Annotated in this window: 53 protein-coding genes and 2 pseudogenes (1 of these 55 running past the window's edge); 28 read left to right on the top strand and 27 right to left on the bottom strand. The window is 41.1% G+C overall.

From position 1 onward, the window contains the following. The 4 genes from glgA to glgB all read right to left on the bottom strand — a co-directional run. Nucleotides 1–17, bottom strand: partial view of a glycogen synthase GlgA gene (glgA, locus tag A6B40_RS00275; RefSeq protein WP_176671215.1) — the start only. The gene continues 1,420 nt to the left of window position 1, outside the view; 17 of the gene's 1,437 nt are visible here — the first part of the coding sequence; it begins with the start codon at nucleotides 15–17; its stop codon lies off the left edge, out of view. Between the two features lie 112 nt (nucleotides 18–129). Continuing rightward, nucleotides 130–1,443 carry a glucose-1-phosphate adenylyltransferase gene (glgC, locus tag A6B40_RS00270; RefSeq protein ID WP_176671214.1) on the bottom strand — a complete coding sequence of 438 codons (1,314 nt, stop codon included), beginning with the start codon at nucleotides 1,441–1,443 and terminating at the stop codon, nucleotides 130–132. Between the two features lie 15 nt (nucleotides 1,444–1,458). Continuing rightward, nucleotides 1,459–3,447 (bottom strand): glycogen debranching protein GlgX, encoded by a 1,989-nt coding sequence (gene glgX / locus A6B40_RS00265; protein ID WP_176671213.1) that lies wholly within the window; start codon nucleotides 3,445–3,447, stop codon nucleotides 1,459–1,461. A 1-nt stretch (nucleotide 3,448) separates the two neighbouring features. Then, nucleotides 3,449–5,692, bottom strand: a complete 2,244-nt coding sequence (gene glgB / locus A6B40_RS00260) for a 1,4-alpha-glucan branching protein GlgB (RefSeq protein ID WP_176671212.1) — start codon at nucleotides 5,690–5,692, stop codon at nucleotides 3,449–3,451. A gap of 291 nt (nucleotides 5,693–5,983) precedes the next feature. Between glgB and fruB the strand changes: the two genes are divergently transcribed. From fruB to A6B40_RS00230, 6 genes are all read left to right on the top strand, one after another. Continuing rightward, entirely contained in the window at nucleotides 5,984–7,462 is a 1,479-nt protein-coding gene (gene fruB / locus A6B40_RS00255) for a fused PTS fructose transporter subunit IIA/HPr protein (RefSeq protein WP_176671211.1), read from the top strand. A gap of 10 nt (nucleotides 7,463–7,472) precedes the next feature. Next, on the top strand, nucleotides 7,473–8,408 hold the full coding sequence (gene fruK / locus A6B40_RS00250) for a 1-phosphofructokinase (RefSeq protein ID WP_176671210.1): 936 nt from the start codon (nucleotides 7,473–7,475) through the stop codon (nucleotides 8,406–8,408). Nucleotides 8,409–8,434: 26 nt separating this feature from the next. After that, nucleotides 8,435–10,093 (top strand): fructose-specific PTS transporter subunit EIIC, encoded by a 1,659-nt coding sequence (locus tag A6B40_RS00245; protein WP_176671209.1) that lies wholly within the window; start codon nucleotides 8,435–8,437, stop codon nucleotides 10,091–10,093. Nucleotides 10,094–10,267: 174 nt separating this feature from the next. Then, on the top strand, nucleotides 10,268–10,852 hold the full coding sequence (locus tag A6B40_RS00240; RefSeq protein ID WP_025217026.1) for a LemA family protein: 585 nt from the start codon (nucleotides 10,268–10,270) through the stop codon (nucleotides 10,850–10,852). An 80-nt stretch (nucleotides 10,853–10,932) separates the two neighbouring features. Beyond that, a complete protein-coding gene (locus tag A6B40_RS00235) occupies nucleotides 10,933–11,391 on the top strand; it encodes a TPM domain-containing protein (RefSeq protein ID WP_176671208.1) in 459 nt (152 codons plus the stop codon). Then, on the top strand, nucleotides 11,388–12,254 hold the full coding sequence (locus A6B40_RS00230) for a TPM domain-containing protein (protein WP_176671207.1): 867 nt from the start codon (nucleotides 11,388–11,390) through the stop codon (nucleotides 12,252–12,254). Before A6B40_RS00235 ends, A6B40_RS00230 begins: the two co-directional genes overlap by 4 nt. A gap of 94 nt (nucleotides 12,255–12,348) precedes the next feature. On the opposite strand, the gene A6B40_RS00225 is transcribed toward A6B40_RS00230, so the two are convergent. Beyond that, nucleotides 12,349–12,750 (bottom strand): FKBP-type peptidyl-prolyl cis-trans isomerase, encoded by a 402-nt coding sequence (locus A6B40_RS00225; protein ID WP_176671206.1) that lies wholly within the window; start codon nucleotides 12,748–12,750, stop codon nucleotides 12,349–12,351. A gap of 172 nt (nucleotides 12,751–12,922) precedes the next feature. Between A6B40_RS00225 and ppc the strand changes: the two genes are divergently transcribed. Then, complete coding sequence (gene ppc, locus A6B40_RS00220) at nucleotides 12,923–15,562, top strand: phosphoenolpyruvate carboxylase (RefSeq protein WP_176671205.1); 2,640 nt, start codon at nucleotides 12,923–12,925, stop codon at nucleotides 15,560–15,562. A gap of 45 nt (nucleotides 15,563–15,607) precedes the next feature. Here ppc and pyrE read toward each other — a convergent pair whose 3' ends face one another. The 4 genes from pyrE to A6B40_RS00200 form a co-directional block, all read right to left on the bottom strand. Beyond that, the gene (gene pyrE / locus A6B40_RS00215) at nucleotides 15,608–16,249 is read right to left on the bottom strand and encodes an orotate phosphoribosyltransferase (protein WP_176671204.1); all 642 of its coding nucleotides are present in this window, start codon (nucleotides 16,247–16,249) and stop codon (nucleotides 15,608–15,610) included. A gap of 58 nt (nucleotides 16,250–16,307) precedes the next feature. Continuing rightward, complete coding sequence (locus A6B40_RS00210; RefSeq protein WP_176671203.1) at nucleotides 16,308–16,793, bottom strand: YqhA family protein; 486 nt, start codon at nucleotides 16,791–16,793, stop codon at nucleotides 16,308–16,310. A gap of 8 nt (nucleotides 16,794–16,801) precedes the next feature. Then, nucleotides 16,802–17,722, bottom strand: a complete 921-nt coding sequence (locus A6B40_RS00205; RefSeq protein ID WP_176671202.1) for an Lnb N-terminal periplasmic domain-containing protein — start codon at nucleotides 17,720–17,722, stop codon at nucleotides 16,802–16,804. A 128-nt stretch (nucleotides 17,723–17,850) separates the two neighbouring features. Then, on the bottom strand, nucleotides 17,851–18,693 hold the full coding sequence (locus A6B40_RS00200) for a 23S rRNA (adenine(2030)-N(6))-methyltransferase RlmJ (protein WP_176671201.1): 843 nt from the start codon (nucleotides 18,691–18,693) through the stop codon (nucleotides 17,851–17,853). 59 nt (nucleotides 18,694–18,752) lie between these two features. Between A6B40_RS00200 and ampD the strand changes: the two genes are divergently transcribed. Beyond that, nucleotides 18,753–19,304 carry a 1,6-anhydro-N-acetylmuramyl-L-alanine amidase AmpD gene (ampD, locus tag A6B40_RS00195; RefSeq protein WP_176671200.1) on the top strand — a complete coding sequence of 184 codons (552 nt, stop codon included), beginning with the start codon at nucleotides 18,753–18,755 and terminating at the stop codon, nucleotides 19,302–19,304. Here ampD and rluA read toward each other — a convergent pair whose 3' ends face one another. From rluA to A6B40_RS00170, 5 genes and pseudogenes are all read right to left on the bottom strand, one after another. Then, the gene (gene rluA / locus A6B40_RS00190) at nucleotides 19,305–19,973 is read right to left on the bottom strand and encodes a bifunctional tRNA pseudouridine(32) synthase/23S rRNA pseudouridine(746) synthase RluA (protein WP_176671199.1); all 669 of its coding nucleotides are present in this window, start codon (nucleotides 19,971–19,973) and stop codon (nucleotides 19,305–19,307) included. A gap of 15 nt (nucleotides 19,974–19,988) precedes the next feature. Beyond that, nucleotides 19,989–22,901: pseudogene (gene rapA, locus A6B40_RS00185) on the bottom strand (RNA polymerase-associated protein RapA). A 151-nt stretch (nucleotides 22,902–23,052) separates the two neighbouring features. After that, the gene (locus tag A6B40_RS00180; RefSeq protein ID WP_025217014.1) at nucleotides 23,053–23,418 is read right to left on the bottom strand and encodes a hypothetical protein; all 366 of its coding nucleotides are present in this window, start codon (nucleotides 23,416–23,418) and stop codon (nucleotides 23,053–23,055) included. Nucleotides 23,419–23,603: 185 nt separating this feature from the next. Beyond that, nucleotides 23,604–23,963, bottom strand: coding sequence for a hypothetical protein (locus A6B40_RS00175; RefSeq protein WP_218064532.1), 360 nt, complete (start codon nucleotides 23,961–23,963; stop codon nucleotides 23,604–23,606). 60 nt (nucleotides 23,964–24,023) lie between these two features. Continuing rightward, nucleotides 24,024–25,361, bottom strand: a complete 1,338-nt coding sequence (locus A6B40_RS00170; RefSeq protein WP_176671197.1) for an anti-phage deoxyguanosine triphosphatase — start codon at nucleotides 25,359–25,361, stop codon at nucleotides 24,024–24,026. A 70-nt stretch (nucleotides 25,362–25,431) separates the two neighbouring features. Here A6B40_RS00170 and rlmD point away from each other — a divergent pair, with 70 nt between their 5' ends. Further along, complete coding sequence (rlmD, locus tag A6B40_RS00165) at nucleotides 25,432–26,748, top strand: 23S rRNA (uracil(1939)-C(5))-methyltransferase RlmD (protein ID WP_176671196.1); 1,317 nt, start codon at nucleotides 25,432–25,434, stop codon at nucleotides 26,746–26,748. Between the two features lies 1 nt (nucleotide 26,749). Here rlmD and A6B40_RS00160 read toward each other — a convergent pair whose 3' ends face one another. The 3 genes from A6B40_RS00160 to menC form a co-directional block, all read right to left on the bottom strand. After that, nucleotides 26,750–27,934 (bottom strand): Bcr/CflA family multidrug efflux MFS transporter, encoded by a 1,185-nt coding sequence (locus tag A6B40_RS00160; protein WP_176671195.1) that lies wholly within the window; start codon nucleotides 27,932–27,934, stop codon nucleotides 26,750–26,752. After that, complete coding sequence (gene rsuA / locus A6B40_RS00155; protein ID WP_176671194.1) at nucleotides 27,934–28,626, bottom strand: 16S rRNA pseudouridine(516) synthase RsuA; 693 nt, start codon at nucleotides 28,624–28,626, stop codon at nucleotides 27,934–27,936. The genes A6B40_RS00160 and rsuA overlap by 1 nt, the downstream gene beginning before the upstream one ends. A 102-nt stretch (nucleotides 28,627–28,728) precedes the next feature. Next, entirely contained in the window at nucleotides 28,729–29,685 is a 957-nt protein-coding gene (gene menC, locus A6B40_RS00150) for an o-succinylbenzoate synthase (RefSeq protein ID WP_176671193.1), read from the bottom strand. 189 nt (nucleotides 29,686–29,874) lie between these two features. Here menC and metG point away from each other — a divergent pair, with 189 nt between their 5' ends. Both metG and ndk read left to right on the top strand, forming a co-directional pair. Continuing rightward, nucleotides 29,875–31,959: a methionine--tRNA ligase gene (gene metG / locus A6B40_RS00145; protein WP_176671192.1), complete on the top strand. Its 2,085-nt coding sequence runs from the start codon at nucleotides 29,875–29,877 to the stop codon at nucleotides 31,957–31,959. Nucleotides 31,960–31,968: 9 nt separating this feature from the next. Next, on the top strand, nucleotides 31,969–32,385 hold the full coding sequence (ndk, locus tag A6B40_RS00140) for a nucleoside-diphosphate kinase (protein WP_176671191.1): 417 nt from the start codon (nucleotides 31,969–31,971) through the stop codon (nucleotides 32,383–32,385). A 63-nt stretch (nucleotides 32,386–32,448) separates the two neighbouring features. Here ndk and greA read toward each other — a convergent pair whose 3' ends face one another. Continuing rightward, nucleotides 32,449–32,925, bottom strand: coding sequence for a transcription elongation factor GreA (gene greA / locus A6B40_RS00135; RefSeq protein WP_025217005.1), 477 nt, complete (start codon nucleotides 32,923–32,925; stop codon nucleotides 32,449–32,451). Nucleotides 32,926–33,021: 96 nt separating this feature from the next. Between greA and dacB the strand changes: the two genes are divergently transcribed. After that, nucleotides 33,022–34,467, top strand: coding sequence for a serine-type D-Ala-D-Ala carboxypeptidase (dacB, locus tag A6B40_RS00130; RefSeq protein WP_176671190.1), 1,446 nt, complete (start codon nucleotides 33,022–33,024; stop codon nucleotides 34,465–34,467). 65 nt (nucleotides 34,468–34,532) lie between these two features. On the opposite strand, the gene A6B40_RS00125 is transcribed toward dacB, so the two are convergent. After that, the gene (locus tag A6B40_RS00125) at nucleotides 34,533–34,802 is read right to left on the bottom strand and encodes a GNAT family N-acetyltransferase (RefSeq protein WP_112110778.1); all 270 of its coding nucleotides are present in this window, start codon (nucleotides 34,800–34,802) and stop codon (nucleotides 34,533–34,535) included. A gap of 176 nt (nucleotides 34,803–34,978) precedes the next feature. Between A6B40_RS00125 and purH the strand changes: the two genes are divergently transcribed. Next, the gene (purH, locus tag A6B40_RS00120; protein WP_176672293.1) at nucleotides 34,979–36,568 is read left to right on the top strand and encodes a bifunctional phosphoribosylaminoimidazolecarboxamide formyltransferase/IMP cyclohydrolase; all 1,590 of its coding nucleotides are present in this window, start codon (nucleotides 34,979–34,981) and stop codon (nucleotides 36,566–36,568) included. Between the two features lie 50 nt (nucleotides 36,569–36,618). On the opposite strand, the gene A6B40_RS00115 is transcribed toward purH, so the two are convergent. The 4 genes from A6B40_RS00115 to A6B40_RS00100 form a co-directional block, all read right to left on the bottom strand. Further along, entirely contained in the window at nucleotides 36,619–37,995 is a 1,377-nt protein-coding gene (locus A6B40_RS00115; RefSeq protein WP_176671189.1) for an L-serine ammonia-lyase, read from the bottom strand. A 43-nt stretch (nucleotides 37,996–38,038) separates the two neighbouring features. Further along, the gene (locus tag A6B40_RS00110; protein WP_176671188.1) at nucleotides 38,039–39,265 is read right to left on the bottom strand and encodes a serine/threonine transporter; all 1,227 of its coding nucleotides are present in this window, start codon (nucleotides 39,263–39,265) and stop codon (nucleotides 38,039–38,041) included. Between the two features lie 269 nt (nucleotides 39,266–39,534). After that, nucleotides 39,535–40,422 carry a 4-hydroxy-tetrahydrodipicolinate synthase gene (dapA, locus tag A6B40_RS00105; RefSeq protein WP_025216998.1) on the bottom strand — a complete coding sequence of 296 codons (888 nt, stop codon included), beginning with the start codon at nucleotides 40,420–40,422 and terminating at the stop codon, nucleotides 39,535–39,537. A 100-nt stretch (nucleotides 40,423–40,522) separates the two neighbouring features. Continuing rightward, nucleotides 40,523–41,464, bottom strand: coding sequence for a Kdo(2)-lipid IV(A) acyltransferase (locus A6B40_RS00100; RefSeq protein ID WP_112110774.1), 942 nt, complete (start codon nucleotides 41,462–41,464; stop codon nucleotides 40,523–40,525). 178 nt (nucleotides 41,465–41,642) lie between these two features. Here A6B40_RS00100 and hpf point away from each other — a divergent pair, with 178 nt between their 5' ends. Continuing rightward, nucleotides 41,643–41,927: a ribosome hibernation-promoting factor, HPF/YfiA family gene (hpf, locus tag A6B40_RS00095; RefSeq protein ID WP_112110773.1), complete on the top strand. Its 285-nt coding sequence runs from the start codon at nucleotides 41,643–41,645 to the stop codon at nucleotides 41,925–41,927. Nucleotides 41,928–42,119: 192 nt separating this feature from the next. Here hpf and A6B40_RS00090 read toward each other — a convergent pair whose 3' ends face one another. Both A6B40_RS00090 and rluD read right to left on the bottom strand, forming a co-directional pair. Further along, nucleotides 42,120–42,242, bottom strand: coding sequence for an entericidin A/B family lipoprotein (locus A6B40_RS00090; protein ID WP_038643048.1), 123 nt, complete (start codon nucleotides 42,240–42,242; stop codon nucleotides 42,120–42,122). 81 nt (nucleotides 42,243–42,323) lie between these two features. Further along, nucleotides 42,324–43,304 (bottom strand): 23S rRNA pseudouridine(1911/1915/1917) synthase RluD, encoded by a 981-nt coding sequence (gene rluD / locus A6B40_RS00085; protein WP_176671187.1) that lies wholly within the window; start codon nucleotides 43,302–43,304, stop codon nucleotides 42,324–42,326. A gap of 140 nt (nucleotides 43,305–43,444) precedes the next feature. Between rluD and A6B40_RS00080 the strand changes: the two genes are divergently transcribed. From A6B40_RS00080 to A6B40_RS00040, 9 genes are all read left to right on the top strand, one after another. After that, nucleotides 43,445–44,221: an outer membrane protein assembly factor BamD gene (locus tag A6B40_RS00080; protein ID WP_176671186.1), complete on the top strand. Its 777-nt coding sequence runs from the start codon at nucleotides 43,445–43,447 to the stop codon at nucleotides 44,219–44,221. A gap of 72 nt (nucleotides 44,222–44,293) precedes the next feature. Beyond that, nucleotides 44,294–45,325, top strand: coding sequence for a tRNA (adenosine(37)-N6)-threonylcarbamoyltransferase complex transferase subunit TsaD (tsaD, locus tag A6B40_RS00075; protein WP_176671185.1), 1,032 nt, complete (start codon nucleotides 44,294–44,296; stop codon nucleotides 45,323–45,325). 80 nt (nucleotides 45,326–45,405) lie between these two features. After that, nucleotides 45,406–46,167, top strand: coding sequence for a glycosyltransferase family 25 protein (locus A6B40_RS00070; RefSeq protein ID WP_176671184.1), 762 nt, complete (start codon nucleotides 45,406–45,408; stop codon nucleotides 46,165–46,167). Nucleotides 46,168–46,187: 20 nt separating this feature from the next. Then, nucleotides 46,188–46,493 carry an iron donor protein CyaY gene (cyaY, locus tag A6B40_RS00065; protein ID WP_025247517.1) on the top strand — a complete coding sequence of 102 codons (306 nt, stop codon included), beginning with the start codon at nucleotides 46,188–46,190 and terminating at the stop codon, nucleotides 46,491–46,493. 177 nt (nucleotides 46,494–46,670) lie between these two features. Next, on the top strand, nucleotides 46,671–48,464 hold the full coding sequence (gene recQ / locus A6B40_RS00060; protein ID WP_176671183.1) for a DNA helicase RecQ: 1,794 nt from the start codon (nucleotides 46,671–46,673) through the stop codon (nucleotides 48,462–48,464). Between the two features lie 227 nt (nucleotides 48,465–48,691). Next, nucleotides 48,692–49,171, top strand: coding sequence for a translation initiation factor IF-3 (gene infC / locus A6B40_RS00055; RefSeq protein ID WP_025247515.1), 480 nt, complete (start codon nucleotides 48,692–48,694; stop codon nucleotides 49,169–49,171). Nucleotides 49,172–49,377: 206 nt separating this feature from the next. Beyond that, nucleotides 49,378–49,575: a 50S ribosomal protein L35 gene (gene rpmI / locus A6B40_RS00050; RefSeq protein ID WP_005596065.1), complete on the top strand. Its 198-nt coding sequence runs from the start codon at nucleotides 49,378–49,380 to the stop codon at nucleotides 49,573–49,575. Nucleotides 49,576–49,673: 98 nt separating this feature from the next. Beyond that, nucleotides 49,674–50,027, top strand: coding sequence for a 50S ribosomal protein L20 (gene rplT, locus A6B40_RS00045; protein ID WP_005596075.1), 354 nt, complete (start codon nucleotides 49,674–49,676; stop codon nucleotides 50,025–50,027). A 124-nt stretch (nucleotides 50,028–50,151) separates the two neighbouring features. Then, nucleotides 50,152–50,436, top strand: a complete 285-nt coding sequence (locus A6B40_RS00040; RefSeq protein WP_025216988.1) for a hypothetical protein — start codon at nucleotides 50,152–50,154, stop codon at nucleotides 50,434–50,436. A gap of 1 nt (nucleotide 50,437) precedes the next feature. Here the strand turns inward: A6B40_RS00040 and uvrC are convergent, their stop codons facing one another. Together uvrC and pgsA are read right to left on the bottom strand one after the other, a co-directional pair. Then, nucleotides 50,438–52,276, bottom strand: a complete 1,839-nt coding sequence (gene uvrC, locus A6B40_RS00035) for an excinuclease ABC subunit UvrC (protein ID WP_176671182.1) — start codon at nucleotides 52,274–52,276, stop codon at nucleotides 50,438–50,440. 78 nt (nucleotides 52,277–52,354) lie between these two features. Next, a complete protein-coding gene (gene pgsA / locus A6B40_RS00030) occupies nucleotides 52,355–52,903 on the bottom strand; it encodes a CDP-diacylglycerol--glycerol-3-phosphate 3-phosphatidyltransferase (protein WP_025216986.1) in 549 nt (182 codons plus the stop codon). A gap of 197 nt (nucleotides 52,904–53,100) precedes the next feature. Between pgsA and A6B40_RS00025 the strand changes: the two genes are divergently transcribed. The 5 genes and pseudogenes from A6B40_RS00025 to A6B40_RS00005 form a co-directional block, all read left to right on the top strand. Then, nucleotides 53,101–53,766, top strand: a complete 666-nt coding sequence (locus A6B40_RS00025) for a Bax inhibitor-1 family protein (protein WP_176671181.1) — start codon at nucleotides 53,101–53,103, stop codon at nucleotides 53,764–53,766. Between the two features lie 28 nt (nucleotides 53,767–53,794). Continuing rightward, nucleotides 53,795–54,145, top strand: a complete 351-nt coding sequence (locus A6B40_RS00020) for a TusE/DsrC/DsvC family sulfur relay protein (protein WP_025216984.1) — start codon at nucleotides 53,795–53,797, stop codon at nucleotides 54,143–54,145. A gap of 83 nt (nucleotides 54,146–54,228) precedes the next feature. Continuing rightward, nucleotides 54,229–54,768: an adenine phosphoribosyltransferase gene (apt, locus tag A6B40_RS00015; protein ID WP_176671180.1), complete on the top strand. Its 540-nt coding sequence runs from the start codon at nucleotides 54,229–54,231 to the stop codon at nucleotides 54,766–54,768. A 147-nt stretch (nucleotides 54,769–54,915) separates the two neighbouring features. Next, nucleotides 54,916–56,952 carry a DNA polymerase III subunit gamma/tau gene (gene dnaX, locus A6B40_RS00010; RefSeq protein ID WP_176671179.1) on the top strand — a complete coding sequence of 679 codons (2,037 nt, stop codon included), beginning with the start codon at nucleotides 54,916–54,918 and terminating at the stop codon, nucleotides 56,950–56,952. A 4-nt stretch (nucleotides 56,953–56,956) separates the two neighbouring features. Beyond that, a pseudogene (locus tag A6B40_RS00005) lies at nucleotides 56,957–57,664 on the top strand (ABC transporter ATP-binding protein); the annotation flags it as partial. Nucleotides 57,665–57,671: the final 7 nt, after the last annotated feature.

Here is a 57,671-nt window from a genome sequence, read left to right as displayed (position 1 = left end):
ACGTGTAAAATTTTCATTTTTTAAACCATTCGTGTGTTGCAAAATTTGATAAAAATAAGACCGCTTGAATCAAGATACTTCGGGCGTTCATCTTCCCATTTCTCGCCCGAAGCATTATATCAGCAAATTTTAGATTGTATATTTAATATCCGTATTCGCCACTTTGCCTGCCAGTTTGTCTAGCATTGATTGCGTCACCAACACAATGCCGTTTTTGCTAACACGGAAGTGCTTCGCATCTTCTTCTGCATTCACACCGATTTGTAAGCCATCTGGAATCACGCAATGGCGGTCGATTACCGCACGTTTAATGATGCAGTTTTTGCCGATGGTTACTTGCGGCAGAATAACAGCATATTCAATCACCGATTCCGCATCAACGTGGACACGGTTGAACAGCACGGAGTTACTAATTTCCGCATCGGTAATCACACAACCTCCGGCGATCAATGAGTTATCTAGCGTGCGGGCTCTTGAACGGTTATAGAAAAAACGTGCCGGTGCAGTTTGTTGAGGACGACCGTGGATCGGCCAAGATTCATCGTAGAGATCTAACTCCGGCTCTTCCGACACTAAATCCATATGTGCCGACCAGTAGCTGTCGATGGTGCCCACATCACGCCAGTAAATCGCTCCGCTTGCGTTGCGACCTTTGCACGAACGCTCAAATGGGTGAGCATACAACACGCCTTGCTCTACTGCTTTTGGAATAATATCTTTTCCGAAATCGTGTGAAGTACCCGGCGTAGAAGCCTCTTTTTCCAACATTTCGTAGAGATAATCCGCATTGAACACGTAGATACCCATTGAAGCTAAAGAAGAATCCGGTTTGCCTGGCATTGCTGGTGGGTTAGCCGGTTTTTCCACGAACTCTTTCACTTTTAATTTTTCATTCACCGCCATCACGCCAAATTCAGATGCCTGTTCACGAGGCACTTCAATGCAACCCACGGTACATTTCGCCCCTTGATCGACGTGATCTTTGAGCATTTGGGTATAATCCATTTTGTAGATATGATCGCCTGCTAAAATAATCACATATTTCGGACGGTAGTGCGATTTCATCATTCCCATATTTTGATACACCGCATCCGCCGTGCCACGATACCACGTGTTTTCGTCTAACTGTTGGCGAGCCGGTAGCATATCGATGTATTGGTTACGCTCGTAAGGCAAGAACGACCAGCCACGTTGCAAATGGCGTAGCAGCGAGTGAGCCGCATATTGGGTGATCACGCCGATTTTCAATAAATTCGAGTTGATGCAGTTTGATAACGCAAAGTCAATAATACGGCGGCTACCACCAAAATACACCGCCGGTTTCGCACGTTTGTCAGTGAGCTCGTAAAGGCGAGAACCACGTCCTCCTGCTAAAATTAAAACGAGAGTGTCATTCGTTAAGTCTTGTCTTGCAACAAGGGCTGTTGATTCTTGGTTTAGCATAAGAAGTCCTTAAGTTTAAGTATGAATGTCACTTTTTTGAAGTACGCAGACTCCCATCTGATCGAGCATGACGGCTTGCGTGTCTGTCATCAAAGTCCCTTTTTCCTGTCCAAAAACAACTTGCCAGTTGCCCTGAGGAAGTAAAAATTCTTTAGGCTGCTTATAAGCATTCATTAAAATGAGCCATTGCCCTTCTAATAAAATAGTTAATTGTCTTAATTCTTTATTATGCCAATCATTTATCTGCATAGCTTCAGCTGATGGATTTAGCCATTGAACCAACTCTTCAGTCCACCACTTATTTTGCTTCGATAACAGTGAAATTTGCTTGCGTATGGAGATTAAATCGCTCACATAATCCACCCTAGTTTGATTACAATTTTCCCAATCTAGCCAGGTGATTTCGTTATCTTGGCAGTAGCAGTTATTATTACCTTGTTGGATATGCCCCATTTCATCACCAGCAAATAACATTGGCACACCATTTGACAGAAGTAAGGTTGCTAATAAGCTACAAGCGGTCATTTCTCGCTGATTTTTTACTGATTCCTTATTAGTATCGCCTTCAACACCGTGATTATTACTGTGGTTCGTGCCATGTCCATCACGGTTCTCTTCGCCATTGGCAAAATTATGTTTTTTGTTGTAACTCACTAAATCTTGCAGATTAAAGCCATCGTGGGCAGTAATAAAATTAATGCTTTTAGAGCCAGAACTGTGCAGAAAAACATCATCACTTCCTGCAAATCGACAGGCAAATGTGGCTAAATCAAGTTTCTTTCTTAGCCAAAAACGACGCATATCATCACGATAGCGGTCATTCCATTGATAAAAAAATGCTGGGAATTTACCTAATTGATAGCCATGCATTCCAATATCCCAAGGCTCAGCAATTAGCTTAACGCTAGCTAATTTCGAGTGGCTTTTTATTGCCGTGAAAAAATCAGCTTTTTCGGAAAAACGTGGTGTTCTGCCTAAAATAGAGGCTAAGTCAAAACGGAATCCATCAATATGGCATTCGTCTACCCAATAACATAAGCAATCGATTGCCCAACGGAGAATATTAATATTGGTTAAATTGAGTGTGTTACCACAACCAGTCCAATTTTCATATTCACCCTGTCCGTTTAGCCAATAAGCGCGATTATCAATCCCTCTAAAGCTAAGCATCGCGCCATCTTTACTACCTTCTGCGGTATGGTTAAACACAACGTCCATAATCACTTCTATATTGGCATTGTGTAATGTCTTCACTAATTGCTTAAACTCTTTAAGCGGATTTTGCTTATCTGCAGCCAATTTCGGATCAACGGCAAAATTGCCTAAAACATTGTAACCCCAGTAATTAACTAAGCCTTGTTTTTGTAAATGCGGTTCGTCAATATGGTAAGTGATAGGTAATAATTCAACTGCGGTAATGCCGAGCTTTTTCAAATATTCAATCGAGTTTTTGTGAGCTAATCCTGCAAAAGTTCCTCTAATTTCTTGTGGGATTTCAGGATTTAACTGACTAAAACCTTTAACGTGCATTTCATAAATAATAGTTTCTGCCCAAGTATGAAAAAGTAACGTATCATTTTCCCAATCAAATGTTTCATCAACTACTACCGATTTGGGGGCAATTTGTCCGTTATCCCGAGCATCATTCCACTCATACCAACTAGCAGCCTCAGCATTACTTAAATCGGGTGTGCCTGTAATCGCCTTAGCATAAGGATCTAGTAACAGTTTATTCTTATTAAATAACAAACCAGCTTTTTCGTTTTGCTCACCTATTACTCGAAAACCATACTTAACGCCAGCCCCAATACCTTCAACAAAAATATGCCAAGTATGTTCACTTGCAGTCATTGGAATACAAGTTTCTTGATTATTTTCATCAAAAAGGCACAATTCAATAGCGGTCGCATTTTCGGAAAAAATTGCAAAATTTGTGCCAAATTTGCCCGCTTGTAGGCTTATTTTGCTGCCTAACGGGTAAGGTTTACCTCTCTGATACTGCATTTTATTTTTTACTTATCTTCTTACTCTTTGTTGCTTTTTGAGTAATTTGTTTTTTCGTTTTTGTGATGAAAATCGTAGATAGTGGTGGTAAAGTGATACTAATTGAGTAATCTTTACCATGTAATGGCACAAATTCACTCTCAAACTTATCTGCATTGCTCACGTTACTACCACAGAAACAAGCTAAATCTGAATTAAGAAGTTCCTGATATTCTGCCAACTCATTCACGCCAAAACGGTAATCTTTACGTACAATCGGGGTGAAATTGCTCACCACAATCACGCTCTCGCCGTTTTTCGCTTTGCGTTCAAAAGCGAATACGGAATTATCGTGGTCGTCCACCACCAGCCATTCAAAACCGGCTGGGTCATAATCTTGCTCAAACAAGGCAGGGGTTTGGGTGTAGAGATGGTTCAAGGCTTTCACCCAGCCCAACATTCCTTTGTGCCAGTCGCCACCCTCTTCGCCGAGCAGATACCAATCCAAACTCTCTTCAAAACTCCACTCTTTGCCTTGAGCAAATTCATTGCCCATAAACAGCAATTTTTTGCCCGGATAACCCCACATATAGCCATAATAGGCACGCAGATTGGCAAATTTTTGCCAGCAATCCCCCGGCATTTTGTTGAGCAACGAACCTTTGCCGTGCACCACTTCATCGTGCGAGAGCGGTAGTACAAACTGCTCGCTGTATTGGTAGGTCATTCCGAACGTCATTAAATTGTGGTGATAACGGCGGTAGATCGGATCTTTTTGCATATAACGCAAGGTGTCGTTCATCCAGCCCATATTCCACTTGTAATTGAAACCCAAACCGCCATTTTCGGTAGAACGAGAAACGCCTTCGAAAGAAGTGGATTCTTCGGCAATGGTCGCTCCGCCGTGGCTTTCATCACGCAGAATGTTATTGGTGTGGCGTAGGAAATCAATCGCTTCTAAATTTTCACGACCGCCATATTTGTTGGGGATCCACTCGCCGTCTGAGCGTGAATAATCACGGTAGATCATTGAAGCCACTGCATCAACACGCAAGGCATCAATGCCGAAACGCTCCAACCAATACAACGCATTGCCCGAAAGATAATTGCTCACTTCATTTTTGCCGTAGTTAAAAATCAGTGTGTTCCAATCTTTGTGATAGCCCTCTTTCGGGTCAGAATGTTCGTATAAATGCGTGCCGTCAAAATAGACTAAACCGTGTTCGTCCACTGGGAAATGCCCGACGACCCAATCTAAAATCACTCCAATACCTTTTTCGTGGGCTTTTTGAATGAAATAACGTAAGCCTTCAGGCGTGCCAAAACGGCTAGTTGGCGAATAAATACCCGTGGTTTGGTAGCCCCACGAGCCGTCAAACGGAAATTCGGAAACCGGCAGCAGTTCAATATGGGTAAAGCCCATATCTTTCACATAAGGAATCAGTTCATCGGCAAGTTCTTCGTAACTCAGCCAGTAATTATTTTCGATATTTCGCCGCCACGAGCCCAAATGCACTTCATAAATCGAAATCGGCTTGTCTGCTGCACTTGCTGCTCGGCAGGTATTTTCCGCCGACACGAAACTCGGCAAGCCAGAAACAATCGAAGCGGTCTCTGGGCGGAGTTGGGAAGCAAAAGCGTAAGGATCAGATTTCAAGCGTAGCACGCCGTTGCAGTCTAAAATCTCAAATTTATAGCACGCCCCTTTTTGCACGTTTGGAATGAAAATATCCCACACACCTGAATCAGGGTGAAAACGCATGGAATGAACCAAACCGTTCCAGTGGTTGAAATCACCTACCACCGACACTCGCTGAGCATTCGGTGCCCACACCGCAAAATGCACGCCGCCCACTTCGTTTTGAGTCACCAAATGAGCCCCTAGTTTTTCGTAAGGGCGAAGCTGCCTGCCCTCGGCGAACAGCCAATTATCCAGCTCTTGAATGTGGGTTTTGAAACGGTAAGGATCTTCAATATCGACCTGAGCGTGTGGATACTGCACTAACAAGCGGTAAGAAAAATCAATTTTTTTACCAATAATTTCGGCAATAAAAAAACCTGCATCGTCAATTTTTAACATTGACAACACAGGTTTTCCTTTTAAATCAATAACTTGACAAGAAACAGCCGAAGGAAGGAAAGCTCTGATGATAATACCATTATCTATAGAGTGAATGCCTAAATAGGAAAAAGGATCTTTGCAATAACCGAGAGACAATTGGTCAATAAAAATTAAATCTCTTTCGGAGTAAGTATAATCTTTCATAGGCACTCCTTACTTAAACGTTTAATACTCATATTTTAGTAGTTCTACTCTATCATTAAATAAAAATAAAAGAAGTAGATTTATTCTGTTTTTTGATACAAATCACAAAATAATTACTATGACTAAATCGATTTAGTTCATAAATAAAAGAAATAACTACTAAATTTGTGAGCTAGATCACATTTTCATAAATTTTAATCTTATCTAGCTATAACGGTTTAGCAAAAATAGAGTAAACTGATCCGCAAATTTTTTATAGTTTAAAAATCAACCTTAAAATAAGGAGTTAAAATGCTTAATTTATCGGCAAAAAACATCCGCTTAAATAGCTCAGCAACCAACAAAGAGGAAGTGATTCACCTTGTTGCAGCTGCATTAGTCGCAAATGGAAATGTTGCGGCAGGGTACGAAACTGGGATGTTAGCTCGTGAAACCCAAACCTCTACATTCTTAGGTAACGGCATTGCAATTCCGCACGGCACCTTAGACACTCGTCATCTTGTGCAAGAAACCGGCGTGCAAATTTTCCAACTACCGCAAGGGGTGGAATGGGGAGAGGGCAATATCGCTCACGTTGTGATCGGCATTGCGGCAAAATCAGATGAACATTTAGCCCTGCTTCGCCAATTAACTTCGGTGTTAAGCGATGAAGACGCAGCGGCAACGCTTGCCAAAACACAAAATCTCGATGAATTTATCGCCGTATTAAGCGGCAAGAAAAACCTACCTTCCCTTTCTGAAGAGCTCGTTTCACTTAATGTGGAATCATCAAGCCTGATTACCCTTTCTGCGATTAACGCCGGCAAACTGCAAGAAAGAGGCTATGTTTCGCAAGCCTTTATCAGCGATGTGGTCACAAGCCAAGCCTTAAATTTAGGTAATAATCTGTTTGTGAATGATTCCGCCAAAGGCAATGAAGCCAACGGTGTGGCTGTCGCTCGCAACACGCAAGGGCAAACCTTAATCACCGTGGCTCAAACCGATAACAGCCTAGAAAGCGTTTTAGCCCCATTATTAAAAGCGGAAGTTCGCTCACAATTCGTAACGGCAACACCTGCTCAAATTGTGGCGTTATTAAAAGGCGAAGAAGTATCTGCTCCACAACAAAATGTAGCCGCTGGAAATCAAGTGATCGGCACATTCACCGTGCGTAACGAAAATGGCTTACACGCTCGTCCGTCTGCGGTGTTAGTGCAAACTGCTAAAGCATTCAATTCACAAATTACAGTGGAAAATTTAGACCGCCAAACCCCACCGGCAAGTGCGAAAAGTGCGATGAAAGTGGTGGCATTAGGGGCAAGCCTTGGGCATCGCTTACGCTTTGTGGCGGAAGGGGATGATGCCGAGCAAGCCATCGAAGCCTTACAAAAAGCCTTTGTGGACGGTTTGGGTGAAAGCGTGTCTTTTGTACCAAACGTGGAAGATACGATTGAACGTGCAGCCGTTCAAGCACCTGCTCCAGCGGCTCAAGAAACCGTTCCAACTGTGGCAGAAAACCAAAAAGAAGCAACTTTTGTGATCAAAAACGAACACGGTTTGCACGCTCGCCCATCAGCGGTGTTAGTGAATGAAGTGAAAAAATTCGCTGCCAAAATTGAAGTGCAAAATGTTGATAAAAATTCACCGCTTGTGAGTGCGAAAAGCTTAATGAAAATTGTGGCTCTTGGCGTAACCAAAGGCACAACGCTGCGTTTTGTGGCAACAGGCGATGATGCGGAAGCGGCACTCGCAGCTATCGGTGCAGCGATTGAAGCCGGCTTAGGCGAATAAGGGGAACAGAATGCGTATTGCAACCATAACCCTCAACCCGGCATTTGATTTAGTTGGGCGACTAAAACGCATTGAAATCGGCGAAGTGAATACCGTGGAAACGCTCGGCATCTACCCTGCAGGCAAAGGCATTAACGTGGCAAAAGTGTTGGCAGATTTAGGCACAACACTCTCCGTTAGCGGCTTTCTAGGGGCCGAAAACGAAGGCGATTTCGTCAAGGTGTTCAAACAAAATGGCTTGAACGATGCCTTCTACCGCATTCAGGGCAAAACCCGCATCAACGTGAAGATTACCGAAACCGAAGCGGACGTAACCGACCTCAACTTTTTAGGCTTTGAAGTTTCCGAGCAAGATTGGGAAACATTCGTTGAGCAATCAACCACGTGGAAAAATCAATTTGATTTAGTGGCGGTGTGTGGATCATTACCTCGTGGTGTCAGCCCGGAAAAATTCGCTGAGTGGTTAGAATCTTTATCTCAACAAGGCTTAAAAGTGGTGTTAGACACCAGCAACGCTGCTCTCACCGCAGGCTTAACCGCTCACCCTTGGCTAGTGAAACCAAATCGCCGTGAGTTGGAAGTGTTAGTAGGTCGCCCATTAAACTCAATGGAAGAGATTATCGAAGCGGCTGCTCAACTCCGCTCGCAAGGCATTGAAAACGTGATTGTCTCAATGGGTGAAAAAGGCTCGTTATGGCTCAATAGCGAAGGCGTGTTACAAGCTCAACCGCCACGTTGTGAAAATGTGGTTAGCACGGTGGGTGCCGGTGACTCAATGGTCGCAGGCTTGATCTACGGTTTCTCACAAGGTTGGGGCAAAGCCCAAACCCTGAAATTCGCCTCAGCAACTTCTGCGAATGCGGTGGCTCAAAGCAATGTGGGTGTGGAAGATCGCAATGCCACTGATGCGTTGGCGGAACAAGTCCAAATCACAGTTTTAAACTAATTTTTCATCTTTATAAGGAACACCAAATGAATATTTCTTTTGTTTTCCCTCAAACACTCGGGAACGCACGTCGTTTCTTAGTGAATGAAGTGTTATCGGCAGCTGCCAAACAGCAAGGCTACAACGTGGTTGATGCCAACCAAGCGGATTTCGTGGTGTTATTTGATAACACTATTCCTCAAGTTGCTGCTGGCAAAAAAGGGGCAATCTTAGATTTAGACCAAGCCTTTGCCCAGCCTGAAGCCAGCCTTAAACAAGCGGTCGAAAACGGACAGTTTTTTGCAAATGCGACAGCCGCACCAGCAGTTTCAACTTCCGGCGTGAAAAATATTGTGGCGGTCACTGCTTGCCCAACTGGTGTGGCTCACACCTTTATGTCAGCGGAAGCGATTGAAAACTACGCCAAGGCTCAAGGCTGGAACGTAAAAGTAGAAACTCGTGGTCAGGTGGGTGCAGGCAACCCAATTTCTGCGGAAGAAGTAGCCACTGCTGACTTAGTTTTTGTGGCTGCGGATATTGATGTGGATTTAGAGAAATTCAAAGGCAAGCCGATGTACCGTACATCAACAGGCTTAGCGTTGAAGAAAACCGCTCAAGAGTTTGAAAAAGCATTCACCCAAGCGAAAGTGTATGAAGGTGGCGTAGCGAAAGCGGAAAATGCGGAAGCGGCAACCGGAGAGAAAAAAGGCTTATACAAACACTTAATGACCGGCGTTTCGCATATGTTACCGCTTGTGGTTGCCGGTGGTTTGTTAATTGCTATTTCCTTTATGTTCGGCATTGAAGCATTCAAAGATGAAACCATCGCAGGCGGCTTGCCGAAAGCATTAATGGACATCGGCGGCGGTGCGGCATTCCACTTAATGATTGCGGTATTCGCAGGCTATGTAGCCTTCTCTATTGCTGACCGCCCGGGTTTAGCGGTAGGTTTAATTGGCGGTATGCTGGCAACCACAGCCGGAGCTGGGATTTTAGGCGGTATCGTTGCCGGTTTCCTTGCCGGTTACACAGTGAAATTCTTAAACGGTGCAATTAAACTACCACCAAGTTTAACTTCACTTAAACCGATTCTAATTTTACCGTTATTAGGTTCAGCCATTGTTGGCTTGTTAATGATTTACCTCATTAACCCGCCAGTTAAAGCCTTAATGGACGCTTTAGTAGAATGGTTAAATACGATGGGTCAAACCAACGCAATTATTTTAGGGATTGTATTAGGTGCAATGATGTGTACGGATATGGGAGGCCCTGTAAACAAAGCCGCTTATACATTTGGTGTTGGCTTAATCGCCTCACAGCAATACACACCAATGGCAGCCGTAATGGCAGCAGGTATGGTTCCACCAATTGGTATGGCAATTGCGACCTTAATTGCTCGCAATAAATTTAACACTAACCAGCGTGATGCAGGTAAAGCTTCATTTGTATTGGGCTTATGCTTTATTTCAGAAGGTGCGTTACCATTCGTAGCAGCCGATCCTATACGTGTAATCCTAAGTTCAATCTTAGGTGGTGCAACTGCAGGTGCAATTTCAATGGCTCTAGGCATCACCTTACAAGCCCCACACGGTGGTTTATTCGTAATTCCATTCGTATCACAACCGTTGATGTACTTAGCAGCTATCGCAATCGGTTCAGTCATTACCGGTGTGGTTTACGCAACCATCAAACAAAAAGCGGAATAATTCCGGCAATAAACCAAGAAACGAAAAACGGAGCTGATGCTCCGTTTTTTGCTCAAAGAAACCTTACAAGCGGACGAATTACAACAAAATTTTGTAAGTTCTCTAGCTATCTATTACTTTTCTCGATAGAATGTTTCTAATTTTTCACTCTCATTTATCTAATAGGACTTAATAATGAAAAAGATTTTTTGGATTTTATTGATCGCTGTTCTTGCTGTTGGCGGTTATTCATTAACAAAATATAACGATTTAATGCGTGCAGAAGAAGACATCAACTCTGTGTGGGGTAATGTAGAATCTGCGTATCAACGCCGTGCGGATTTAATTCCAAACCTAGTAAACACCGTAAAAGGTCAAGCTAACTTTGAGAAAGAAACCTTAACCTCTGTGATTGAAGCCCGTGCGAAAGCAACGGCGGTAACCATTGACCCAAGCAATGCAACCGAAGAGCAAATGGCGAAATTCCAAGAAGCCCAACAAGGTGTAAACTCTGCCCTTTCACGCTTATTGGTTTCAGTTGAGAAATACCCTGAGTTAAAAGCACACGATGCGTTTTTAAACTTACAAGCACAGTTAGAAGGTACAGAAAACCGCATTAACGTTGAACGCAATAACTTCAACGAAAAAGTGAAAGAATACAACAAGCAAGTGCGTGAATTCCCAACTAAATTAGCAGCAATGATTATGGGCTTTAAAGCAAAACCACAGTTCAAATCTGAAGCAGGCTCGGATAAAGCACCACAAGTAAACTTTAACTAAGTTGTATTAAATTATCTATATTTTAAAGCAATAAGCTCTTTCAAATTCGGTGCTTATTGCTTTATTTTTAAGGGGATCAAATGGGATTATTTTCTTTTCTTTCTAATCAATTGCCTATTGATACTAAACTTATCGAACAAGCAATCTATCATTTAGAGCAGCATACTTCTGCGGAATTGCGTGTGGTAGTAGAGCGAAAAGCCAAGATCGAGGAAATGCAAAATGCGGCTATGGTGCGTGCAAATCAACTATTTGATGAACTCAAAATGCGAGAAACCGCACAACGTAATGGCGTGTTGATTTATCTCTCATTTAAACCTCACTATGTTGCTGTAATTGGCGATGAAGGTATTCACCAAAAAGTCGGTGATGATTTTTGGCAAAAAATCTATCAAACAATGTGTATTGATTGCCAAAACGGTAATTATACTCAAGCAATTTGTGATGCTATTAAAATTGTGGAAGAGCCATTAGCCCACTATTTCCCTTATCAAGAAAATGATCAAAACGAGTTGTCTAATGAGGTGTTAATAAAATGATGAAATCTATTTGCAAAATTTCTCACTTTTTTGACCGCTTGTTATTCGTTCTACTGGCAGTATTTAGCGTAAATGCAGTGGCGGTAACTTATCCTGAACCACCAAAACCGTTTTATTACATCACGGACTACACCAAAAACACGCTAAGCCAACAAGAATGGCGAACCTTAGAAGATGCGTTAATTGCTAACCGTGCTAAAACAAGCTCGCAAATTGCCGTCGTCATTGTACCTAGTACGGAAGGCGAAGCGATTTCTACCTATGCTCACACCCTATTTAACAAATGGGGTATTGGACGTAGCAAAAACAACGAAAACAACGGGGTTTTATTACTAATCGCCAAAAATGATCGCAAACTCTTTATTGCAACTGGGCGAGGGTTAGAAGGAGCATTGCCGGATGCCATTGCATCAAGCATTATTCGAAATGACATCACCCCATTCTTCAAACAAGATCAATATGCAGCAGGGATCGCTCGTGGATTATCAGCTATTATGGCAGCCATTAACGGCGAATATGCTCCTTATGAAAGTTATGGTGAAGAAGCTCAAGAAGCATTTGATGATATTGACGGATTACTCTTTTTCCTCTTTGCAGGAATGGTGATCTTCCTCATATTCCGCCCACGCGATAATACCTACATTAGCCCAAGTTCAATGGATCAATTAGGGAAAGTGCTAAGGGAAAGCCAACGCAGAAGTGGCGGTTTCGGCAGACACTCAGGTGGATTTGGTGGTGGCTTCGGCGGCGGTCTAGGCGGTGGATTTGGAAGAGACTCCGGCGGCTTTGGCGGTAGTTTCGGCAGTGGTGATAGCTTCGGTGGTGGCTCATCAGGCGGTGGTGGTGCCGGTGGAAGCTGGTAATTCCACTTCAGTTCCGATATAGGAATAGCACAAAATACAAGCGGTCAAATTTGCAAAAAATGTTGTAAATTCAACCGCTTGTTTAGTATTAAAACTAAGGATTAATTTTTAATAATTCAATATGATATAACACAGGCTTTTTGGATTTACTTCCCTCTTCTTGATAGCCTAAATGTTTAGGAATCTTGAATTCATAAACTGAACCTACCGGCATCAGCATCAAACTTTGTTGAAGCCCAGAAAACATATCTCGCACAGGTAAAATAACAGGTACATTATTTAGCGTTCCCTCAAATAACTCGCCTTTCTCGTTATACGACTTAAAGCGAATTTCTACATCATCATTGATGTTCGGCTTTTTACCGTTACTTGCTTTAATAACTTTATATTGCAAGCCTTGTTCCGTAATTTGGTAACTTTGATTAGCAAAAACAACATCAGATAAACTCACTCCACCAATTAATAATGCTAAGCTAAAAGTATAAAATGATTTCATCAGATCCCTCTCTTGTGATAAAAAGGCATTAGGTTGCCTGTTTCAGATTAGACAACAATTTTTTTGCTTTTGATCATTTAATTCAAATTTTTAATTAAATCTATTTGCTATTTATACCTATTTTAGGCATATTTAGACTTAGTTTAATTTATATTTACCATAGGAATTTTTTATGATTCAGCCATATTCAAGCATACACCATAATATTCAGATGTTAGGAGAGTTTTTAGGTGAAACTATCCGTGATGCACAGGGAGATTATATTCTTGATTTGATTGAGAGCATTCGCATATTATCAAGAAATTCACGCTCTGGCGATGAATCTGCACGTGAACAATTATTAGAAAAGCTCGCTAATATCTCTAATGATGATGTATTACCTGTTGCTCGTGCCTTCAGCCACTTTTTAAACCTCACTAATATTGCTGAACAGCATCAAACAGTTTCTCGTCATCATATTAATAACTCACTAGGAAGCCGTTCCTTAGATTCACTTTTCCTTCGCTTAAAATCACACAATATTCCTGTTGAAAAAGTGATCAAAACGGTTGAAAGCCTAATGATTGATTTGGTGCTCACTGCTCACCCAACTGAAGTCACTCGCCGTTCGCTTGGACATAAGCACGTTGAAATTAATAAATGTTTAGATTTATTAGAGCACGATGACTTAACCGAAGCGGAAAGTTACAAAATCAAACGCCGTTTAATGCAACTGATTGCGTTAGCTTGGCACACCAATGAAATTAGAACACAACGTCCAACACCGGTTGATGAAGCCAAAGGTGGTATGGCCGTGATTGAAAACAGTCTATGGACTGCTGTACCTGAATTCTGCCGCCAACTTAATTTCTATTTAGAGAAACATTTCGGAGTGCAATACCCCGTTAGCCTTGCTCCTGTTCGCTTCTCTTCTTGGATGGGCGGTGACCGTGATGGTAATCCGTTTGTAACGGCTGAAACTACTCGCCGTGTATTAAGAATGAACCGTTGGAAAGCAGCTGAGTTATTTTTAGAAGATATTAAACACCTTACCGAAGAATTATCTATTACACAATGTACACTCGCTTTTCGTACAAAATATGGCGAACATTTAGAGCCATACCGTGTCGTACTGAAAGCATTACGCCAAAAATTAGCTAATACTGAAATTTACTATGCGGAACTCTTGGAAGATAAAATATCAACTATTGATGAAACTGAAATTTTAACTTCGGATAACCAACTTTGGCAGCCTCTGTTTGATTGTTACGAATCCTTACAAGCCTGTGGTATGCGGATTATCGCAAACGGTGCACTATTAGATTGTTTACGCCGTGTGAGCTGCTTTGGCTTAGGATTATCACGCCTGGATATTCGCCAAGAAAGCACTCGTCACGAAATAGCGATTGCAGAAATCACTCGCTATATTGGCTTAGGCGATTACTCGCATTGGACAGAAGATGATAAACAAGCCTTCTTAGTGCGTGAGTTGAGCTCTCGTCGCCCGCTGCTACCAACTAACTGGACACCAAGCCCTGAAACCAAAGAGGTGTTAAATACTTGTAAAATCGTGGCGGAGCAACCAGAAGGCGTGATTTCTGCTTATGTAATTTCAATGGCTCGTGAAGCCTCTGATGTGCTAGCGGTACATTTATTACTCAAAGAGGCCGGTTGCAAATTCACTATTCCTGTTGCACCACTATTTGAAACTCTCGGCGATTTAGATCACAGTGAAAAAGTGATGACCGATTTATTTAATATCGGCTGGTATCGTGGCGTGATCAACAATTACCAAATGGTGATGATCGGCTATTCCGATTCTGCTAAAGATGCCGGAATGTTAGCTGCCGGTTGGGCTCAGTATCGAGCTCAAGAAGCCTTAGTGAATTTAAGTGAAAAATACAACATTGAATTGACACTGTTCCACGGACGTGGTGGTACTATCGGACGTGGCGGTGCACCGGCTCACGCTGCTCTACTTTCTCAGCCACCTCGCTCATTGAAAAACGGTTTACGAGTGACTGAACAAGGTGAAATGATCCGCTTCAAATTGGGCTTGCCTGCGGTAGCAGTAGAGAGTTTAGAACTCTACGCCAGTGCGATTTTGGAAGCGAACATTTTCCCACCGCCAGAACCCAAACAAGAGTGGCGAGATGTATTAGCAAAAGGCTCGGAAATTTCGTGCCAAATTTACCGCAATATGGTACGTGGCGAACCTGATTTCGTACCGTATTTCCGAGCCGCAACGCCAGAGCAAGAGCTTTCTCGCTTACCACTTGGCTCACGCCCTGCAAAACGTAACCCGAAAGGTGGTGTTGAGAGTTTAAGAGCTATTCCGTGGATTTTTGCTTGGATGCAAAACCGCTTAATGCTCCCTGCGTGGTTAGGTGCGGGACAAGCATTACAGCAACTCATTGATGATGGTAACGAAAAGCTATTAAAAGAGATGTGCAGTGAATGGCCGTTCTTCTCAACTCGTATAGGAATGCTTGAGATGGTATTCAGTAAAGCAGACATTTGGTTAGCGGAATATTACGATCAACGTTTAGTCACACCAAACTTGCATCGTTTAGGCAAAGCACTACGCACGCAATTACAAGCCGATCTCAAAACCGTACTGGCTCTTGCTCACGAGGGTCAATTAATGGCAGATTTACCTTGGATTGCAGAATCTATCGCTCTGCGTAATGTGTACACCGATCCGCTCAACCTACTACAAGTAGAACTATTACACCGTATTCGTAATCAAGACGAAAATGTCAATCCTGAATTAGAGCAAGCCTTAATGATTACTATCACAGGTATTGCGGCAGGTATGCGTAATACAGGGTAATTTAAAAGGGGAGATATAAAATCTCCCCACAATTATTTAAAATTACTACACCCCATATTTCTCACGATATTCACGCATCTTCGGCAAATAAGGGGCGTATTGCTCTGATTTTTCAATAAAAGTCACTAAATCATCAAAACCGACAATTGAGAAGACTTGGCAACCGTAATCACGCTCTACTTCTTGAATGGCAGAAAGTTCGCCTTTGCCCTTTTCTTTGCGGTTTAACGCAATCAGCACGCCGGCAAGCTCGGCATTGTTTGCGTTGATAATTGCCATCGATTCCCGAATTGCCGTGCCGGCGGTAATCACATCATCCACCAATAAAATTTTGCCTTTGAGTGGTGAGCCGATCAAATTGCCCCCCTCACCATGATCTTTTGCCTCTTTGCGGTTAAAACAACAAGGTTTATCCACATCAAATTGATTGGCTAGAGCGACTGCCACAGTGGTTGCAATCGGAATGCCTTTGTAGGCAGGCCCGAACAACACATCATAATCAATTTTCGAGGCTTGAATCGCTTGGGCGTAATATTCGCCTAATTTGGCTAAATCTCGCCCCGTGTTAAATAAACCGGCGTTGAAGAAATAAGGGCTGATTCGCCCCGATTTTAGGGTAAATTCGCCAAATTTCAGCACATTGCGGCTAAGGGCAAATTCGATAAAGTCGTGTTTGTATTGTTGCATATCGTTTTCCTTTTTATACAAGCAGTTATTTTTTCTAAAATTTTTGTAAATGTAATGTTTAATCTTTATGTTTCATATTCCGTATTAAAAATACCAATGACAAAATCACTAAAGCCAAAGATATCGCAAGGTAAAGCGTTTCTAGTGAGCCACCGACTTCTACAGCTTGCTCAAGAAATACAATCGCTAAAATAATTGCAGAAACCTGTAAAATAATGATTTTTAAATCATGATAATTATCAATATGCAAAACCTCTAAAAAAAGCGATTTTGAATCCTGATTTTTCGAAAGGAAAAAGTGATAATGTGCGACGCTAATAATTTGGAACACCAACGCAATCAGTAATACATCTAGTGCTTTTAATAGTTTTACTGCTTTAAGTGGTCCCTCACTTGGCGTGGTTGGAATATCTTGGAAAAATTCAAGAATAATATTTCCTGTAATACTAATTGAAGAAATATAGAGTAGGATTGAGGCAATAAAGCTCATTATGACAATAATCAAAACGAGAAAACGACTATTTCTAAAAAGCGATTCTAACATTTTTACTCCTACTCTTTATTCTGTATTGCAGGGAAATCTCGGCGAATAAGCTGAGAATAGATAGAAGTAGCAGACTCTGCCAAATTCGTAAAATCTGCAACCTTAGGATTAGCGTGTGCGATATTTCTCCACTCTGCTAAACTATGTTTATGATCTAATGCTCCTTTATCATAGAGATATTCAGGTAGTAACCCCGATAATACGCCACGATAATCTAAAGGAATCATTTCAATTTTTGCCATCATATCAAAAATCAGCGTAGTGCAATTACTCATTAAAGTATTATACCAACGTGGCTTTTCTGATAGATCTTGCCCTTTCTGTAAATATAAAATAAAGAGTTCTTGGATAGCCTCTTTAGATAAGCGAACCGGATAAATATAAACATCTTCGCCACGAATATTGGTACGAGTATAGAGTAAATCTAATTCATCGCCTGCGACAAAACCCAATTCAAATTGACGGAAAAAGCCGCCTATTGCAGAAAAACTTTCGCCTTTCTCTTTGCGAATTTCAATAGAAAAGCTAATACGTTGTCCATCGCTAAAACCAAAACTTACCATAGTATGTACGATTTTCTTTAATCCCCAATCGGAAAGAATTAAATCAAAGGTTTCAATTTTATCTAAATCGTACTTGCGACTTTCCCAAATAACGTCATAATCTCGTAAATTTCGCCAATGAAAATTTCTCACATTGTCTACTTGAATAAGATTTCCGTTTTTCTGATATGTCATTACTTTAGCAACTTCAGGATCCCACTCACGATAATTTTGTGGCTGCATACTGAAAAACCAAATCAGCCCGATAGATAAGCAACCCAAATAGATAAAAATATCTGTTTTACGGCTAAAAATAACACGTTTAATATATAATCCAATCAAGCTACAAGTTAGCACAATCCAAAAAATTATGACTACCCAAGTCATAATCGAACCAAAAGGTTTGTGTACCCACAGTGCTAAACTAAGCCAAATATTACTGACTAGCACAAAAATAGCAGTACAACATTGAAATAGCCAATAAAAAAATCTATTTTTCTTCATTGCGACATTACCTACTCAGGCGTAATCCACTCCACCGCCCAAGAGCCTGTTCCTTCCGGCACTAGCACGTCCGTTAAATATGGCAGAATTTTCTTCATTTGAGCCTCAAGCTGCCAAGGTGGGTTGATCACAATCATTCCGCTTGCGGTCATTCCTCGTTGATCGCTGTCTGGGCGAACAGCAAGTTCAATTTGCAGAATTTTGCGAATGCCCGTTTCCTGCAAACCACGCACAATGCGTTTAGTATGTTGGCGAAGCACCACCGGATACCAAATGGCATACACGCCGGTGGCAAAACGTTTGTAGCCCTCTTCAATCGCTTTCACCACTAATTCGTAATCTTCTTTTAATTCATAAGGAGGGTCGATCAACACAAAACCACGGCGTTCTTTCGGCGGTAAAGCGGCTTTTAGCTGCTGGAAACCGTTTTCACGCTTGGTTTGCACGTTTTTCGCTTTAGCAAATTCTTGGCGTAATAGCGGAAAATCGTTCGGGTGAAGCTCAGTTAAAATCGCTCGGTCTTGTTCACGCAACTGCTGAACCGCTAAAAGCGGCGAGCCGGCGTAATATTTGAGTTTTCCTCCACGGTTGATTTTCTTCAACTCATCAATATACAAAGCGACTTCTTCGGGTAAATCTTCACGCTCCCATAAGCGAGCCACGCCCTCTAAATATTCCCCTGTTTTTTCCGATTCATAGCTCAACAAGCTATAACGCCCCACGCCCGAATGAGTGTCGAGGTATAAAAATCCTTTCTCTTTCTCTTTTAAAGCACGCAAAATCAATAATTGGACAATGTGCTTTAGCACGTCAGCGTGGTTGCCGGCGTGGAAACTATGGCGATAACTTAACATATTCTTCTCGTTTTCTAGTAAAATGTGCCTAATTTTACCCCATTCGCCCTTTTTAGACTATGCCAAAATTGAAAATTGAACAGGGTTGCTTAATCCACCAAAAGCAAGTGCCCTCGCCACATTTTAGCCAACGCCCGAATGAAAATGATATTTCGCTGCTCGTTATTCACTACATCAGCCTGCCACCGGAAGAATTTGGTGGGAATTTCATCGATTTGTTCTTTCAAGGAAAGCTCGATCCCACTGCTCACCCCTATTTTGAAGAAATTAAAGATCTTCGGGTTTCCGCCCACTGCTTAATTAATCGCAAGGGAAAAATTACCCAATATGTGAATTTTGAGGATATGGCGTGGCACGCTGGCGTCTCTTGTTTTAAAGGACGAGAAAAGTGCAACGAATTTTCGATTGGTATTGAGTTGGAGGGGAGCAATAATCAACCCTTTACCAAAGCGCAGTATCGAGCTTTGGCGAGTTTAACCAAGGCAATTCAAGCGAATTATCCGCAAATTACCGATGAGCGAATTACCGGCCACAGTAATATTGCCCCAGAACGAAAAATCGACCCGGGGCAATATTTTGATTGGGCGTATTACCGTAGTTTGCTCAAATAACTAAAATTCCGGCTCGGCGGTAAAGGTCATCACTTCACCTGTAATCGGGTGCGTGATGGTGAGCGAAGCAGCGTGTAAACATAAACGAGGGGCAAGGCTTTTCGCCAGCAGATTCGCATAGAATTTATCGCCGATAATCGGGTGCCCTAACGCCAAACTATGCACTCGCAACTGGTGCGAACGCCCGGTAATCGGCGTGAGCTTCACTCGTGTGGTATTATTCGGGTTATGAGCCAACACTTCATAATGGGTAATCGCTTTTTTGCCTCGCTCATAGCAAATTTTCTGACGAGGGCGATTTTCCCAATCACAAATCAACGGAAAATTCATTTCGCCCGTTTCGCCCACTTTCTCGCCTAATTTGCCCCAAAGTAACGCAATATAGTGCTTTTTCGGCTCACGATCACGAAATTGACGCTTCAGCTCTTTTTCCGCTGCTTTGCTAAGTGCGAACAAAATAATACCGCTTGTTGCCATATCCAAACGGTGAGCCGGCTCGGTAAAGCCATATTTTTTCTGCACTCGGGTCATTGCACTGTCATAATATTCAGGCTGACTACCCGGCACAGAAAGTAAACCACTCGGCTTGTTTAAAACTAAAATATGATTATCCCGATAAACCTCATTCAAAAAAGGCTCAAGCGGCGGATGATATTCAATTAATGCCATACTATTTTTACTTAATTACTCTTTATTACTCACAATCACCCTCAAACTATCCAAACGATAGTTCGCCAACTCAATTTGGGCGAGGCTTGCGTTTAGTTGCTGCTCAAGGGCTTCCACTTCATCGGATCGGATATTTTTATTCACCATTTTTAGGGCTTCCAAGCGGTGTAATTCTGCTTTTAATTTGCTATTTGCCTCAAATTTTGCGGTTTCAATGATATGTTGAACCTCAGGCAATACCGCTTTTTCACTCGCTTTAATTAGCTTTTCAATGTCCGCCCGTGCCATTTTCGCAATTTTGTTTGCCATCTGTTTATTCACTGGCTTGAGCTGGCGTTCCAGCCCTGCGAATGGTACTTGTGGAGCGATGTTGTTGCCTTTGTTATCCACCAAAATACGAATTGGTGTTGGCGGTAAGAAGCGGGTTAAATTCAAACCTTTCGGGGCTTGGGTTTCTACCACATAAATCGCTTCTAACAATAGCGTTCCTGCAGGCAAGGCTTTATTAATCAGCAGCGAAATAGCTGATTTGCCGATATCGCCAGAAGTGATTAAATCAATACCGTTTCGGATCATCGGGTGATCCCAAGTCAGGAATTCGAGCTCTTCACGCATTAAGGCTAATTCACGGTTAAAGGTAATGGTTGTACCATCTTCCGACAGCCCCGGGAAATCCGGCACAAGCATATGCCCGGTTGGGCTAATCACAATGCTCTCTTCGCCCAAATCTTCCTGCTCCACGCCAATCACATCAAACAGATTTAAGGCAAAATTCACAAGGTGCGGATTGTTATCTTCCTTCGCAATCGCATTCGCCAGTTCTTGAGCTGCCTCGCCACCGTTGGAGTTGATCTCCAATAAACGATCTCGTCCTTTTTCCAACTCCGCTTTTAACTGCTGTTGGCGTTTATGGGTTTTCGCTAAAAAGTCGCCGAATTGCTCGGAAAGTTCAGGATTTTGCACGAAATGTTGTAATTCTTCGCCAAATTCACGGAAAATCGCAGTTCCCATCGGACAGGTTTCTTCAAACGCATTTAAGCCTTTGTGATACCACTCCGCCAGCATTTGTTGGGCGGAATGGTTGAAGCACGGCACATAAATTTGAATATTGTTTTTCTGCCCGATACGGTCTAATCGCCCAATGCTCTGTTCCAACAAATCAGGATTATCCGGCAAGTTAAACAGCACCAAATCTTTGGCGAATTGGAAATTTCACCCTTCCGAACCAATGCTTGAGCTAATCAGCACCTGAGCCCCATCTTCCTGTTGAGCAAAATAAGCCGCCGCTTTATCACGCTCGACAATCGACATTTTTTCGTGGAACACGGCGGAGCGAATGCCCTCACGCTCACGCAAAATCTGCTCTAACGCAATGGCGGTATCCGCTTGCTTACAAATCACCAGCACTTTTTCATCACGATGATTTTTCAAGAAAGTTATCAGCCACTCAATGCGAGGGTCGAACTCCGCCCATTTCGCATTTGGATTCATTCGCTGGAATAAACGCTCCGGATAGAGCAAATCGCCCTGATTTAAGCCGCCCATCATCGACATCACTTTTAACGCATTCGCATATTGCTTCGGCATTTCCAAGCTGATTTGGTGATATTCACGGTGTGGGAAACCTTTCACCCCTTGGCGAGTATTGCGGAAAAGCACTCGGCTGGTGCCGTGGCGGTCAATCAGCTCACTAATCAACTCTTGGCGCGCTTGCAAGCGGTCATTTTCGTCCGATTTTTTGCTATTAATCGCACGGAACATCGGCTCGGTATCCTGCTCGCTCAACAGCTCCGCAATCGCATTTTGTTCATCATTGGTCAGCGGTTTATCGCTCAAGAGCGTAGCAACCGCATCTGCCACCGGCTGATATTGCGACTGCTCCACCACAAATTCATCGTAGCTATAAAAACGGTCTGCATCTAACAACGCTAAACGGGCGAAATGGCTCTCTTGCCCCAGCTGCTCTGGTGTTGCAGTTAAAAGCAGTACAGACGGAATCTGCTTCGCCAAACTTTCCACAAATTGATAGCCGATAGAGGGTTCGCTCTCCGACCACTCCAAATGGTGAGCTTCATCAACAATCAACAAATCCCACTCTGCCGCCAGCACCTGTTTTGCTCTAGCCGGAGCGGTTTCCAGCCAGTTGAGTGAGGTAATCACCAAAGATTCGCTCTCAAACGGATTTTCGCTCGCATCATCGCCGTTTTCGTCCTCTTTATCAAAATCGGCACAACGCTCTTCATCAAATAGCGAAAATTTGAGATTGAAGCGGCGGAGCATTTCCACCAGCCATTGATGTTGCAGACTTTCCGGCACGAGCACGAGCACACGCTCCACTCTGCCCGAAAACAGTTGCTGCTGCAAAATCATGCCGGCTTCAATGGTTTTTCCTAAGCCCACTTCATCCGCCAGCAACACACGAGGGGCAAGGCGTTGCCCCACCTCTTTGGCGATATGTAATTGGTGCGGAATCAGGCTCGCCCGAATGCCACGCAGGCCTCGTAATGGCGATTGATATTGGGCTTGTTGGTGCTGCAATGCCTTAAAACGCAAGGCGAAACGGTCGCTACGGTCAATTTGGGCGGAGAAAAGTCTATCTTGCGGTTTGCTAAAACTGATTTTGTGATCGAGCTGCATTTCAGGCAACACGGCGTCTTCACCGTTGTCGGCACGCTTTCCTAAATAGATCGCCACACCTTGATTTTCCACCACGTCCGTCACATCAAGCTGCCAGCCTTCCACACAACTAATTCTATCGCCCGCTTGAAACTGCACTCGAGTTAATGGAGCAACGGAAATCGCATACACTCGCTCCTCCTCCGCAGCCGGGAAATTGATGGTTACGGTGCGATGATCCACCGCCATAACCATGCCTAAACCTAAATTATTTTCCGATTCACTTAGCCAACGCTGACCAACTACAAACATTTTTCCCTCTTTTTGATTTTCTATTTTCGCCCGCTATTTTAGCAAATTACCCTCTCTCCCTGCTTCACTATTTTTACAAAAAAGCACAATAAAAAGACCGCTTGTGCGGTGAAAACACACAAGCGGTCTTTTTTAGTATTAAATTTACAAATTACTTATTACCTAAGTCAAAATCTGCTTTATACTCGATACGATCTTTACCTTCTAATTCAATATCAATATCTAATTCTTGCTTGTTACGCTTGAATTTTAAATCTGCATCTTTATCTTTGATTTCAGATTTAACTAAATCAAAACCTTTGCTTTTAGCGTGTTCAATGGCTTTTTCTGCTAATCCACGCACATCTGTTCCTTTAACATGGTATTCAACCTCAAACTCGTTCTTACCATCAAGCTCTGATTTAATTAACTCACCTTGTGGTTGATAAATTTCCTCGGGTACAGCAACTGATTGAGCAAATGCGGTTACAGAAGCGAAAGTAGTTAGAACTAATAATGTTTTACTTACGTTTTTCATATAGAATCTCCTATTCTTTTATTTTATTAAATTGAGTTCTTAGAGAGCTCATAATTTATGACTAGGCAAATTTAGCTTAGTTCATATTTTTACAAAAATCTAACACTAGCTAATTGCTAAAAAATTAAACCGCTTACACAATTTAATCACAATAAGCGGCCATTTTCTGTTAAAAGATAACTAAATTAGTTTTTATCTAAATCTAAGTCTGCTTTATATTCAATACGATTATTACCTTTTAATTCAATCTGAACATCTAGCTCTTGATCACCACGCTCAAATTTGAGATCGGCATCATCACGTTTAATTTCAGACTCAACCACACGGAAGCCTTTCTTCTTGGCGTGAGCAATCGTTTGTTGAGCTAACGAGCGAACATCATTCCCTTTTACACGATATTCCACTTCAAATTCGCCATTGCCTTGGCGATCTGCTTTGACTAATTCGCCGCGTGGTTGATAAATCTCACTTGGAACACTCTTCGCGAATACGGTTGCAGAAACAAAAGCGGTTAAAATGAATGCGGTTTTTGCGATAGACTTCATCATATTCTCCTATTAAAAATTCAAAATCTATTCCTAAGACTTTGCAAAATCGATTTAGTTCTACAATCCTTCATAAAGTTTGAAAGCTTGTCCGTCTGACATACTTGCCAGATAATCGCAAATCACCCTTGCTCGCTTGGCTTCAGGGGCATTTTGCCAACGCTCACGAATGTTATTCGGCAACAATCGCATCGGATCGCTGCTGAGAATATCAAACAACTCCATCAAAATGCGTTGCCCTTTGCGTTCCACTCGCTGGGTTTTCACATCACAAATCACATATTGATAGACAAAATCCTTCAAAATTTTCAGTACGCAAGCAACATTTTCCGGCAGGTAAGCGTTGTAACGCAACAGCGGCTCTTCAAACTCCGGCAAGGCTTGCCAACGCACATTGGTGATAAAATGGTTCACTAAAGCTCCAATCACATCTTTGCGTTCGTAGCGATGCTCAGAGAATAATTTTGCCCGTATTTCCGGAAGACGCTGTTTTACCCAATCCGATTGGCATTCCTCCAGCAATTTCTCCGCATTTTGCCACGATTGCGGCGTCACCATTCCGCCCACAATCGCATCTTCTAAATCGTGCACGCCGTAGGCAATGTCGTCTGCCAGCTCCATAATGCTGCAATCGAGGGATTTATAACGGGTTTTATTCGGCTTGCTCGGTTCTTGATTTTGCTCCACCACACAGAATTGACGTTTATCCGCTTCGCTAAGCGGCTCAAGCACCCAATCAAAAAAGTGTTTGTCATCATCAAAAATGCCCTTACTTTGCGGGAAATAGTGCAAATTAATGTGGCGAGCTTCGGAAATTTCCGCCATTTTAGCGGGAGCGGTCGCAGATAACAGTGACGGATATTTCATCACGCCCAGCAAAGTTCGGCGGGTTAAATTCATTCCCGCCTTTTCGGTGTAAGGCTCGAGCTGGGTCATAATGCGAAACGATTGAGCATTGCCCTCAAAGCCGCCAAATTCGTGCATTTTGTAATTCAGCGCCATTTCACCGCCGTGTCCGAATGGCGGATGCCCGATGTCGTGGGCGAAACAGAGGGATTCAATCAGGCTATGCGAAGGCAATAATGCGTTGAGTAAAGCGGTCAAATTTTCCGAGTTTTTTGTAAAATCTTGAGCAAAATAGACCGCTTGAAAGCTGTCTAAATCCTCCAACAACTTCTCACGCAAACTGCTGCCGATTTGGGCGACCTCCAACGAATGAGTTAAGCGAGTGCGATAAAAATCGTCTTCGCCAACCGCGTGAATTTGCGTTTTTGCCTGCAAGCAGCGAAACGCTTCCGAATGCAAAAGCCTTGCCCGATCACGCTGAAACGGCGAGCGGTGATCCTGCTCCCGTTTTTTGTCCGCCAAATAACGCTCCATCCAAACCGCTGAAATCATATTGCCTCCATTTTCCACAAAATGCTTTTCTTATATAATACACCTATTTTTTATTCTGTAGAGCATACTAATGGCTATTTTTTATTCCGAAAAAGTTGCAAAAAAATCCGCAAAAACCACCGATTGCCAAACCGTAAAAATTCAGGCGTTAGATTATCAAGGCTTAGGCATTGCCAAAATCAACGGCAAAACGTGGTTTATTGAAAATGCCCTGCCCGATGAACAGGTGGAATTTAAGGTATTGGAAGAAAAACGCCAATACGGGCGTGGGCAAATGGTGAAAATTTTGAAAAAATCTGCAAATCGCACCGAGCCAAGCTGCGAGCTCTACGGCAAATGCGGCGGCTGCCAAATGCAACATATTTCGCTCGATTTGCAACGAGAAGCGAAGCAAAAAGCCCTGTTTCAGCGTTTACAAAAGTTGCAATCTGAAGCCATTGATTTTCAGACAATGATTGTCGGCAATGACAAAGCCTACCGCCGCCGTGCGAAACTGAGCATTGCGATACAAAACGGTAAACTCACAATGGGCTTTCGTTTACAAAATTCCAACCAAATCATACCGCTTGAAAACTGCGAAGTGTTGGAAAGTGAGCTTTCCAAGCTTCTGCCCAAATTGCAAAAACTGTTGGCAAAGTGGAAAAATCCGAAAAAACTCGGGCATATTGAATTAGTCAAAGCGGATAACACCATCGCCTTATTTTTGCGACATTTAGGGGTATTATCGGCTCAAGATAGCGAAAATTTATGGCATTTTGCCGAAAGCGAAAAGCTATCGCTGTTTGTAATGTGTGAGGAAAACCAGCTCGAGCACCTTTGCGGCGAACTGCCTTATTACGAAATTCAAGGCTTGAAGCTCCATTTTTCGATTCGGGATTTTATTCAGGTGAATGCTTCGCTCAATGAAAAAATGGTGGAAAAATCCCTTGAGTGGCTTGAACTTTCCGATGATGATCGCGTGCTAGATCTGTTCTGCGGAATGGGGAATTTCACCTTGCCGATAGCCAAAAAGGCAAAATCGGTGGTCGGCATTGAGGGCGTTGAGCCAATGGTGGAACAGGCTCGAGCCAATGCAGCTGCAAGCGGTCTAAAAAATGTGGCATTTTACCAAACTAACCTCGATGGGCCTTTTGCCGATAAGCCTTGGGCGAGCGAGCTGTTCAACAAAGTGCTGCTCGACCCTGCTCGTAATGGAGCGTTATTTTGTTTAGATCACCTAGCCGCCTTACAGCCCGAACGAATCGCCTATGTTTCCTGCAACCCCGCCACGCTGGTGCGTGATGCAGAAAAACTGCTGCAATTCGGCTACCGCTTAGAAAAAGTCGCAATGATTGATATGTTCCCGCACACCGCCCATTTGGAGTCTATTTCGTTGTTTGTGAAATAAATTAATCCTGCTTATAACAGAGGAAGTAATAAACCACACCGGCTAAAACCGTACAGCTTGCCATTGCATAAAGCATTGGCGCTTCGCTGGTAATCGCAATATGGGAAAGCCCTGCCCCCACTAACGAAGCAATACCAAAACGTGCCGTGCCAGCAACGCCGTTTGCGGTGCCTGCCATTTCGGGGAATTTTTCTAAAATAGCGGCACTGGCATTGCTACCAATGGTAGAAAGCATTCCGATGTAAAGCGGCACACCGATTGCCATTGCCCAGAAGCCTAACTCAAAAATTGCTGTCATCGCCAGCCAAATACCAAACGCTACCTGAAGCCCAAGAGCAATTCGCAGCATCATTTCTGAGCCGACTTTCACCACTAGCTTGCTGTTAATCGCCGTCATCGTTACCATCACGACCATATTCAAGCCAAAGAAATAGCCGAAATTTTCCTGTGAGACGCCATATAGCCCGATATAGACAATAGAACCCGAAGTCAAAAAGCAGAAAATGCCGGCAAATGTTAAGCCGCCAATCAGCACATAGCCGAGTGTCGGTTTGTGTTTGAGAAGTGTGGCGAAATTGGCTAAGGTTTTGCCAAAACTGAGAGGCAAGCGTTTTTCCACCGCCAGCGTTTCAGGGATTTTCCAACCTACCAGCACCACGCTCAACAAGCCCATTGCGACCATCACATAAAACACCGAATGCCAGTGGAAATATTTGGCAATATAACCGCCCACAATCGGGGCAAGCAGTGGGGCGAGCATTGAGATAATCATAATGATCGACATCAGTCTGGCAAACACATTGCGGTCAAACAGATCTCGCACTAATGCCCCTAGCACCACCGCTGGGGCGGCGGCACATAGGCCTTGGATTAATCGCAGCAGATAAAAAGTTTCAATGTTTTCCACTTGAGTGAGGAAAAACGCCGCAATCGCCGAGCCGATAAGCCCGATTAAAATAATGATTTTCCGCCCGAAGCTGTCCGCCATCGGCCCCCAAAAAAGCTGCCCAGCCCCGAAGCCAAGGGTAAACAACGCAAGCGTGGTTTGCACCTTTTCTTGGGATACGGCGAGATCTCGGGCAATATCTAAAAATGAGGGCAAATACATATCAATCGCCAGCGGCGGCAACATTGCCATCATTCCCAAAATGATGAAAAAACTTAAACGGGGTCTATTATTTTCCATTAAAAATACTCTATTTCGGTTTGGGTAAGCGGTCGAAATTCGCCCTCTGCCAAGGTTTCGTCTAAAATCACATCGCCAATTCGCCAACGGTGCAAGGCTTCTACTTTATTGCCTAAGGCAGCAAACATTCGTTTGACTTGGTGGTAACGCCCTTCACTGATTGTCAGATTTACATTGTAATCATCTAAAATTTCAAGTTGAGCCGGCAAAGTCGGTTCTTTTTCACCACGCAGTAAAATACCCTCGGCTAATTTTTCCGCATAAAAATCTTCAACAGGATCGGCTAATGTGACTAAATAAGTTTTTTCGCAATGGTGCTTTGGCGAAGTAATACGATGCGACCATTTGCCGTCATCGGTTAAAAGCACAAGCCCTGTGGTATCTACATCAAGCCTGCCAGCTGTGTGCAGTTTGGTCATCAGCGGATAATCGAAAAATTGGAACACGGTTGGATATTCGCCATCATCGTGCGAGCAAATATAGCCCTGCGGTTTGTAAAGCATAAAATATTGCCCTGCTTCCATCCACTCTAGTTTCTGATCTTCGTAATAAATTTCATCTGCTTGGCTGATTTTTGCTGCACCGCTTTTTTCGATTTTTCCATTGACTGTCACAATACCGCTTTTCAGTGCTTTTGCAGCCTGCGAACGAGTTAAGCCGGTATTTTCGGCGATAAATTTATCTAAACGCATAGTTTCCTGATGTTAAAAAGTATGTAGGAGTGAAACATTTTTCGCCCCAAACCACATTTAAATATTAGGGCGAAAAATGTTTCGCCCCTACGGCTGGTTTGATTATAGCACAACCTCGGTGACAAATTCGCTCTCCACGCCAATTAACGGCAATTCCGAACCTTGCCATTCTCGCAATAATTGGTGCTGCATTAAATTAAGCGTATCCAACCCCGGTACGCTGTTTGGCGTATATTGGTGAGCGATGCGAGCCAGCTGGGTTAATCCTAAGCTGCTTTCAAGGCTTGAACTGATAACTGCGGTTAATCCTTGCGAATGAGCCTGGTCGATCAGTTTCACGCATTTTTCTAGCGAGCCTGTTAGCGTGGGTTTAATGATGATAGCGGTCAGATTTGGCTCTTTTTTTACCACAAAATCTGGCTCTCGCACCGTTTCGTCCCAGGCCATCGCAATGCCGGTTTGCTTGGTAAATTGGCGGGAAAGTTCGGGCGTTTGGCAGGGTTCTTCGATAAATTGAATGCGAGCTTTGTTGGTATTTACAATTTTTTCGGCAAATTTAACCGCTTGTTCCAAACTCCATTGGCGGTTGGCGTCCAGCCTGAGCTGTAAGTTTGGGTTTGTTGAAAGCAACAAATCCGCTAATTCGCCCTCTTTTTCAGGCTCTATGCCAATTTTTAATTTACCAAGCGTAACGGTCGGCTGGAATTTCTCCACATCACCATAGCATAAAATCGCAGACCGATAACTGCCCTGCTCGCCCAACGTATTATTCAATTCTGCCAAGGCACAACTTAGCCCAAAGGAGACAGAGGGAAAAAGATCATCGAGGGCATTTGTTTCTCCGCTTTGCCACACTTTTAGCCACTTTTTAGCTTGGCTCTCGGCTTGCTCCAACGTTTCTTGGCTAAAGGTCGGCAAAGGGGCGATTTCCCCCCAGCCGATACGTTCATTTTCCTGTAAACAGACGAGTAAGCCTGCTCGCTCAGTCAGCTTTTGTTTGCGTAGCACCACGCCGGTTTGAATGGGTAATTGGTAGCGATATAAGGTTACTTTTCGCATAGAATTTCTCAATGTTTTATATAACAGCATTTTCGGGCGAATATTAATTCGCCCCTACCTGAATGCAAAATTTTGGGGATATTCTACCGCTTGTCTCACGAAAGCTCTAATAAATTCAAGCCAACTAGAAAAAGTTACACATTTCAGCTAGAATACACGGCAATTTTCCCTAATTTAACGAGAAATAGAATGTCTAACCAAAAACGAAAAATGCTTGTTACTTGTGCCTTGCCTTACGCTAACGGTGCAATTCATTTAGGTCATATGCTTGAGCATATTCAAGCGGATATTTGGGTGCGTTTTCAACGTATGCGTGGTAACGAGGTGCATTTTGTGTGTGCCGATGATGCACACGGCACGCCAATTATGCTTAACGCCAATAAATTAGGCATTACCCCTGAGCAACTTATCGAAAAAGCCAAAGCCGATCATATTGCCGACTTTGAAGGTTTTAATATCAGCTTTGATAATTATCACTCAACCCACAGCGAAGAAAACCGTGAAATCACCAGCGAAATCTATAAAAAATTGCGTGCGAACGGTTTTATCAAAAGCAAAGTGATTTCTCAGCTTTTCGACCCTGAAAAAAATATGTTCCTGCCGGATCGTTTCGTAAAAGGCACTTGCCCGAAATGTAAAGCGGAAGATCAGTATGGCGATAACTGCGAGGTTTGTGCCTCCACTTATAGCCCGATGGATTTGATTAATCCACGCTCGGCGGTTTCCGGCTCAACACCGGTGGTGAAAGAATCTGAGCATTTCTTCTTTGATTTACCGAGCTTTGAGGGAATGTTAAAAGAGTGGACACGCTCCGGCTCGCTACAATCTGAAATTGCCAACAAAATGCAAGAGTGGTTTGAAAGTGGCTTGCAACAGTGGGACATCAGCCGTGACGCTCCGTACTTCGGCTTTGAAATTCCGGATGCGGAAAACAAATTCTTCTACGTTTGGCTCGATGCCCCAATCGGTTATATGGCGTCATTCAAAAACCTCTGCGACCGCAAAGGCATTAATTTTGACGAGTTCTGGAAAAAGGATTCCGACAGCGAGCTTTACCACTTTATCGGCAAAGACATTGTTTACTTCCATAGCCTGTTCTGGCCGGCAATGTTGGAAGGCAGCGGCTACCGCAAGCCAACCAACGTGTTCGCCCACGGTTATGTGACGGTGGACGGTGCGAAAATGTCGAAATCTCGTGGTACATTCATTCAAGCCAGCACCTATTTAAAACATATCGATCCTGAATGTTTACGTTATTACTATGCGGCTAAATTAAACGACCGCATTGAAGATTTAGACTTCAGCCTTGATGATTTCGTACAACGTGTAAATAGCGACATTGTGAACAAATTGGTGAATTTAGCTTCTCGTAACGCCGGCTTTATCGCTAAACGTTTTGAGGGCAAATTAGCAGCTAAATTAGACGATGAAGCCCTATTTAATGAATTTACCGCCCAAGCGGAAACCATTGCGAATTTCTACGAAAGCCGTGAATTTAACAAGGCAATTCGTGCGATTATGGAATTAACCGACAAGGCGAACAAATACATTGATGAGAAAGCTCCGTGGGTGATCGCCAAAGAAGAGGGCAAAGATGCCGAATTGCAAGCGGTTTGCTCAATGGGGATTGAGTTATTCCGTGTGCTAATGAGCTACTTAAAACCGGTATTGCCACAACTGGCAGAACGTGCAGAAGCCTTCTTACAAGCGGAATTGCGTTGGGATAATATCGCCACGCCATTGTTAGGGCACACCGTTGCGCCGTTTAAATCGCTCTTCTCACGTCTTGAGAAAAAACAGATTGATGCGGTGATTGAAGAAACCAAAGCATTATTTGCAGATGCTCAAAAAGAAACAAAAAAATCAGCAGAGAAAAAAGGAACGCAAGCAGTGGAAAAACAAGCGGTCGAAAACCAAGAAAATATTGCAATCGAGCCGATTGCCCCGGAAATCACCATTGATGATTTCGCCAAATTAGATTTACGAGCAGCGAAAGTGTTACATTGCGAAGCTGTGCCGAAATCGGACAAAATGTTACGTTTTGAGCTGGATTTAGGCGATCACAAACGCCAAGTGTTCTCAGGCATTAAAGCGGCTTATCCAAACCCGGAAGAGCTTATCGGACGTTTTGTTGTTGTGATCGCTAACCTTGCTCCACGCAAAATGTCGTTCGGAATGTCTGAAGGAATGATTTTATCGGCAGGCAGCGGCGGTGCGAACCTGTTCTTGTTAGACGCAGACAGCGGTGTTCAGCCGGGTATGCAGGTAAAATAGGAGAATAGTATGATCCAACAAACCCTTTCTATCATCAAACCCGATGTGACCAAACGTAATCTTATCGGGCAAGTGTTGGCTGAAATTGAAAAAGGCGGACTAAAAATCAAAGCACTGAAAATGTTGCATTTAACCACAGAACAAGCAGGTGGGTTCTACGCAGAACATCAAGGCAAAGAATTTTTCGAGCCATTGGTGGAATTTATGACAAGTGAACCGATTGTGGTTGCGGTATTAGAAGGCGAAAATGCCGTACAACATTACCGTGATTTAATGGGAGCAACAGATCCGGCAAAACGTGAAAAAGGCACAATCCGCGACAAATTTGCGTTAAGCTACCGTGAAAACTCGGTGCACGGTTCAGATTCGGAAGAGTCGGCAAAACGTGAAATTGCTTATTTCTTTGTACCGAGTGAGATTGTGTAATTTAATCTTGGGATAAACCTTGGATAAACGTAGGGGCTAATTGCAATTAGCCCCTACAACTCATTAAATATATTCTACGCCAACAATATCAAATTCCACTTTACCGCCTGGTGTGGTGATGCTGACGGAATCATCTACTTCTTTGCCAACTAAGCCACGAGCAATCGGTGAATTGACCGAAATTAAGCCCTCTTTAATATTCGCTTCATCATCACCTACGATACGGTAAGTTACTTCTTCATCGGTTTCTGCATTCACTAATTGCACTGTTGCACCAAAAATCACTTTGCCGTTGTTGGTCATTTTTGTTACATCAATAATTTGAGCGTTACCTAATTTACCCTCAATTTCTTGAATACGACCTTCACAGAAACCTTGTTGCTCACGGGCAGCGTGATATTCCGCATTCTCTTTTAAATCACCGTGTTCACGGGCTTCTGCAATGGCATCAATAATCTGTGGACGACGCACATTTTTCAAAAAATCCAATTCTTCACGCAGTTGCTCTGCCCCACGCACAGTCATAGGAATTTGTTTCATTAAGTCTGTTTCCTTACTAAAAATTATCGGTTTACGAATGAAATTGAAAGGGCTATTATTCAATTTCTAACTAAAAATTTCAACTCCCCTTTTATTATGATTTTTAAAAACGCCACTCGCTCTTTTTTTCAGAAATTTATCTTATCCACATTACTTATTCCAAGCCTTGTACAAGCAGAAATTAATGCTGAAGAACTCATTCAAACCTTGCCAGCTGGCACTTCAGTGAGTTTTATTGCTAAAAACTTAGACACTAATCAGATTATCACACAGCATCAAAGTGATGTTTTTATGTTACCGGCAAGCACTCAGAAAGTATTTACGGCATTAGCCGCAAAATTAACCTTAAGTGATGATTTTCGCTTTCAAACTGCTCTTTTGACCAATGGTAAAGTAGAAAATGATGTGGTAAAAGGCAATTTAATTGCCCGTTTTACCGGTGATCCGGAGCTAACAAGCGGTCAAATTTATCAATTAATTAGCAAATTAAAGCAGCAAGGTATCAACAAAATTGAAGGGGATTTAATTTTAGATACTTCTGTTTTTGCCAGCCACGACAAAGCTTCCGGCTGGATTTGGAATGATTTAACAATGTGCTTTAACGCCCCACCAGCGGCGATTAATATCGATAGAAATTGTTTTTATGTTAGTTTAAATGCCGATCAGCCAATAGGCGAATTTGCCAAAGTGGATGTGCCTTCTGCCTATCCTGTACAGGTGTTTAGTTCTGCGTATGTTGTAGATAGCAAAGAAGCCCCTTTTTGCCAACTTGATGTGGTGGTTCACGATAACAATCGCTATCAAATTAAAGGCTGTATGGCTCGCCAATCCAAACCGTTTGGGCTAAGTTTCTCCGTGCAAGACCCAACTAATTACGGAGCGAATATCATCAACAAGCATTTGAAAAGTCTAGGCATTGAGTTTAACGGTCAGCTAAAAGAGCCTTTAACACCGCAAGCAGGCACAGTATTAGCCGAGCACTATTCAGAACCATTGCCTGTATTACTTAAAAAAATGATGAAAAAATCGGACAACCAAATTGCCGATGCGTTGTTCAGAACCGTTGCCAATAAACAGCATAATCGCCCAGCTTCTTTCCAATTAGGCAGTTATGTGATTCGACAACTGTTAAAATCAAAAGCCAATATTAATTTTAAAAATAGCGTTGTTGCTGATGGTTCAGGGCTTTCCCGCCATAATCAAATAAGTAGCCAAACGATGTTAGAAACCCTTGAATATATCGCCCAAAATGAAGATACATTACATTTATTTGAAACCTTCCCAATTGCAGGCGTAGATGGCACAATTTCAGGTAGAGGTTCAATTTCCACCGAACCGCTGGCGAAAAATCTGATTGCCAAAACAGGGGCATTAAAGGGTGTTTATAACCTTGCCGGCTTTATGAAAAATGCACGTGGTGAGCAAATTGCCTTCGTGCAATTTATTAGTGGTTATTCCACAGGCGAGCTGGAAAGTAAAACGAAACGAGCTCCACTGAACACCTTTGAAAATCGGTTTTATATGGCGTTGTTTAATGAATAATTAATATCATCATTAAAACACAAACGGTCGTAAATTTTCAGTATTTTACGACCGCTTGTTATTCTCTAAGCAATCAACTCTCGATGGTTTCGCTGCATTTTTACCTCAATATAGCTGCAGCTCGGCTTAATTTTTAATGCTTTTTCTTGAGCAAAAGCAATTAAGGCGTTATATAACTCGCCTGCAATGCCCTTGCCTTGAAAGGCTTCATCAACCCTTGTAGTGTAAGCGTCAATCACATTGTCTTTGATGTAGCGGTAACGCAATGTGCCGGCTTTTACTCCGCTTTCATCAATATACGCAAATTCAAAATTATCAAGATTGTGTTTAATCATAAATCCCCCTGTTGTTTAGGCTTTATTTTACGCAGTTTAACTGTGGATACAAGCGGTTGTTTTTGCAAAAAATTATGCAAATTCGACCGCTTGCAGATGAAAAAAGCAAACGATTGCTTTATAATATCCGCCGTTTATTTCACATTTTAACACTCATTTTAAGGAACTTAGAAAAAATGGCGATTCAACAAGCGTTATTAAGTGTGTCTGATAAAAAAGGCATTGTCGAATTTGCACAAGGGCTTGCCGCTCGTGGTGTAAAATTACTTTCTACAGGCGGTACGGCAAAATTATTAGCAGAAGCCGGCTTAGCTGTAACGGAAGTATCTGACTACACAGGCTTCCCTGAAATGATGGACGGTCGTGTAAAAACCCTTCACCCGAAAGTACACGGTGGGATTTTAGGTCGCCGTGGTACTGATGATGAAATTATGAACCAACACGGCATTGAACGTATTGATATGGTGGTGGTAAATCTATATCCGTTTGCGGCAACGGTGGCAAAACCGAATTGTACTTTGGAAGATGCGGTGGAAAATATCGACATCGGCGGTCCAACAATGGTGCGCTCTGCGGCGAAAAACCATAAAGATGTAGCGATTGTGGTGAATAATAACGATTTTGATGCAATCCTTGCCGAAATGGATCAAAACCAAAACAGTTTAACCTTAGAAACCCGTTTCAACTTAGCAATCAAAGCCTTTGAGCATACTGCACAATACGATTCAATGATCGCCAACTACTTCGGGCAAAAAGTACCGCCTTACCAAAGGGCTGAGGAAGAAGATTTAACCCAAGTTTGCGGTCAATTCCCACGTACATTAAACTTGAATTTTGTGCGTAAACAAACTATGCGTTACGGTGAAAATGCTCACCAAAATGCGGCGTTCTATGTGGAAAATGAAGTGAAAGAAGCCTCCATTTCTACCGCAAAACAGCTTCAAGGCAAAGCCTTGTCTTACAACAATATTGCCGACACCGATGCTGCCCTTGAGTGCGTAAAAGAATTTGCTGAACCGGCTTGCGTGATTGTGAAACACGCTAACCCTTGTGGTGTAGCGTTAGGCAAAGATATTTTAGAAGCCTATAACCGTGCCTACCAAACTGACCCAACTTCTGCTTTCGGCGGTATTATCGCCTTTAACCGTGAGCTAGACGGTGAAACAGCACAAACTATTGCAGAACGTCAATTTGTAGAAGTGATCATCGCTCCAACAATTTCCGAAGCAGCAAAAGAAGCATTGGCGAAGAAGAAAAACGTGCGAGTGTTAGAGTGCGGTGAATTCAGCCAAGCAGAAAAACGTTTAGATTACAAACGTGTGAACGGTGGCTTATTGGTGCAAGATGCGGATCAAGGTTCAGTTTCGTTAGACGATTTACAAGTGGTGTCTGAACGCAAACCAACCGAAGCGGAATTGAAAGATTTATTATTCTGCTGGAAAGTCGCAAAATATGTGAAATCAAACGCGATTGTGTATGCGAAAGACGGTCAAACCATCGGCATCGGTGCAGGTCAAATGAGCCGTGTCTATTCAGCGAAAATTGCGGGTATTAAAGCGGAAGATGAAGGCTTGCAAGTGGCTGGTTGCGTGATGGCATCTGATGCTTTCTTCCCATTCCGTGATGGTATTGATGCAGCGGCGAAAGTCGGCATTACTTGTGTTATCCACCCAGGCGGTTCAATGCGTGATCAAGAAGTAATTGATGCGGCAAACGAACACGGTATGGCGATGGTATTAACAGGAATGAGACATTTCCGTCATTAATATTTAGTTAAACTAAAAGGCTATCTTGTTAAAAGATAGCCTTTGCTTATTTAATCACAGGGTAAGACTTTAATCGCTAGACCGCCCGTTGAAGTTTCACGGTATTTTGCGTTCATATCCCGACCTGTTTCATACATCGTTTCGATCACTTTATCTAAACTCACTTGTGGTGAAGAGGTTCGGCGTAATGCCATTCGACTTGCATTAATCGCTTTGACCGAAGCTATCGCATTTCGCTCAATACAAGGTACTTGTACTTGTCCACCAACAGGATCACAAGTTAAACCGAGATTATGTTCCATCGCAATTTCTGCCGCCATACAAACTTGTTCTGCACTACCGCCCATAATTTCAGTAAGCCCTGCTGCTGCCATTGAACAAGCTACCCCCACCTCTCCTTGACACCCTACTTCTGCCCCAGAAATCGATGCATTCATTTTGTAAAGAGAACCTATCACACTGGTTGTGAGTAAATAACGCTCAATTGTTTCTTGGTTAAGCTGGGCGATAAATTTCTGATAATAAGCTAATACCGCAGGCACAATTCCACAAGCACCATTAGTTGGAGCGGTTACCACTCGTCCGCCTGCTGCATTTTCCTCATTAACGGCAAGGGCAAACATATTGACCCAGTCGATAATTTGCATAGGATCTGTATTAAACTTACTGTTAGCCTCTAACATCCTGCGTAATGAACAAGCTCGGCGAGCTACTTTAAGTGGACCGGGTAACAATCCTTCTGTATGTACACCCCGTTCAATACAGGCTTCCATTGTTTGCCAAATCATTGCGAGATAATCAGAAATTTCTTCTTTTGAGCGTAGTGCTAACTCATTTTTCCACACAAGTGAGGAAATAGGTAATCCATTCTCTTTACAATGACGTAGCAAATCAGCCGCATTGCGATAAGGAAAAGGCACAGAGACATCACTCTCCTTGACCTTTTCAAAATTTGCCTCATCAACAATAAATCCACCACCAATTGAGTAATAAGTGTTTTCAAATAAGATTTCTTCGCCACTTAAAGCCGTGAACTTCACGCCATTTTCGTGTAGCGGTAAGAAATCATTATGAAATGGCATATCCTCAAAAAAATCAAATTGAATCTGCTTAGGTTCATCACTGCTTTCTGCAATAACTAATTGCTTATTTTGTTTTAAACTTTCAATGGTGTTATCAATACGCTCAATATCCACATTATGTGGCAAATAACCCATTAGCCCCATAATAATGGCGATATCGGTATTATGTCCACGCCCTGTTAAGGATAGCGAGCCATAAACGTCAACCTTCAAGCGGTCAATTTTTGCTAAAAATTTGCGATTTTGTAATTCATCAACAAATTCTTTTGCCGCTTTCATTGGTCCAACAGTGTGGGAACTGGAAGGTCCAATTCCCACTTTAAACATATCAAATACGCTAATCATAAATACGCATCCACAATAAAATCAAAAGTGTATTTTACTCGGATTAGAGTAATCCGTACACAATGGCTGAAATCGCAATACAGCCCATAACAAATACAAAAATCTGTCCAAATTCATTTTTAAAGCGAGCAAGGGCTGGCACTTTGTAAACTGCATACACCGGCATAATGAATAAAATCATCGCAATAATTGGACCACCTAAGCTCTCAATAAAACCTAAGATACTTGGGTTAATAGTTGCTACAATCCATAAAATGACTAAGAACGTAACAGCGGTAATTTTTCGGAATTTGTTCGGTTCAATCGGTTCTTCACGCATTTGATTCACCAAACCTTCTAATCCCTCACGAGCTCCTAAATAATGCCCGAAGAATGAGCTACCAATCGCCAAAAACGCCACTAATGGTCCGAAATAGGAAATAATCGGATTATCGAATTTATTTGCTAAGTAAGACAAAATCGAAATATTTTGTACTTTTGCTTCGGCTAATTCTGCTGGTGTTAGCGTAAGTACACAACTAAACACAAAAAACATCACGAATAGCACTAGAATACACGCTGTTGAACGTAGCACTTTTCCAGATTCAATTTCTGCTTTAATCTCATCTTGGTAATGTTTTTGTTGAGAAAGGGCAAAAGATGATATTGCAGGTGAATGGTTAAATGCAAACACAAGCACAGGAATAGTCAACCAAAGTGTTGTTAAAAAATCACCTGTCGTTGGCATTTGCTGTAACGCTGCTGTATTCCATTGAGGAATTAAATAAACAGATAAACCAAATAAAATTAAAACTAATGGATAAACTAACCAGGTCGTAATTTTTAGCATAACCTCTTCATTTAATAACATTACGCCGATCATTAATGCAATTAAAATGAATGATAATACCACTCTCGGTGGCGGTGTAATAGCAAGCTGATTTTCCATAAATGAGCTTACCGTATTAGTAATACCTACGCCATAAATTAATAGAATAGGAAAAATCGCAAAGAAATAGAGTAAAGTAATTAATTTACCTGCCCTCTCACCAAAATGTTCACGCACAACAGAGGTAATATCACTACCCTTATTTTTTGAGGAAAGTACAAAACGAGTTAACCCACGGTGAGCCAAATAGGTCATCGGCCCTACTAGCAAAGTCATCACAATAAGTGGATAAAACCCACCCATACCGGCATTAATCGGTAGAAATAAAACACCTGCTCCTACTGCCGTACCAAATAAATTAAGTACCCAAGTAAGAGAAAAACGTTGGGATGGCTTAGCCATAATATTCTCCTTAGCTATTATCTAAATCCAAAAGCAGCACTATTATGGCGTTCATCATAAGGAAAACAACCTGATTTTTTTAAATTTGTGATACATCTATCAAAAACAGAAAAAATAGTATTTTATCTGCACAATAATCAAACAAACAGAATAAAAGTTTATCTAAATCAAAGAAATGCAGCATATTATCATTTATATATTTTCTAATTTATACAAATAAAAAACCGGTTAATTAAATAACCGGTTTTATAACTATTTTGCAAAAATTCTTAAATTAGACCTGCTTGTTGCAATGCTTTTAACACCTTAGGTTGAGCTGATTCAGATAATGTCGTAAGGGGTAGACGCAAATGAGGCTCAGAAATTAAACCTAATTTATAGGCGGCCCATTTTACAGGAATCGGATTAGACTCTACGAATAGATCATGATGAAGTGCCATTAAGCGATTATTCATCGCTTCAGCTTCATCAAATTTGCCCGCTAATGCCAATTCACACATTTTTGCCATATCTGCTGCTGCTACATTATTCGTTACAGAAATAACGCCCTGACCGCCTTGTTTCATTGATTCAAAGCCAGTTGCATCATCACCGCTTAAGAAGATGAAGTCATCTCCTGCTAATTGTTTAATTAATGGCAAACGGCTCAAATCACCTGTCGCTTCTTTAACTGCAACGATATTTTCAATTTTAGCTAAACGACCAATCGTCTCAGGTTTTAGGTCACTTCCAGTACGACCAGGTACGTTATAAAGAATCTGTGGAAGATCCGTGCTTTCCGCAATCGCTTTATAATGTAAATACATTCCTTCTTGGGTCGGTTTATTGTAGTAAGGTACTACACTTAAGCAACCTGCAACCCCGCTATTCGCTAACAACTTAGTCATTGTGATTGCTTCGCTCGTTGCATTTGAACCTGTACCTGCAATAACAGGAATACGGCCATCTGCAAACTCAACCGTTTTCTTAATAACTTTAACATTCTCATCAATACTCAAAGTGGTTGATTCACCCGTTGTCCCAACAGAGACTATACCGTGAGAGCCTGCTTGAATATGATATTCAATTAATTTTTTTAGATCTTGATAATCTACTTCACCGTGAGTCATTGGAGTTACTAAAGCCACGATACTACCGTGAAATAAGGGGGTAGTCATAATCATCTCCTGTATTTTTTTCTTATGTTTAATATATTGTTGCTAGATTGCAAAATTCAGCTCAAATATGCAAGTACTTTTTACAATTATTTCAAACAAATTAATCATAAAGACTTTTATCATTTTCATTCGGACGAGTTTTAAAACGACGATGCAGCCACATATATTGTGGTGGTGCCTTCATAATTTCGCATTCAACTACCTTATTCATTAAAATCGCCGTTTCTACTTCATTTTGGCACCCACTAAAATCTACCGGCGGACTAATTTTTAATGTATAGCCTGAATAATCAACGTTACGAATAGGACTAAACGGAATAACTAAGGCTTTAGGAGCCGAACGCAACAACATATAGCTACCTGCAGTAGTACAAGTTTCTTCTACGGCAAAAAAAGGTACAAAAACACTATTACGTCTACCATAATCGTGATCTGGAGCATACCAAATCATCTCACCATTTTTTAATGCTCTGATCATACCGCGCACATCTTTACGATCAAGCATCGCTTTATTAGAGCGGATACGCCCTCTAAATTGAATCCAATCTAATAGTGGATTATCATTTGGGCGATAAACACCAATTCCCTGATGATGCAAGCCAATAATTCTTGCACCTAGCTCCAACGTTAAAAAGTGAACACCGACAAGTAAAATCCCCTCATCATCGTTTTTTTGCTCCAAATGCTCAACACCTTCAACTTTTGACCATTTAAGGATACGCTTATCAGACCAAAACCATGCCATCCCCGTTTCAATAATAGCCATTCCAACCGATTTCGTATTTTCTTGCACTAAAGTTTCAATCTGCTCTGTAGAATAATGAGGAAAACATAGCTCTAAATTACGACGAGCAATGCGCATTCTGCGTTTTCCAAAGCCTAATTTTGTAAATAATTTTCCTAAGCTCAAACCAATCTTGACTAGCATAGGATAAGGTAAGCACAAAATTAGCTTAAAAACGCCTAAAACAATCCATAGTCCCCAATACCTTGGATGTAAAAACTTTTTATCAAACGGAGGTAGCTGTTTTTTCTCACTCATATTATTCTCACTTAATACTATTTATTAGTTACATTATATCTAAAAACTATTAAAAGTGTTAAGTAGATCAAATTTTCGGAAATTTATTTCATTTTTCACTTGAAATTTTGGAGTGATAAGCATATTTTGAATATATATCGATGGCAAAAATTTTAACTAAAAAAGAGAGGAAAATGTTATGTCACTAAATATTTCAAGCAAACAAATGGACATTACCCCTGCAATTCGTACCCATATTGAGGAACGTTTAGCTAAGTTAGAAAAATATCACACCCAATTGATAAATCCACACTTTATGTTAATTAAACAACCAAATACATTCCAAGTTGAAGCAACTATTGGCACCCCTTTAGGAGATTTAGTTGCAAAGGCAGAACACGAAGATTTATATAGTGCAATTTTTGATGTAAAGAAAAAATTAGAAGGACAATTAATTAAGCTTAAAGAAAAACAAGAACATTAATTAACTTCTATTAGAAATATATATTAATATAGGACTTAATGAGATATCTTATTAAGTCCTATCCTTTTATTCAAAAATTAATTTTAGTTTTCTTCAAAAAAACTATAAAAAAACAAAAATCTGTCTAAAAGAATATAATGACATACTTTATTAGACAGATTTTTTAGAATTTTAAATAAAAACTTAAATTATTTATTGTGCAGTCTGTTGAATTTTATCACCAGCCTTCTCAACATCTTTACCAACACCTTCCACTGTGTTACAAGCAGTTAAGAAAGTTGCACTTGCTAAAATTGCTAATACTAATTTTTTCATAAAAAGCTCCTTTATTTTTTTGTTATGAAAACGACTTCAATATAACAACTCTAAATTATAAATGCAACAATTAAAATTAAATTAATAATCTAATTCATCTTTATAAAGCTCATAATCCGCTTTTAATGTTTGAATAAGTTCAACAAAGTCATCAGGCAATGGTGAATGCCATTCCATTAACTCACCTGTAATAGGGTGTTCTAAGCGTAGCATAATAGCGTGTAATGCTTGACGTTGGAAACCACGCAATACACTTAAAAATTCTTCGCTCGCACCTTTCGGTGGGCGAGGTCTGCCACCATAAAGTTGATCACCTAATAATGGGTGAGCAATATGTGCCATATGCACACGAATTTGGTGAGTACGCCCAGTTTCCAAACGTAAACGTAAGCGAGTGTAGTTACGGAAACGCTCCATAATACGATAATGGGTTACAGCCGGTTTTCCCATTGGGTGAACCGCCATTGCAGTACGCTTAGTCGGGTGGCGAGCCATTGGTTCATCAACTTTACCGCCTTGAGTCATAATGCCGCTTGCGACTGCTTCATACTCACGCGTAATACGGCGTTTTTGTAATGCTGTTACTAGGTGAGTTTGGGCTGGAATATTTTTCGCCACCACCATTAAGCCTGTAGTATCTTTATCTAAACGATGCACAATGCCGGCTCGTGGGACTTCTGCAATCGGCGGATAATAATGCAACAACGCATTTAATACCGTACCATCAGGATTGCCCGCTCCGGGGTGAACCACTAAATCTTTTGGTTTATTGATAACAATAATATCGTCATCTTCATACACAATATTGAGCGGAATATCTTGCGGTTCAAAACGGATTTCCTCTTCTACCTCAGCCGTAATTTCAACAATTTCGCCGCCAAATACTTTTTCTCGTGCTTTATTGACAATATTGCTGTTTACTTTTACTAAATCGCTTTCAATCCACACTTTAATACGTGAACGTGAATAATCCGGAAAAAGTTGTGCCAGAGCTTGATCTAAACGAGCTCCCAATAAATCAGCGGTAATTTCTGCGGTTAAAATCTTTTTTTGAGTAGTCATTAAAATATAAATCCTAATTAGTCATTTGCTTACTTGCGTGATGTTATATAAAATAGTGAGATGAACTTCACGAGTTATTCTAAGTCTGAAGATATTGTACATTAACTTTTGGTCTTAGACACTTTTTATAGGTAAAACATATGCGTAAAATTAAAACTCTTGCCACATTATTATTAGCAGGACTTGTTGTGGGTTGTTCAAGTTCTAATAAAGACATTGAAGAATCAAACGCCCAAGATCTATATAGCAAAGGACAAACCTATTTACAAGACGGAGATTATAACTCTGCTATTCGTTATTTAGAGGGCGTTGGTACTAAAGGAGGTCAATATTCAGGTATTGGTGAACAAACCCAATTAAGTTTAATTTATGCACAATATAAAGTGGGCGAATATTATAAAGCATTAGATGCCGCAGAACGTTTCGCCCGTTCTTACCCAAATGCAGCCAATATGGATTATGTATTCTACCTAGCCGGTCTTTCAAATGCACGCTTAGGCGATAATTTTATCCAAGATTTCTTTAAAGTAAATCGTGCTTCTCGTGCAGTGGATAATGTGCGTAACGCTTACGGTAATTTCCAAACTATCGTTCAGCACTATCCACAAAGCCAATATGCTCAAGATGCTCAAAATTGGATGAACTATTTATTCAACCGTTTAGCCGAGCACGAATTATCGATCGTAAAATTCTATGATAAACGTAATGCGTACGTTGCAGTAGTAAATCGCGTAGAAGAAATGTTGCGTTTCTATCCAAATACCGAAGCAACTAAAAATGCCCTTCCTTATCTGAAAGAAGCATTTAAACAAATGGGTATTCAAGATTCAGAGCAAAAAACCGAACTATTAATTAAAGAATACGAAAATAAAACCTTACCAAACCCGGCAAAACCGGAATATGGTGAACAATTCTAATTAAATATACCAGAATATTAGGGGCGGTTTCGCCCCTTTTGGCTTTATAACTTATTAGCTCATTAGGAAATTATGCGAATTTTAGGTATTGAAACCTCTTGCGATGAAACCGGCGTTGCCATTTATGATGAAGAAAAAGGCTTAGTAGCAAACCAGCTCTACAGCCAAATTGATATGCACGCTGATTATGGTGGTGTTGTGCCGGAGCTTGCTTCGCGAGATCATATCCGCAAAACGCTCCCACTCATCCAAGAAGCCCTAAAAGAAGCTAACCTTCAGCCTTCCGATATTGATGGTATTGCTTATACCGCCGGTCCGGGCTTGGTTGGAGCATTATTAGTAGGCTCAACCATTGCTCGCTCTTTAGCTTATGCGTGGAATGTGCCGGCTCTTGGCGTTCATCATATGGAAGGGCATCTGCTTGCTCCTATGTTGGAAGAAAACGCTCCCGAATTTCCGTTTGTGGCGTTATTAATTTCAGGCGGACACACTCAATTAGTGAAAGTCGATGGTATCGGCAAATACGAATTAATGGGCGAATCTATTGACGATGCTGCAGGTGAAGCCTTTGACAAAACCGGCAAATTACTCGGTCTGGACTACCCTGCAGGTGTGGCAATGTCCAAACTTGCGGAATTAGGCACACCGAATCGTTTTAAATTCCCACGCCCGATGACTGACCGACCTGGCTTAGATTTCAGTTTCTCCGGCTTAAAAACCTTTGCTGCAAATACAATCAAAGCGAATGCCAATGAAAATGCTGGAATTGACGAACAAACTCGTTGCGATATTGCTCACGCGTTCCAACAAGCGGTAGTGGATACTATTTTAATTAAGTGCAAACGGGCATTAGAACAAACAGGCTATAAACGGCTAGTGATGGCAGGCGGTGTAAGTGCCAACAAGCAATTACGTGCCGACGTTGCCGAAATGATGCAAAAACTCAAAGGCGAAGTATTTTACCCTCGCCCGCAATTTTGTACCGACAACGGTGCGATGATTGCCTACACAGGTTTTTTACGTTTAAAAAACGGCGAATACAGCGATTTAAGTATTAGTGTAAAACCTCGCTGGGCGATGACCGAACTACCGCCAATTAAATAGCATTGCAAGCGGTCAAATTTCTTGATAGTTTTGCAAAATTTTATAAAAAATGACCGCTTGTAAAATTGAAGATATCACTTATGAACAATTATGTAATTAGTCTGACTTCTGCACAAGATCGTAGAAATCATATTGAAGCAGAATTTGATAAGCAAAATATTCCTTTTCAATTTTTCGATGCAATCACTCCAGATATAATGCAAAATAAAGCATCTGAATTAGGAATAAACATTTCCCAAAGTACGCTAACTAAAGGTGAAATATCTTGTGCACTAAGCCATATTGCACTATGGCATTTAGCTAAGGAAAAAGATTTAAATTATATCTGTATATTTGAAGATGATATTTACTTAGGAGAAAATATAAAGCCTTTCCTAAGTAATAATTATATTAATGAAAATATTGATATTGTTAAGTTAGAAAAGAATATTTCTATTGTTGAAACAGGAAGAGTAGCTGATCAATCCTATAATAGTAGGAAGTTATATAAACTAAAATCTACCCATCCGGGTACTGCTGGTTATCTCATTACACGAAAAGGAATTTCTTATCTTCTCAATAAGATTAAAAACCTCCAAGATATTGAAATTGATAATTTGATGTTTAATCAATTCTTAAAGGATGAGAATTATACTGTATGGCAACTTCAGCCAGCTTTGTGTATTCAAGATGCAATATTAAATGAAAAACAAATATTTCATACTACAATTAGTGGTAGAGAAAATAGAAATTCAAAATCTAAGAAAAAACTAAACCTAGGCCAGAAACTTAAGAAAGAGATCAATAGAATAAAACGAAAATTCAAATTACGCTTCTTCGGTAAACAAATTACTTTCAAATAATCACATTTTAAGGACAAAAAATGAACACAGCACAATTCCATCAATCTGTTGAACAAGTTTGGCAGCAAATTGAAGAAAAAATTGATGACGAAGGTTTATCGGTTGATACCGAAATTCAAGGTGCAGTTTGTACTTTAACATTTGATGACAACTCACAAATCGTTATTAATAAACAAGAATCGATGTTAGAGCTATGGCTTGCTAGCAAACTGGGTGGTATTCACTTCAAAAACATTGATGGTGAATGGATTACAGATGAAGGTCGCACCTTCTGGCAACATTTAGAAGAAGCCTTTGCTCGACACGGAGAAACTATTTCTTTCTAATTATTTGTAAGGATGTACTGATGTGTATCCTTTATATTACATTTGCAAATTTTTTCCAAAAATAAACCGCTTGCGTTTGAATGTTGACTTTATCAACGGCTCCGAAGGAGCAAGCGTAGCGAGTAAAAATAAATCGCTTGCGGAGGCACACAGTGTGCTTCCCCACATATAAAAATAATGAACACCACCGCAATTTCTGTTTTAAATAATGTTTTTGGTTATCAAAAATTCCGAGATGGGCAAGAAGAAGTCATTTCTGCTGTGTTGGAAAATCGTGATTGCCTTGTTATTATGACAACAGGTGGTGGAAAATCCCTTTGTTACCAAGTACCTGCTCTATGTTTGGATGGTATAACACTCGTTATTTCCCCACTGATTTCGTTAATGAAAGATCAGGTAGATCAGCTTATCACCAACGGTATTGAAGCGGCTTATCTGAATTCCACTCAAACGCTCGAAGAACAACAACTTGTAGAGCAAAAAGCCTTATCAGGTAAATTGAAATTACTTTATCTTTCTCCTGAGAAAGTGATGACACAAGGCTTCTTCCACTTTATCTCGCTCTGTAAAATCAGTTTTATTGCCGTGGATGAAGCCCATTGTGTTTCCCAATGGGGACACGATTTCCGTCCTGAATACACCTTGCTTGGTGGCTTGCGAAACACTTTTCCCAATGTGCCGTTAATGGCACTAACCGCCACAGCCGATCCAACCACACGGGCGGATATTCTGCACCATTTACGATTAAATGATCCGCATATCTATTTAGGCAGTTTTGATCGCCCAAATATTCGCTATACGGTGCAAGAAAAATTTAAACCGCTTGAGCAGTTGTTGAAATTCATCAATAAACAGCAAGGCAAAAGCGGGATTATTTATTGCAATAGCCGAAAAAAAGTGGAAGAAATTACCGAAAAACTGGCTTCCAGAAATATCAGTGTGTTGGGCTATCACGCAGGAATGAGTTTTGAGCAGCGAGAATTTGTGCAGAATGCTTTCCAGCGAGATGATATTCAAATTGTAGTCGCAACCATTGCTTTTGGAATGGGCATTAATAAATCCAATGTACGTTTTGTGGTGCATTTTGATTTGCCTCGTTCTATCGAATCTTATTACCAAGAAACAGGGCGTGCAGGACGAGATGATCTCCCGTCTGAAGCGGTACTTTTTTACGATCCTAGCGATTATGGCTGGCTACAAAAAATCCTTTTAGAAGAACCAGAAAGTGAGCAAAGAGATATTAAACAGCATAAATTACAGGCCATCGGCGAATTTGCAGAATCGCAAACTTGTCGCCGTTTAGTCTTGCTAAATTACTTTGGCGAACATAAACAAGAAGATTGCAAAAACTGTGATATTTGCTTAGATCCACCGCAGAAATACGATGGATTGCTTGATGCCCAAAAAGTGATGTCAGTTATTTATCGTACAGGGCAAATTTTCGGTCAGCACCATATTATTGCGGTACTGCGTGGAATGAATAACCTAAAAATTCGGGAGCATAACCACGACCAACTTTCCGTTTACGGCATCGGAAAAGAAAAAAGCCAACATTATTGGCAGAATGTGGTTCGCCAGCTTATTCATTTGGGGCTGATTATTCAAAACATCGCAAATCACTCTGCCCTGCAATTAACCGAAAGTGCCAGACCTTTTTTACGTGGAGAGAAACCATTACAACTAGCATTACCACGCTTAGGTATTTCCGCTACTGCATTTGTGCAAAAACAAGCAAGTCATCGTTACGATAAAGACTTATTCGCTCGTCTTCGCTTCTTGCGTAAGCAGATTGCTGATAAGGAAAATATTCCGCCTTATATCGTATTCAATGACGCCACTCTACAAGAAATGGCAGAGTTCTTACCAACTTCAAAAGTAGAAATGCTTGAAATAAATGGTGTAGGAGAGCGAAAATTTGAACGATTCGGTCAAGCATTTATGACATTAATCAAAGAACATCAAAATAACTGAAAATAGGGAGCTAAATACGGGTTTATTATTGCATAAGCATTGAAAATCCTATAGAATCCGCACGTTTACCTGTTTTTTATACAACAAAAACAGGCACTATAAAAATATTTAGCCGCTTACAAGCGGTCTTATTTAACCAAAAATTTACTAGAAGGAATAAGGCTATTAAACCTGTAAAACGTGTTCAAACAAATCGCGCACACCGTCTTAATGAAGAAATTCGTGGCGTGAAAGAAGTTCGCTTAACTGATGAAAATGGCGAACAAGTTGGTATCGTCTCTATTCAAGAAGCATTAAGCCGTGCTGAAGAAGCTGAGTTAGATTTAGTGGAAATCAGCCCAAATGCAGAACCGCCTGTTTGCCGCATCATGAACTATGGTAAGTTCATCTACGAAAAAGAAAAAGCGGCAAAAGAGCAAAAGAAAAAACAAAAAGTAGTACAAGTGAAGGAAATCAAATTCCGTCCGGGTACAGATGAAGGCGATTACCAAGTCAAATTGCGTAGTATTCTTCGCTTCTTAGAAGATGGCGATAAAGTAAAAATTACTGTTCGCTTCCGTGGACGTGAAATGGCTCATCAAGAAATCGGTATGGACGTTTTAGAACGTGTAAAAGCAGATACAGCTGAAATTGCAGCGGTTGAATCTGCACCGGGCAAATTGGAAGGTCGCCAAGTGGTGATGGTTATTGCACCAAAGAAAAAATAATTCACTTGCAAAAAGCGAGCGTATTCTGTAAAATTCGCTCGTTTTTCGTTAAGAGAAACGAAAGCAGACAGGCACACTCAGCAGCCTGAGCTGCTTTTTTAGATTGCAGTGAAAGCTGCAAAGTAGCGTAATTAGTGCAACCAAGTAACTCATAAGAGTTCGCCTGATTATTCATTTAAACTAAAACAATGCGGAGTTTTTTAACAATGCCTAAAATTAAAACAGTACGTGGTGCTGCTAAGCGTTTCAAAAAAACAGCTTCTGGCGGTTTCAAACGTAAACAATCTCACTTACGTCACATTTTGACTAAGAAAACCACTAAACGTAAACGTCACTTACGTCACAAATCAATGGTAGCGAAAGCTGACCAAGTTTTAGTAGTAGCGTGTTTACCATACGCATAAGCCTAAGGCTGCGTTAAAAACACAAACGTACGAATAGTAATTCTTAGGGGCGAAACTTCGTCCACCCAATCAAAATAGACAATTTAGGAGATTAAATAATGGCTCGTGTAAAACGTGGTGTTATTGCAAGAGCACGCCATAAGAAAGTTCTTAAGGCTGCTAAAGGTTATTATGGTGCGCGTTCACGTGTTTATCGCGTTGCGTTCCAAGCTGTGATTAAAGCTGGTCAATATGCTTACCGTGACCGTCGTCAACGTAAACGTCAATTCCGTCAATTATGGATTGCTCGTATCAACGCTGCAGCACGTCAAAACGGTTTATCTTACAGCAAATTCATCAACGGCTTGAAAAAAGCTTCTGTTGAAATCGACCGTAAGATTTTAGCTGACATCGCTGTATTCGACAAAGTGGCTTTCGCTGCTTTAGTTGAAAAAGCAAAATCTGCTCTTTAATCTTAAAGAATAGAAATTAGGACGCCTTAGGGCGTCTTTTTTTGTTGGAATAGTCTCAATTTAGTGAATTAATTGGAAAATAAGCGGTCAAATTTAGGCAATTTTTTACAAATAGGGAAAGAGAATGAAAAAAATCATTGTAGTGACGATGTCTGTGGCATTAGCTGCTTGCTCAACACCGGTTCAGCAAAGCACTGTACCGATGGATACGCAAGCCGTTCACGATTACCAACAACGGATAATAAGTAAACAAACCGTGGATAAAAATAACAAACAGAACGACGAACCGCTGAACCAAAGCGACAGACGCTCAAAAAGTACTGTAGTAACACCTGTTCGCCCTGTGATTTATCCGACCATTGGCGTGGGCTACCATCACGGTTGGGGCGGCTACCGTTACCGCTATTAGATTAGCTATTTTTGAGCGTATCAAAAATCACTTCCGCCAAAGCTTTAGAAATGCCCGGTACGGATTGAATGTCCTCTAGGGTTGCCGATTTCACGCCTTGCATTCCGCCTAAATATTTCAATAAAGCTTGGCGACGTTTAGCTCCAACGCCTTCAATACTTTCTAAACCACTTTCAGTAAAGGCTTTTTGGCGTTTTTTACGGTGCCCGCTGATAGCATGGTTATGGGCTTCATCTCGAATATGTTGAATTAAATGCAAGGCAAGGCTATCTGGTGGTAAATGAATTTCCTTATCCCACTTGTTAATAATTAGTGTTTCTAAGCCAGCCTTACGTTCAACCCCTTTTGCCACACCAATAAATAAAGGCTTGGTTTTATCCCATTTCACCTTTAGTGAATTAAAGGTTTCTAACGCTCGATTCAACTGCCCTTTACCACCATCAATAAAAATAATATCCGGAATTTTTTCAGACGATAAATCCTTATCATACCTCTTGCGTAATGCTTGCTCCATTGCAGCATAATCATCACCGCCTGTAATGCCTTCAATATTAAAGCGCCTATAATCTGATTTCAGTGGCCCTGTTTCATCAAACACCACACAAGAGGCTATTGTTTGATAACCCATTGTATGGCTAATATCAAAACATTCCATTCGTTTAATTTCTGCTAGTTGCAATACCTCTTTCAAAGCTTGATAGCGACTTTGAATACGAGTATCTTTCTTAAGTTGTAAAGTTAAAGCCGCCATCGCATTAGTTTTGGCTAGAGCAAGATAGCGATGTTTTTCTCCCCGAGTACCTTTATCTAAAATCGTTACCTTATGCCCTGCCTGCTCGCTTAAAATTTGGCTTAAGGCTTCTGCTTCACTAAGTGGATAATCCAGCACAATTTGGTTTGGAATGGTGCGGTGTTGGTTCATTTGTAAATAGAATTGCCCAACAAAAGTATCAGCAAGCTCAGATAAATCGGTATTGTTCGGCACTTTCGGGAAATAGGAACGGTTGCCGAGAACCTTGCCTTGTCGCACAAACAAAATATGCACACAGGCAATTCCGTGCTGGTAAACGATAGAAATGATATCAAGATCATCTAAACGAACATTAGACACAAATTGCTTTTCTTGCACTGCTCGCACAGATTGAATTTGATCACGAAACCTTGCAGCTGCCTCAAAATCAAGATCATCAGCGGCTATTTCCATTTTCTCAACTAAATGCTCTACAACTTGCTGATCTTTTCCCTGTAAAAACAGACGAACCAAATTGACCTGCTGATCGTATTCTGATTGCGAATAAACACCCTCTACACAAGGGGCTAAGCAACGCCCAATCTGATATTGCAAACAAGGGCGAGAACGATTTTTATAGTAGGTATCTTCACACTGACGAATCGGGAAAATTTTCTGCAATAGATTTAAGGTTTCCCGTACTGCCGTTACATTTGGATAAGGTCCGAAATATTCCCCTGCAATTTTTTGACTACCACGGAAAGCCGTTACACGAGGATGCTGATGTTTCGTTAATAAAATATAGGGGTAAGATTTATCATCACGTAATAAAACATTATATTTCGGTTGGTGTTCCTTAATATAATTATGTTCAAGCAACAATGCTTCTGTTTCAGAATGCGTAATCGTCGTTTCAATATTGGCAATATTAGAAACAAGAGCTTCCGTCTTTTTGCTGGAAAGCTGGCTACGGAAATAGCTTGATAAACGCTTTTTTAAGTCTTTCGCTTTACCTACATAAATAATTTTTCCACCATTATCGTACATACGATAAACACCAGGTTGATGAGGAACATCAGCAAGGAAAGATTTTGAATCAAATTCAGACATTGAGGTTGATAATAAATTAGAGAAGGTGCAATTGTAGATATTTCCTACAATTGCAAGAAAATAATAAAAATAGACCGCTTACGACTTCAACAAGCTGCCTTTGGAAGCATTCAAATATTGCAACATCGACCAAATAGTTAAACCTGCCGCAATATAAAGTAGAATAAAGGCTAAAATTTCCATTGCTTCACTTTGTCGCCAAATCATTCCGCCTAAGGCTAACATTTGAGCGGTTGTTTTTACTTTCCCCCAAATTGAAACGGCAACGCTTGCTCTCTCACCGAGCTCTGCCATCCATTCACGCAATGCAGAAATAATAATCTCTCTGGCAATCATAATACAGATTGGAATGGTAACCCACCAAGTATGGTAATGCTCCGCCACACAAACAAAAGCAACAGCAACCAGTACTTTATCTGCGACAGGGTCTAAAAATGCCCCAAGTCTTGTTGTTTGGTTCCATTTACGGGCTAAATAGCCATCAAACGCATCAGTAATAGAAGCAATGAAAAATATTAAGGTAGCAATTTCTGGAGCATATTTAGTCGGCAGATAAAACGCCACAATAAAAAGTGGTATCATTCCGACACGAAATAAAGTTAAAAAAGTTGGGAAATTAAGCTTCATAACAAAACTAAAGGAACAAGCAGTAGAATTGCGTTAAGTGTAACATAACTAAATTATTTTTTTTACTCCCCTGTTACAAAATCGCATTGACTTTACAATAAATTACCGCTAATTTAAGACTTGATTTATGGGAATTTATCCATACATATCAATCCGTCGGTTTTTCCGATTTAAAAACAAAAACAGAAGGAATTTTTATGGAAAATCGTTTAGCTCATAGTTACTCAACATCTGAATCACTGATTAGCACTCACAAAGTGCTTCGCAATACCTATATGTTATTGGCAATGACACTGACTTTCTCAGCTGTTGTTGCTTTTGTTGCAATGCAAATGAACGCACCGGCAATGCCTTGGTGGGGCTTATTAATCGGCTTTTATGGCTTACTATTCTTAACAAATGCCACCTCAAATAGCAGTACGGGTATCTTAAGCGTATTTGCGTTAACAGGCTTCTTAGGTTATACCTTAGGGCCAATTCTTAACCGTTACATCGGTGCCGGTTTAGGCGATATTGTTGCCCTTGCATTCGGTGCAACGGCATTAGTTTTCTTCGCTTGCTCAGCTTACGTCTTAACCATAAAAAAAGATATGAGTTTCTTAAGTGGAATGATGGTAGCATTATTTGTGGTACTATTAGTCGGCATTATCGCTAATATTTTCTTAGCGATTCCAGCGCTAGGTTTAGCGTTAAGCAGCTTATTTGTTATCTTCTCAAGCGGTGCGATTTTACTTGCAACTAGCAATATTATTCACGGTGGCGAAACAAATTACATTCGTGCAACTGTTGATTTATATGTTTCTATCTATAACCTATTTGTAAGTTTCTTACAAATCTTTGGTGTATTAGGTAGTGATGATTAATATTAAAATATAAGAGGAATGCCACTTTATGTGGCATTTTTATTTTATGTCTATAGAACTGAATAATATCCAATACCCAACTGACGATGCAGGTTATTTGAAAAACCTAAATGATTGGTCTGAACAACTTGCTGAAAAAATCGCAGAAAAAGAACAAATTACATTAACTGCTGAACATTGGGAAATCATCTACTTAGTGCGAGAGTTTTACCAAGAATATAAAACCTCTCCTGCAATTAGAATGTTAGTCAAAGCAATGGCACAAAAATTTGGCGAAGAAAAAGGCAATAGCCGTTATTTGCAACGTTTATTCCCCGACGGACCTGCAAAACAAGCTACAAAAATTGCAGGATTGCCGAAACCTGCGAAATGTTTATGATTAAATTGACTAATTTCCTTGAAATTTCCCTCATTTTTCTATAGAGTTTTCCAGTTATTTTCAAATTACATATAGGTCAAATAATGAACCAATTAGATTTAATCAAATCTTCTATCAAATCTATTCCTGACTACCCTAAAGCAGGGATCATTTTTCGTGATATTACTTCACTTTTAGAGGTGCCTACCGCATTCCAAGCAACCATTGATGCTATTGTGGCTGAATTTAAAGACAAAGGCATTACTAAAATTGTCGGCACGGAATCTCGTGGTTTTATTTTCGGAGCCCCTGTTGCCCTAGCACTTAGTGTGCCTTTTGTGCTAGTTCGTAAACCCAAAAAATTACCGCGTGAAGTAATTTCTCAATCTTATACACTTGAATATGGTGAAGATACGCTAGAAATCCACAAAGATGCTATCAACGCTAATGACAATGTGTTAATGATCGATGATTTATTAGCCACTGGTGGTACTATTGATGCAACAGCTAAATTGATTCGCCGTTTAGGTGGCAAAGTGGAACACGCCGCATTTGTAATTTGGTTACCGGAATTAGGTGGCAAAGAGCGTTTAGAAAAAGAAGGAGTTAAATCCTTCAGTTTAGTGAGCTTTGAAGGCCATTAATCTATTACAAGCGGTCGCTTTTTACTAAAAATTTACTCACTATGTTCGCATTTTGTTTTGTCAGCAAAGTTGATGTTAAAACGCAGACATTTTGCAAAAAATTTAGAAAAAATAACCGCTTGTAAAAATATTCTGTTAAAGAAATCAATGAGTTATCAAGTTTTAGCCCGTAAATGGAGACCACAACGCTTTTCGGAAGTCGTTGGACAACAACACGTTTTATCTGCTCTTGAAAACAGTTTAAGAGAAGATAGGCTTCATCACGCCTATCTGTTTTCAGGCACCCGTGGTGTGGGTAAAACCTCCATTGCTCGCCTTTTTGCTAAAGGGCTAAACTGTGAACATGGCATTACTGCCGAACCTTGTGGTGAATGTGCTAACTGTAAAGCCATTGAAGAGGGACATTTTATCGATCTCATTGAGATCGACGCAGCCTCTCGCACCAAAGTAGAAGATACTCGTGAACTACTGGATAACGTACAATACAAACCCACCGTTGGGCGTTTTAAAGTTTATCTGATTGACGAAGTGCATATGCTCTCTCGACACAGTTTCAATGCGTTACTCAAAACCCTTGAGGAACCACCTGAATATGTTAAATTCTTATTAGCAACTACCGATCCGCAAAAACTGCCGATCACGATTCTTTCTCGCTGTATGCAATTCCATTTGCGTGCGTTAGAGCAATCGCAAATTGCTAAACACCTAGAATTTATTCTCAACGCAGAAAGTATTCCTTATGAAACTATTGCTATTGAAAAACTAGCAAAAGCGGCACAGGGTAGTATTCGTGATTCACTCAGTCTCACTGATCAAGCTATCGCAATGAGTAATGCCAATATTACTCTTGATGCAGTAAGCCAAATGTTGGGACTCATTGATGACAATCAGCCACTCGAATTAGTGCAAGCAATCGCCCAAGCTGATGGCGAAAAAGCAATGGCAATCATTGAGCAAATTGCCGCTAAAGGAGTGGATTGGCAACAATTGCTGAGTGATATTGCAGAAACATTGCACAAAATTGCGATGTTACAATTAGTCAAAACTACCGCCACAGAAGAAACGCTTATTCATTTTCTGGCAAAACAGATGCCACCTGAAGATGTGCAGTTTTTCTATCAACTTATCCTGAACAGCAAAAAAGAGCTGCCTTTTGCCCCTGAACAACGTGCAGGCGTGGAGATGGCAATTCTGCGAGCTTTAGCTTTCCACCCGAAACAGGCAGAAAGGATAGCAACTGTCGTAATGCCAAGCGTATCTGCTGCTCCACAACCTAACAATACTGTTGCCAATATTCAACCAAAGCCACAAAATCAGATTTCTCAACTAAGAGAAAATTTTGAAAAAAATCAACAAAAGTCTGTAATTGTTTCACAGCAAGCACCTGTAACAGAATCTGTAATGCAGAAAGAAGAAAATACAGCTACTCTTTCTCCTGCAATGGCTGCACTAGAGGCTCGTAAAAAATTACAGCAACAGCAAGCGAATTTAGCTCAAACTGAAAAAAAAAAGCCTGAGTTGACCCCTCCTCAATTTATTGCAAAAAAATCGGAAAATTCGACCGCTTCATTGCAAGAGCGGTTTATTCAATTCGCTGAAAATCAACAACAAACACCGCGACAATCTGCTCTAAAAGCAGAAAACAAGCAGAAAAGTGTAGATGATGAAGATTACCGTTGGACGTGGCTCAATCCTGAATTAGAAAACCAAGCTGACAGCGCCAAACCATCAGATATCAAACAAGCTATTTTGCAAGAACGTACACCTGAACTAGTGGCAAAAACCATTAATTTATCTTGCCAACAAGATAGATGGTGTGAGATTGCTAACTCACTTAATTTAGGTGGTTTTTCACGCCAAATTGCCTTAAATAGCTATTTAGATAAATACGCAGATAACCATCTTTCATTAGTATTAAAGCCCAATATGGCACATTTAGATAATGTGGAATCTCGTAAAAATTTAGAAGTAGCATTGGTTGAAAAAGGCTATAGTTATGATTTATCCATCGGTGATAATGCAGATAAACAAACGCCGTTAGAAATTCGTCGGGCAATTTTCAAGCAACTCACTGAAGCAGCCAAATCTGCTTTGCTGAACGATGAAAAATTAATGTTACTTCGCAACGCTTTCGATGCACAAATTGATGAATCAACCATTCGAGCCGTTGCACAGAGTGAGTAAATAGATGAAAGCATTAGAATTAATTGATCTTGTGAAAACCTACCCAACCGGTGTTAAAGCGGTCAAAGGGATCAACCTCATAGTGGAACAAGGAGATTTTTATGCTCTACTTGGGCATAATGGGGCGGGTAAATCTACCACCATTGGTATTATTAGCTCGTTAGTCAATAAAACCAGTGGTAGAGTAAAAGTATTCGGCTACGATTTAGATACGCAAAAAGTAGAATTAAAGCACCAAATTGGTTTAGTACCACAAGAATTTAACTTCAATCAGTTTGAAAAAGTGATTGATGTGTTGGTACAACAAGCCGGTTTTTATGGTATTCCACGCAAAGAGGCTCTTATTCGTGCCGAAAAATGGTTAAAACAGCTTGATTTGTGGGAAAAACGCACACATCTCACCCGTGAACTTTCCGGCGGTATGAAACGTCGTGTGATGATCGCCAGAGCCTTAATGCACAATCCGAAACTGCTAATTTTAGATGAACCCACCGCAGGTGTGGATATTGAACTCCGCCGCGCATTATGGGATTTCTTACGGGATCTGAACAATCAAGGCACAACGATTATTCTAACTACCCACTATTTAGAAGAAGCAGAAATGTTATGTCGCCATATCGGCATTATTCAAAATGGTGAATTGATTGAAAACACCTCAATGAAAGCCTTGCTTGCGAAATTAGAAAGCGAGGTGTTTGTGTTGGATTTGCAAAATTCTG

Origin of the sequence: Mannheimia varigena (genome assembly GCF_013377235.1) — a bacterium.
In the GTDB taxonomy this organism is placed as follows: domain Bacteria; phylum Pseudomonadota; class Gammaproteobacteria; order Enterobacterales; family Pasteurellaceae; genus Mannheimia; species Mannheimia varigena.
Note: the sequence above shows the minus strand (reverse complement) of the source record. Positions and strands in the feature narration are given on the sequence as shown.

What these genes read in the sequence shown, in the direction of transcription:
- A6B40_RS00110 (WP_176671188.1), bottom strand. Translation starts at nt 39,265, where the DNA reads ATGGCTAAGCCATCCCAACGTTTTTCTCTTACTTGGGTACTTAATTTA.
- A6B40_RS00240 (WP_025217026.1), top strand. Translation starts at nt 10,268, where the DNA reads ATGAAAAAGATTTTTTGGATTTTATTGATCGCTGTTCTTGCTGTTGGC.
- A6B40_RS00025 (WP_176671181.1), top strand. Translation starts at nt 53,101, where the DNA reads ATGGAAAATCGTTTAGCTCATAGTTACTCAACATCTGAATCACTGATT.
- rlmD (WP_176671196.1), top strand. Translation starts at nt 25,432, where the DNA reads ATGGCTATTTTTTATTCCGAAAAAGTTGCAAAAAAATCCGCAAAAACC.
- dnaX (WP_176671179.1), top strand. Translation starts at nt 54,916, where the DNA reads ATGAGTTATCAAGTTTTAGCCCGTAAATGGAGACCACAACGCTTTTCG.
- metG (WP_176671192.1), top strand. Translation starts at nt 29,875, where the DNA reads ATGTCTAACCAAAAACGAAAAATGCTTGTTACTTGTGCCTTGCCTTAC.
- A6B40_RS00175 (WP_218064532.1), bottom strand. Translation starts at nt 23,963, where the DNA reads ATGAAGTCTATCGCAAAAACCGCATTCATTTTAACCGCTTTTGTTTCT.
- rplT (WP_005596075.1), top strand. Translation starts at nt 49,674, where the DNA reads ATGGCTCGTGTAAAACGTGGTGTTATTGCAAGAGCACGCCATAAGAAA.
- A6B40_RS00070 (WP_176671184.1), top strand. Translation starts at nt 45,406, where the DNA reads ATGAACAATTATGTAATTAGTCTGACTTCTGCACAAGATCGTAGAAAT.
- cyaY (WP_025247517.1), top strand. Translation starts at nt 46,188, where the DNA reads ATGAACACAGCACAATTCCATCAATCTGTTGAACAAGTTTGGCAGCAA.
- uvrC (WP_176671182.1), bottom strand. Translation starts at nt 52,276, where the DNA reads ATGTCTGAATTTGATTCAAAATCTTTCCTTGCTGATGTTCCTCATCAA.
- A6B40_RS00235 (WP_176671208.1), top strand. Translation starts at nt 10,933, where the DNA reads ATGGGATTATTTTCTTTTCTTTCTAATCAATTGCCTATTGATACTAAA.
- fruB (WP_176671211.1), top strand. Translation starts at nt 5,984, where the DNA reads ATGCTTAATTTATCGGCAAAAAACATCCGCTTAAATAGCTCAGCAACC.
- dapA (WP_025216998.1), bottom strand. Translation starts at nt 40,422, where the DNA reads ATGACTACCCCCTTATTTCACGGTAGTATCGTGGCTTTAGTAACTCCA.
- A6B40_RS00230 (WP_176671207.1), top strand. Translation starts at nt 11,388, where the DNA reads ATGATGAAATCTATTTGCAAAATTTCTCACTTTTTTGACCGCTTGTTA.
- fruK (WP_176671210.1), top strand. Translation starts at nt 7,473, where the DNA reads ATGCGTATTGCAACCATAACCCTCAACCCGGCATTTGATTTAGTTGGG.
- menC (WP_176671193.1), bottom strand. Translation starts at nt 29,685, where the DNA reads ATGCGAAAAGTAACCTTATATCGCTACCAATTACCCATTCAAACCGGC.
- tsaD (WP_176671185.1), top strand. Translation starts at nt 44,294, where the DNA reads ATGCGAATTTTAGGTATTGAAACCTCTTGCGATGAAACCGGCGTTGCC.
- hpf (WP_112110773.1), top strand. Translation starts at nt 41,643, where the DNA reads ATGTCACTAAATATTTCAAGCAAACAAATGGACATTACCCCTGCAATT.
- A6B40_RS00180 (WP_025217014.1), bottom strand. Translation starts at nt 23,418, where the DNA reads ATGAAAAACGTAAGTAAAACATTATTAGTTCTAACTACTTTCGCTTCT.
- pgsA (WP_025216986.1), bottom strand. Translation starts at nt 52,903, where the DNA reads ATGAAGCTTAATTTCCCAACTTTTTTAACTTTATTTCGTGTCGGAATG.
- rluD (WP_176671187.1), bottom strand. Translation starts at nt 43,304, where the DNA reads ATGACTACTCAAAAAAAGATTTTAACCGCAGAAATTACCGCTGATTTA.
- A6B40_RS00225 (WP_176671206.1), bottom strand. Translation starts at nt 12,750, where the DNA reads ATGAAATCATTTTATACTTTTAGCTTAGCATTATTAATTGGTGGAGTG.
- ndk (WP_176671191.1), top strand. Translation starts at nt 31,969, where the DNA reads ATGATCCAACAAACCCTTTCTATCATCAAACCCGATGTGACCAAACGT.
- A6B40_RS00205 (WP_176671202.1), bottom strand. Translation starts at nt 17,722, where the DNA reads ATGACTTGGGTAGTCATAATTTTTTGGATTGTGCTAACTTGTAGCTTG.
- glgB (WP_176671212.1), bottom strand. Translation starts at nt 5,692, where the DNA reads ATGAAAGATTATACTTACTCCGAAAGAGATTTAATTTTTATTGACCAA.
- recQ (WP_176671183.1), top strand. Translation starts at nt 46,671, where the DNA reads ATGAACACCACCGCAATTTCTGTTTTAAATAATGTTTTTGGTTATCAA.
- A6B40_RS00200 (WP_176671201.1), bottom strand. Translation starts at nt 18,693, where the DNA reads ATGTTAAGTTATCGCCATAGTTTCCACGCCGGCAACCACGCTGACGTG.
- rsuA (WP_176671194.1), bottom strand. Translation starts at nt 28,626, where the DNA reads ATGCGTTTAGATAAATTTATCGCCGAAAATACCGGCTTAACTCGTTCG.
- A6B40_RS00100 (WP_112110774.1), bottom strand. Translation starts at nt 41,464, where the DNA reads ATGAGTGAGAAAAAACAGCTACCTCCGTTTGATAAAAAGTTTTTACAT.
- pyrE (WP_176671204.1), bottom strand. Translation starts at nt 16,249, where the DNA reads ATGCAACAATACAAACACGACTTTATCGAATTTGCCCTTAGCCGCAAT.
- A6B40_RS00080 (WP_176671186.1), top strand. Translation starts at nt 43,445, where the DNA reads ATGCGTAAAATTAAAACTCTTGCCACATTATTATTAGCAGGACTTGTT.
- A6B40_RS00210 (WP_176671203.1), bottom strand. Translation starts at nt 16,793, where the DNA reads ATGTTAGAATCGCTTTTTAGAAATAGTCGTTTTCTCGTTTTGATTATT.
- dacB (WP_176671190.1), top strand. Translation starts at nt 33,022, where the DNA reads ATGATTTTTAAAAACGCCACTCGCTCTTTTTTTCAGAAATTTATCTTA.
- greA (WP_025217005.1), bottom strand. Translation starts at nt 32,925, where the DNA reads ATGAAACAAATTCCTATGACTGTGCGTGGGGCAGAGCAACTGCGTGAA.
- A6B40_RS00160 (WP_176671195.1), bottom strand. Translation starts at nt 27,934, where the DNA reads ATGGAAAATAATAGACCCCGTTTAAGTTTTTTCATCATTTTGGGAATG.
- apt (WP_176671180.1), top strand. Translation starts at nt 54,229, where the DNA reads ATGAACCAATTAGATTTAATCAAATCTTCTATCAAATCTATTCCTGAC.
- A6B40_RS00115 (WP_176671189.1), bottom strand. Translation starts at nt 37,995, where the DNA reads ATGATTAGCGTATTTGATATGTTTAAAGTGGGAATTGGACCTTCCAGT.
- purH (WP_176672293.1), top strand. Translation starts at nt 34,979, where the DNA reads ATGGCGATTCAACAAGCGTTATTAAGTGTGTCTGATAAAAAAGGCATT.
- ppc (WP_176671205.1), top strand. Translation starts at nt 12,923, where the DNA reads ATGATTCAGCCATATTCAAGCATACACCATAATATTCAGATGTTAGGA.
- ampD (WP_176671200.1), top strand. Translation starts at nt 18,753, where the DNA reads ATGCCAAAATTGAAAATTGAACAGGGTTGCTTAATCCACCAAAAGCAA.
- A6B40_RS00090 (WP_038643048.1), bottom strand. Translation starts at nt 42,242, where the DNA reads ATGAAAAAATTAGTATTAGCAATTTTAGCAAGTGCAACTTTCTTAACT.
- A6B40_RS00170 (WP_176671197.1), bottom strand. Translation starts at nt 25,361, where the DNA reads ATGATTTCAGCGGTTTGGATGGAGCGTTATTTGGCGGACAAAAAACGG.
- glgC (WP_176671214.1), bottom strand. Translation starts at nt 1,443, where the DNA reads ATGCTAAACCAAGAATCAACAGCCCTTGTTGCAAGACAAGACTTAACG.
- A6B40_RS00125 (WP_112110778.1), bottom strand. Translation starts at nt 34,802, where the DNA reads ATGATTAAACACAATCTTGATAATTTTGAATTTGCGTATATTGATGAA.
- A6B40_RS00040 (WP_025216988.1), top strand. Translation starts at nt 50,152, where the DNA reads ATGAAAAAAATCATTGTAGTGACGATGTCTGTGGCATTAGCTGCTTGC.
- rpmI (WP_005596065.1), top strand. Translation starts at nt 49,378, where the DNA reads ATGCCTAAAATTAAAACAGTACGTGGTGCTGCTAAGCGTTTCAAAAAA.
- A6B40_RS00245 (WP_176671209.1), top strand. Translation starts at nt 8,435, where the DNA reads ATGAATATTTCTTTTGTTTTCCCTCAAACACTCGGGAACGCACGTCGT.
- rluA (WP_176671199.1), bottom strand. Translation starts at nt 19,973, where the DNA reads ATGGCATTAATTGAATATCATCCGCCGCTTGAGCCTTTTTTGAATGAG.
- glgX (WP_176671213.1), bottom strand. Translation starts at nt 3,447, where the DNA reads ATGCAGTATCAGAGAGGTAAACCTTACCCGTTAGGCAGCAAAATAAGC.
- A6B40_RS00020 (WP_025216984.1), top strand. Translation starts at nt 53,795, where the DNA reads ATGTGGCATTTTTATTTTATGTCTATAGAACTGAATAATATCCAATAC.